Source organism: Pseudomonas sp. UBA2684 (genome assembly GCA_002354655.1).
GTDB lineage: Bacteria > Pseudomonadota > Gammaproteobacteria > Pseudomonadales > Pseudomonadaceae > Aquipseudomonas.
The window spans coordinates 57,027-114,149 of the sequence record DELY01000003.1 but is presented as its reverse complement, the minus strand read 5'-3'; the positions used below and the strand labels follow the sequence as shown (position 1 = coordinate 114,149).

Annotated in this window: 52 protein-coding genes (2 of these 52 running past the window's edge); 29 read left to right on the top strand and 23 right to left on the bottom strand. The window is 61.7% G+C overall.

The features are described from left to right. Both mscK and selO read left to right on the top strand, forming a co-directional pair. Nucleotides 1-2,555, top strand: the 3' portion of a protein-coding gene (gene mscK / locus B3M58_RS01600) for a mechanosensitive channel MscK (RefSeq protein ID WP_296216800.1). 805 nt of this gene lie to the left of the window's left edge; the window shows 2,555 of its 3,360 coding nt (coding positions 806-3,360); its start codon lies off the left edge, out of view; its stop codon occupies nt 2,553-2,555. Nucleotides 2,556-2,652: 97 nt separating this feature from the next. Further along, nucleotides 2,653-4,113 carry a protein adenylyltransferase SelO gene (gene selO, locus B3M58_RS01595; protein WP_296216799.1) on the top strand — a complete coding sequence of 487 codons (1,461 nt, stop codon included), beginning with the start codon at nt 2,653-2,655 and terminating at the stop codon, nt 4,111-4,113. Between the two features lie 146 nt (nt 4,114-4,259). On the opposite strand, the gene B3M58_RS01590 is transcribed toward selO, so the two are convergent. Continuing rightward, on the bottom strand, nt 4,260-4,955 hold the full coding sequence (locus B3M58_RS01590) for an aspartate/glutamate racemase family protein (protein WP_296216798.1): 696 nt from the start codon (nt 4,953-4,955) through the stop codon (nt 4,260-4,262). Nucleotides 4,956-5,186: 231 nt separating this feature from the next. Here B3M58_RS01590 and B3M58_RS01585 point away from each other — a divergent pair, with 231 nt between their 5' ends. From B3M58_RS01585 to B3M58_RS01565, 5 genes are all read left to right on the top strand, one after another. Beyond that, entirely contained in the window at nt 5,187-6,977 is a 1,791-nt protein-coding gene (locus B3M58_RS01585) for an SLC13 family permease (RefSeq protein WP_296216797.1), read from the top strand. 97 nt (nt 6,978-7,074) lie between these two features. Beyond that, nucleotides 7,075-7,509 carry a thioredoxin TrxC gene (gene trxC / locus B3M58_RS01580; RefSeq protein WP_296216796.1) on the top strand — a complete coding sequence of 145 codons (435 nt, stop codon included), beginning with the start codon at nt 7,075-7,077 and terminating at the stop codon, nt 7,507-7,509. 93 nt (nt 7,510-7,602) lie between these two features. Then, the gene (locus B3M58_RS01575; RefSeq protein ID WP_296216795.1) at nt 7,603-8,046 is read left to right on the top strand and encodes a PaaI family thioesterase; all 444 of its coding nucleotides are present in this window, start codon (nt 7,603-7,605) and stop codon (nt 8,044-8,046) included. Between the two features lie 86 nt (nt 8,047-8,132). Continuing rightward, nucleotides 8,133-8,930, top strand: a complete 798-nt coding sequence (locus tag B3M58_RS01570; protein WP_296216794.1) for a universal stress protein — start codon at nt 8,133-8,135, stop codon at nt 8,928-8,930. 59 nt (nt 8,931-8,989) lie between these two features. Then, nucleotides 8,990-9,790 (top strand): substrate-binding periplasmic protein, encoded by an 801-nt coding sequence (locus tag B3M58_RS01565; protein WP_296216793.1) that lies wholly within the window; start codon nt 8,990-8,992, stop codon nt 9,788-9,790. 22 nt (nt 9,791-9,812) lie between these two features. On the opposite strand, the gene B3M58_RS01560 is transcribed toward B3M58_RS01565, so the two are convergent. The 12 genes from B3M58_RS01560 to B3M58_RS01505 all read right to left on the bottom strand — a co-directional run bounded on the left by B3M58_RS01560 (nt 9,813) and on the right by B3M58_RS01505 (nt 26,392). Continuing rightward, nucleotides 9,813-10,586 carry a ParA family protein gene (locus tag B3M58_RS01560; protein WP_296216792.1) on the bottom strand — a complete coding sequence of 258 codons (774 nt, stop codon included), beginning with the start codon at nt 10,584-10,586 and terminating at the stop codon, nt 9,813-9,815. Between the two features lie 145 nt (nt 10,587-10,731). Then, complete coding sequence (gene hemE, locus B3M58_RS01555; protein WP_296216791.1) at nt 10,732-11,799, bottom strand: uroporphyrinogen decarboxylase; 1,068 nt, start codon at nt 11,797-11,799, stop codon at nt 10,732-10,734. A gap of 282 nt (nt 11,800-12,081) precedes the next feature. After that, entirely contained in the window at nt 12,082-13,500 is a 1,419-nt protein-coding gene (locus B3M58_RS01550) for an FAD-dependent oxidoreductase (protein WP_296216790.1), read from the bottom strand. Nucleotides 13,501-13,533: 33 nt separating this feature from the next. Continuing rightward, nucleotides 13,534-17,982, bottom strand: a complete 4,449-nt coding sequence (gltB, locus tag B3M58_RS01545; protein ID WP_296216789.1) for a glutamate synthase large subunit — start codon at nt 17,980-17,982, stop codon at nt 13,534-13,536. A gap of 241 nt (nt 17,983-18,223) precedes the next feature. After that, a complete protein-coding gene (locus B3M58_RS01540; RefSeq protein WP_296216788.1) occupies nt 18,224-19,786 on the bottom strand; it encodes an AAA family ATPase in 1,563 nt (520 codons plus the stop codon). A gap of 10 nt (nt 19,787-19,796) precedes the next feature. Beyond that, nucleotides 19,797-20,900: a 3-dehydroquinate synthase gene (aroB, locus tag B3M58_RS01535; RefSeq protein WP_296216787.1), complete on the bottom strand. Its 1,104-nt coding sequence runs from the start codon at nt 20,898-20,900 to the stop codon at nt 19,797-19,799. A 52-nt stretch (nt 20,901-20,952) separates the two neighbouring features. Then, nucleotides 20,953-21,471 carry a shikimate kinase AroK gene (gene aroK / locus B3M58_RS01530; RefSeq protein ID WP_296216786.1) on the bottom strand — a complete coding sequence of 173 codons (519 nt, stop codon included), beginning with the start codon at nt 21,469-21,471 and terminating at the stop codon, nt 20,953-20,955. A gap of 4 nt (nt 21,472-21,475) precedes the next feature. After that, entirely contained in the window at nt 21,476-23,560 is a 2,085-nt protein-coding gene (pilQ, locus tag B3M58_RS01525; RefSeq protein ID WP_296216785.1) for a type IV pilus secretin PilQ, read from the bottom strand. A 54-nt stretch (nt 23,561-23,614) separates the two neighbouring features. Continuing rightward, on the bottom strand, nt 23,615-24,139 hold the full coding sequence (pilP, locus tag B3M58_RS01520) for a type 4a pilus biogenesis lipoprotein PilP (RefSeq protein WP_296216986.1): 525 nt from the start codon (nt 24,137-24,139) through the stop codon (nt 23,615-23,617). After that, a complete protein-coding gene (gene pilO, locus B3M58_RS01515) occupies nt 24,139-24,759 on the bottom strand; it encodes a type 4a pilus biogenesis protein PilO (protein WP_296216784.1) in 621 nt (206 codons plus the stop codon). Before pilO ends, pilP begins: the two co-directional genes overlap by 1 nt. Next, complete coding sequence (gene pilN / locus B3M58_RS01510; protein ID WP_296216783.1) at nt 24,756-25,328, bottom strand: type 4a pilus biogenesis protein PilN; 573 nt, start codon at nt 25,326-25,328, stop codon at nt 24,756-24,758. The genes pilO and pilN overlap by 4 nt, the downstream gene beginning before the upstream one ends. Next, nucleotides 25,328-26,392, bottom strand: coding sequence for a pilus assembly protein PilM (locus B3M58_RS01505; protein WP_296216782.1), 1,065 nt, complete (start codon nt 26,390-26,392; stop codon nt 25,328-25,330). The genes pilN and B3M58_RS01505 overlap by 1 nt, the downstream gene beginning before the upstream one ends. 184 nt (nt 26,393-26,576) lie before the next feature. Here B3M58_RS01505 and B3M58_RS01500 point away from each other — a divergent pair, with 184 nt between their 5' ends. Next, a complete protein-coding gene (locus B3M58_RS01500) occupies nt 26,577-29,012 on the top strand; it encodes a penicillin-binding protein 1A (RefSeq protein ID WP_414704036.1) in 2,436 nt (811 codons plus the stop codon). Between the two features lie 158 nt (nt 29,013-29,170). On the opposite strand, the gene B3M58_RS01495 is transcribed toward B3M58_RS01500, so the two are convergent. From B3M58_RS01495 to rpmE, 4 genes are all read right to left on the bottom strand, one after another. Continuing rightward, a complete protein-coding gene (locus B3M58_RS01495) occupies nt 29,171-30,439 on the bottom strand; it encodes a malic enzyme-like NAD(P)-binding protein (RefSeq protein WP_296216780.1) in 1,269 nt (422 codons plus the stop codon). A gap of 103 nt (nt 30,440-30,542) precedes the next feature. Beyond that, a complete protein-coding gene (locus B3M58_RS01490; protein ID WP_296216779.1) occupies nt 30,543-32,066 on the bottom strand; it encodes a M48 family metalloprotease in 1,524 nt (507 codons plus the stop codon). Next, the gene (locus B3M58_RS01485; RefSeq protein ID WP_296216778.1) at nt 32,063-32,863 is read right to left on the bottom strand and encodes a thermonuclease family protein; all 801 of its coding nucleotides are present in this window, start codon (nt 32,861-32,863) and stop codon (nt 32,063-32,065) included. The genes B3M58_RS01490 and B3M58_RS01485 overlap by 4 nt, the downstream gene beginning before the upstream one ends. 26 nt (nt 32,864-32,889) lie before the next feature. Then, the gene (rpmE, locus tag B3M58_RS01480) at nt 32,890-33,105 is read right to left on the bottom strand and encodes a 50S ribosomal protein L31 (RefSeq protein ID WP_296216777.1); all 216 of its coding nucleotides are present in this window, start codon (nt 33,103-33,105) and stop codon (nt 32,890-32,892) included. Between the two features lie 167 nt (nt 33,106-33,272). Between rpmE and B3M58_RS01475 the strand changes: the two genes are divergently transcribed. The 10 genes from B3M58_RS01475 to B3M58_RS01430 all read left to right on the top strand — a co-directional run bounded on the left by B3M58_RS01475 (nt 33,273) and on the right by B3M58_RS01430 (nt 46,340). After that, nucleotides 33,273-35,492 carry a primosomal protein N' gene (locus tag B3M58_RS01475; RefSeq protein WP_296216776.1) on the top strand — a complete coding sequence of 740 codons (2,220 nt, stop codon included), beginning with the start codon at nt 33,273-33,275 and terminating at the stop codon, nt 35,490-35,492. A 260-nt stretch (nt 35,493-35,752) separates the two neighbouring features. Further along, on the top strand, nt 35,753-37,492 hold the full coding sequence (argS, locus tag B3M58_RS01470) for an arginine--tRNA ligase (protein ID WP_296216775.1): 1,740 nt from the start codon (nt 35,753-35,755) through the stop codon (nt 37,490-37,492). Beyond that, nucleotides 37,493-38,185, top strand: a complete 693-nt coding sequence (locus tag B3M58_RS01465; protein WP_296216774.1) for an SPOR domain-containing protein — start codon at nt 37,493-37,495, stop codon at nt 38,183-38,185. Between the two features lie 176 nt (nt 38,186-38,361). Beyond that, nucleotides 38,362-38,892 carry an ATP-dependent protease subunit HslV gene (gene hslV / locus B3M58_RS01460; RefSeq protein WP_160489431.1) on the top strand — a complete coding sequence of 177 codons (531 nt, stop codon included), beginning with the start codon at nt 38,362-38,364 and terminating at the stop codon, nt 38,890-38,892. A 27-nt stretch (nt 38,893-38,919) separates the two neighbouring features. Then, a complete protein-coding gene (hslU, locus tag B3M58_RS01455) occupies nt 38,920-40,260 on the top strand; it encodes an ATP-dependent protease ATPase subunit HslU (protein WP_296216773.1) in 1,341 nt (446 codons plus the stop codon). A gap of 79 nt (nt 40,261-40,339) precedes the next feature. Then, nucleotides 40,340-40,714, top strand: coding sequence for a DUF971 domain-containing protein (locus B3M58_RS01450; RefSeq protein WP_296216772.1), 375 nt, complete (start codon nt 40,340-40,342; stop codon nt 40,712-40,714). Nucleotides 40,715-41,078: 364 nt separating this feature from the next. Continuing rightward, nucleotides 41,079-42,758: a class II poly(R)-hydroxyalkanoic acid synthase gene (gene phaC / locus B3M58_RS01445; protein ID WP_296216771.1), complete on the top strand. Its 1,680-nt coding sequence runs from the start codon at nt 41,079-41,081 to the stop codon at nt 42,756-42,758. 156 nt (nt 42,759-42,914) lie between these two features. Beyond that, the gene (phaZ, locus tag B3M58_RS01440) at nt 42,915-43,772 is read left to right on the top strand and encodes a poly(3-hydroxyalkanoate) depolymerase (RefSeq protein ID WP_296216770.1); all 858 of its coding nucleotides are present in this window, start codon (nt 42,915-42,917) and stop codon (nt 43,770-43,772) included. 191 nt (nt 43,773-43,963) lie between these two features. Then, nucleotides 43,964-45,646 (top strand): class II poly(R)-hydroxyalkanoic acid synthase, encoded by a 1,683-nt coding sequence (gene phaC / locus B3M58_RS01435; protein WP_296216769.1) that lies wholly within the window; start codon nt 43,964-43,966, stop codon nt 45,644-45,646. Nucleotides 45,647-45,725: 79 nt separating this feature from the next. Beyond that, a complete protein-coding gene (locus tag B3M58_RS01430) occupies nt 45,726-46,340 on the top strand; it encodes a TetR/AcrR family transcriptional regulator (protein ID WP_296216768.1) in 615 nt (204 codons plus the stop codon). A 61-nt stretch (nt 46,341-46,401) separates the two neighbouring features. Here B3M58_RS01430 and B3M58_RS01425 read toward each other — a convergent pair whose 3' ends face one another. The 3 genes from B3M58_RS01425 to B3M58_RS01415 form a co-directional block, all read right to left on the bottom strand. After that, the gene (locus tag B3M58_RS01425) at nt 46,402-47,190 is read right to left on the bottom strand and encodes a phasin family protein (protein ID WP_296216767.1); all 789 of its coding nucleotides are present in this window, start codon (nt 47,188-47,190) and stop codon (nt 46,402-46,404) included. A 10-nt stretch (nt 47,191-47,200) separates the two neighbouring features. After that, entirely contained in the window at nt 47,201-47,641 is a 441-nt protein-coding gene (locus tag B3M58_RS01420; RefSeq protein WP_296216766.1) for a phasin family protein, read from the bottom strand. Between the two features lie 127 nt (nt 47,642-47,768). Then, on the bottom strand, nt 47,769-48,047 hold the full coding sequence (locus tag B3M58_RS01415) for a polyhydroxyalkanoic acid system family protein (protein WP_296216765.1): 279 nt from the start codon (nt 48,045-48,047) through the stop codon (nt 47,769-47,771). Between the two features lie 145 nt (nt 48,048-48,192). On the opposite strand from B3M58_RS01415, the gene ubiE reads away from it, so the two are divergent. From ubiE to B3M58_RS01370, 9 genes are all read left to right on the top strand, one after another. After that, on the top strand, nt 48,193-48,963 hold the full coding sequence (gene ubiE / locus B3M58_RS01410) for a bifunctional demethylmenaquinone methyltransferase/2-methoxy-6-polyprenyl-1,4-benzoquinol methylase UbiE (protein WP_296216764.1): 771 nt from the start codon (nt 48,193-48,195) through the stop codon (nt 48,961-48,963). Next, a complete protein-coding gene (locus B3M58_RS01405; protein WP_296216763.1) occupies nt 48,963-49,580 on the top strand; it encodes a ubiquinone biosynthesis accessory factor UbiJ in 618 nt (205 codons plus the stop codon). The genes ubiE and B3M58_RS01405 overlap by 1 nt, the downstream gene beginning before the upstream one ends. Further along, nucleotides 49,577-51,166, top strand: a complete 1,590-nt coding sequence (gene ubiB, locus B3M58_RS01400; RefSeq protein WP_296216762.1) for a ubiquinone biosynthesis regulatory protein kinase UbiB — start codon at nt 49,577-49,579, stop codon at nt 51,164-51,166. The genes B3M58_RS01405 and ubiB overlap by 4 nt, the downstream gene beginning before the upstream one ends. 66 nt (nt 51,167-51,232) lie before the next feature. Further along, nucleotides 51,233-51,634: a phosphoribosyl-AMP cyclohydrolase gene (gene hisI / locus B3M58_RS01395; protein WP_296216761.1), complete on the top strand. Its 402-nt coding sequence runs from the start codon at nt 51,233-51,235 to the stop codon at nt 51,632-51,634. Continuing rightward, entirely contained in the window at nt 51,627-51,962 is a 336-nt protein-coding gene (locus B3M58_RS01390) for a phosphoribosyl-ATP diphosphatase (protein ID WP_296216760.1), read from the top strand. The genes hisI and B3M58_RS01390 overlap by 8 nt, the downstream gene beginning before the upstream one ends. A 24-nt stretch (nt 51,963-51,986) precedes the next feature. Further along, on the top strand, nt 51,987-52,247 hold the full coding sequence (locus B3M58_RS01385) for a twin-arginine translocase TatA/TatE family subunit (protein WP_296216759.1): 261 nt from the start codon (nt 51,987-51,989) through the stop codon (nt 52,245-52,247). Nucleotides 52,248-52,256: 9 nt separating this feature from the next. Beyond that, the gene (gene tatB / locus B3M58_RS01380; protein WP_296216758.1) at nt 52,257-52,616 is read left to right on the top strand and encodes a Sec-independent protein translocase protein TatB; all 360 of its coding nucleotides are present in this window, start codon (nt 52,257-52,259) and stop codon (nt 52,614-52,616) included. Continuing rightward, nucleotides 52,613-53,413 carry a twin-arginine translocase subunit TatC gene (gene tatC, locus B3M58_RS01375; RefSeq protein WP_296216757.1) on the top strand — a complete coding sequence of 267 codons (801 nt, stop codon included), beginning with the start codon at nt 52,613-52,615 and terminating at the stop codon, nt 53,411-53,413. Before tatB ends, tatC begins: the two co-directional genes overlap by 4 nt. Continuing rightward, nucleotides 53,410-54,117 (top strand): 16S rRNA (uracil(1498)-N(3))-methyltransferase, encoded by a 708-nt coding sequence (locus tag B3M58_RS01370; RefSeq protein ID WP_296216756.1) that lies wholly within the window; start codon nt 53,410-53,412, stop codon nt 54,115-54,117. Before tatC ends, B3M58_RS01370 begins: the two co-directional genes overlap by 4 nt. A gap of 150 nt (nt 54,118-54,267) precedes the next feature. Here B3M58_RS01370 and B3M58_RS01365 read toward each other — a convergent pair whose 3' ends face one another. Beyond that, a complete protein-coding gene (locus B3M58_RS01365; protein ID WP_296216755.1) occupies nt 54,268-54,771 on the bottom strand; it encodes a winged helix-turn-helix transcriptional regulator in 504 nt (167 codons plus the stop codon). Between the two features lie 194 nt (nt 54,772-54,965). On the opposite strand from B3M58_RS01365, the gene B3M58_RS01360 reads away from it, so the two are divergent. Both B3M58_RS01360 and B3M58_RS01355 read left to right on the top strand, forming a co-directional pair. After that, nucleotides 54,966-55,694 (top strand): SDR family oxidoreductase, encoded by a 729-nt coding sequence (locus B3M58_RS01360; protein ID WP_296216754.1) that lies wholly within the window; start codon nt 54,966-54,968, stop codon nt 55,692-55,694. A 120-nt stretch (nt 55,695-55,814) separates the two neighbouring features. Continuing rightward, complete coding sequence (locus B3M58_RS01355) at nt 55,815-56,402, top strand: 2-hydroxychromene-2-carboxylate isomerase (RefSeq protein WP_296216753.1); 588 nt, start codon at nt 55,815-55,817, stop codon at nt 56,400-56,402. 98 nt (nt 56,403-56,500) lie between these two features. On the opposite strand, the gene dtd is transcribed toward B3M58_RS01355, so the two are convergent. Together dtd and pip are read right to left on the bottom strand one after the other, a co-directional pair. Further along, the gene (gene dtd, locus B3M58_RS01350; RefSeq protein WP_296216752.1) at nt 56,501-56,938 is read right to left on the bottom strand and encodes a D-aminoacyl-tRNA deacylase; all 438 of its coding nucleotides are present in this window, start codon (nt 56,936-56,938) and stop codon (nt 56,501-56,503) included. Continuing rightward, a protein-coding gene (gene pip / locus B3M58_RS01345) for a prolyl aminopeptidase (RefSeq protein ID WP_296216751.1) crosses the window boundary here: on the bottom strand, nt 56,935-57,123 show its 3' portion. The gene runs 783 nt beyond the window's last position; the window shows 189 of its 972 coding nt (coding positions 784-972); its start codon lies beyond the right edge, outside the window; its stop codon occupies nt 56,935-56,937. The genes dtd and pip overlap by 4 nt, the downstream gene beginning before the upstream one ends.

Sequence of the window (57,123 nt, the reverse complement as noted above, 5' to 3'; positions counted from 1 at the left end):
TGCTGGCCAGCGAAAGCTCGCTCAACCTCAAGCTCTCCGACTACCTGCTGCGCGCCACCGACCGGATCAGCCAGCTGGCCCAGCAGAACCTGCAGACCAAGCAACAGCTGGACGCGCTCAACCAGAGCGACCAGGCCCTGGACGAGCAGATCAGCGTGCTGCAAGGCAGCCTGCTGCTGTCGAAGATCCTCTACCAGCAAAAACAGGCACTGCCCACGCTGGAACTCGACAGCAACCTGACCGATGAAATCGCCGACATCCGCCTTTATCAGTTCGAGCTGAATCAGCAGCGCGAAGCCGTCGGCAACCCCAGCGAATACGTCGAGCAACTGCTCGCCAAGCAACCCCCGGACGCCGTCACGCCCGAGCTGCGAGCCACCTTGCTCGAACTGATGCAAACCCGCCGCGAGCTGCTCGACCGGCTCAACCGCGAGCTCAACACGCTGCTCAATGAATCGATCACCCTGCAACTCAACCAGAAGCAACTGCACAGCACCGCGCAGACCGTGCGCACCACGCTGGACGAGCAGATGTTCTGGATTCCCAGCAACAAGCCGCTGGACCTCGACTGGTTCCAAGCCGTACCGCGCCTGCTCGAACGACAGATCGCCGACCTGCCCTGGGGCTCCAACCTGCGTGAGCTGGGCGCGGGCCTGATCGAACGGCCGCTGCTGTTCTTACCGCTGCTGCTGTTGATCGGGGTGTTGCTGTGGAAGCGCGGTTACCTGTACCGCAAGCTCGGCGAGCTGCATACGGACATCGGCCACTTTAAGCGCGACAGTCAGTTGCACACGCCGATGGCGATTCTCCTCAACGTCCTGCTGGCATTGCCCGGCACGCTGTTCCTCGGCCTGTGCGGCTTCGCCCTGCAGATGGACGCGCGCGGGCAGAACGTCAACCTGGGCGCGGCGCTATTTGAAATGGCCGAAGCCTGGCTGGTGTTCTACACCATCTACCGCATTCTCTCGCCGGGTGGCGTGGCCGAACTGCACTTCCGCTGGTCACGTCCGCATGTGGCCTTCCTGCACCGGCAAATTCGCTACTTGGGCCTGGTGGCCATGGCCCTGGTCGGCGTGGTGACCATCGCCGAGCACCAACCGGCCAGCCTGGCCGAAGACGTGATCGGCATTGCCGTGGTGCTGACCTGCTATGGCCTGATGGCCTGGCTGCTGCACAAACTGCTGCTGAGCGGCCCAGCCCGTGAGCACGCCTCGGCCTTCCGCATGCTGATCGGCCTGGCGTTCAGCCTGTTGCCGCTGGCACTGATCGTCGCGGTGGGCTTCGGCTACTACTACACCGCGCTGAAACTCAGCGACCGCTTGATCGACACGCTGTACCTGCTGATGATCTGGCTGGTGGTCGAGGCGGCCTTTATCCGCGGCCTGGGTGTCGCGGCCAGGCGCCTGGCTTACCAGCGCGCCACGGCCAAGCGCCTGGCGCAGGCCAAGGAAGGCAGTGGCGAGGGCGCCGAAGTGGTTATCGAAGAACCCACGCTGGACATCGAGCAGGTCAACCAGCAATCGCTGCGACTGATCCGTCTGGCCTTGCTGGGCGCCTTTATCGCCGGGTTGTACTGGGTCTGGTCCGACCTGATTTCGGTGTTCGCCTACCTGGATAACATCAGCCTCTACGAATACAGCACGGGCACCGGCGAAACCGCCAGCCTGGTGCCGATCAGCCTCAGCGATGTACTCGGCGCCCTGGTCATCGTCGGCATCACCGTGGCCCTGGGCCGCAACCTGCCGGGCCTGCTCGAAGTGCTGGTGCTGTCGCGTCTGAAACTGGCACAAGGCAGCGCCTATGCCACCACCACGCTGCTGTCCTACCTGATTGTCGGCATCGGCTTCGTGGTCACCCTGTCGACCCTCGGCGTCAGCTGGGACAAGCTGCAATGGCTGGTGGCGGCACTCTCGGTCGGCCTGGGCTTTGGTTTGCAGGAGATTTTCGCCAACTTCATCTCCGGCCTGATCATTCTGTTCGAGCGCCCGGTGCGCATCGGCGACGTGGTGACCATCGGCAATCTCTCCGGTACGGTGAGCAAGATCCGCATCCGCGCCACCACCATCACCGACTTCGACCGCAAAGAAATCATCGTGCCGAACAAGACCTTCGTCACCGACCAGTTGATCAACTGGTCGCTGAACGACACGGTCACCCGCGTGATCATCAAGGTCGGCGTAGCCTACGAGACCGACTTGCCGCTGGCGCGTAAGCTGATGATGCAGGCCGCCGTGGAAAACCCGCGGGTGCTGCGCGACCCCGAGCCGCTGCTGTTCTTCCTGACGATCAGCCCCAGCACCTTCGACTACGAGTTGCGCTTCCACGTGCGCGAGTTGGGCGACCGCAACGCGGCGACCGACGAAATCCTCACGCGGATCGCCATGAGCTTCCGCGAAAACAACGTCGAGATGGCCTTCAACCAGGTCGAGGTGATGGTGAAAAACCTGCACGGTCAGGAGCTCAACCTGGGCAGCGGGCAGACCACTGTCGCCCCGCCAAGCAAAACCGAGCAGGACCCGATCACGCCAACCACACCGGCCATCGACCCGCGGTAAACCGTCCGTTCTGGCCAGGGCCGCGTGCCTGGCCAGAACCTCGATCCCTGGCAGGCGTGTACACCACGCGGCCGCCTTGCCCCGCTGGAGGGTTGCCTTGAAGTCGCTCACCGACCTGATCTTCGACAACCGCTTTGCCCGCCTCGGCGATGGCTTTTCCACCCAAGTGCTGCCCGAGCCGATCGCCGAGCCGCGCCTGGTGGTCGCCAGCAGCGCAGCCATGGCCCTGCTCGACCTCGACCCCAGCGAAGCCGAAAGCGCGGTGTTCGCCGAAGTGTTCAGCGGGCACAAGCTGTGGAGCGACGCGGAACCACGGGCCATGGTCTATTCCGGGCACCAGTTCGGCAGCTACAACCCGCGCCTCGGCGACGGCCGCGGCCTGCTGCTCGGCGAGGTGCTTAACGATGCCGGTGAACACTGGGACCTGCACCTCAAGGGCGCCGGGCAAACGCCATACTCGCGCATGGGCGACGGGCGCGCGGTGCTGCGCAGCTCGATCCGCGAGTTCCTCGCCAGCGAACACCTGCACGCCCTCGGCATGCCCACCTCGCGCGCCCTGTGCGTGACTGGTTCGAGCACCCCGGTGTGGCGGGAACAGCAGGAAAGCGCGGCGATGGTGCTGCGCCTGGCCCCCAGCCATGTGCGCTTCGGCCACTTCGAGTATTTCTATTACACCCAGCAACACGAGCTGCTCAAACAGCTCGGCGAGCATGTATTGAGCTGCCATTTTCCCGCCTGCCTGACCCAGGCCGAACCGTATCAGGCGATGTTCCGCGAGGTGCTCGAACGCAACGCGCAGCTGATCGCCTACTGGCAGGCCTATGGCTTCTGCCACGGGGTGATGAACAGCGACAACATGTCGATCCTCGGCATCACCTTCGACTACGGCCCATATGCCTTCCTCGACGATTTCGATGCCAACTTCATCTGCAACCACTCGGATGACAGCGGTCGTTACGCCTTCAGCAATCAGGTGCCCATCGCCCAGTGGAACCTCGCCGCGCTTGGCCAGGCGCTGACGCCATTGGTCAGCGTCGAGGTCTTGCGCGAGCTGCTCGGGTTGTTCCTGCCGCTGTACCAGGCGCACTACCGCGACCTGATGCGCCAGCGCCTTGGCTGGCTGACGGCCGATGACGGCGACGACACGCTGATCCAACGCCTGCTGCAACTGATGCAAAGCGGCGCGGTGGACTACACCCGCTTCTTCCGCGAACTGGGCGCCAGTACCGCGCCGCAGGCACTGGCACGCTTGCGCGAGGACTTCAGCGACCTCGCCGGTTTCGATGCCTGGGCCGCCGACTACCGCACACGCAGCGCGCGCGACGGCGACGACCAGGACGCGCGCCAAGCCCGCATGCACGCGGTCAACCCCAAGTACATCCTGCGCAACTACCTGGCACAACAGGCCATCGAGGCCGCCGAACAGGGCGATTACGCGCCAGTGCGCGAGCTGCACGCGGTACTCAGCCGCCCATTCGACGAACAGCCGGGCCAAGAACGCTTCGCCCAGCGCCCACCGGACTGGGGCAAACACCTGGCAATCAGCTGCTCGTCCTGAACCGCTGGCGCTCCGCGCTTACGTAGGATGGCGTTGAGCGTAGCGATACCCATCGTCGGGTCATCCGAGCTCCCTACACGCTATTCGTCGTAGGCTGGACATGGCTAAGCCTTGTCCAGCCGTTGCCCGTTACGGCATAGATCGGCCTACGTGCCCAGCAGCCAATCCAGCCCCATCGCCACATGCAACTCGGCGCTGTCGAGTAACGGCAACGGTGCCTGCACGCCCTCCAGCAACAGACCGATTTCGGTGCAGCCGAGAATCGCCACCTCGGCGCCTTGCCCGCGCAACTGCGCCAGGCACTCCAGATAAAACGCCCGGGCGGCGGCCGAGAACACGCCCTGGCATAACTCAGCGAAGATCACCCGGTCGACTTCGGCCATCTGCGCGGCAGTGGGCACGATCACCGAAATACCGTAACGCTCGGCCAGACGCTCGCGGTAGAACGCCTCCTGCATGGTGAACCGTGTACCGAGCAGCGCCGCCCGCTGCACGCCCTGGCGCTGCAACGCCTGCCCGACCGCGTCACCGATATGCAGCAGCGGAATAGCCACGGCCACCTCGATGGCCGGTGCCACCTTGTGCATGGTGTTGGTGGCCAGCAACAGAGCCGTTGCCCCCGCGCCCTCAAGCCGCTGTGCGGCTGCGGCGAGCAAGGCGCCAGCGGCCGACCATTCGCCGCGCGCTTGCAGCGCGGCGACCTCGGCAAAGTCCAGCGAGTGCAACAACAGCGGCGCGGAATGCAGACCGCCCATGTGCTCGCGCACCCCCTGATTGAGCAGGCGGTAATAGCTCGCCGTGGACTCCCAACTCATGCCACCGAGAATGCCTAACTGGCGCATACGCCGCCCTCCTCACGCAAACCCCGAGCCTAGCCGCGCCCGCCAGCCGCGACCAGCAACAGTGCGCCGCAGAGCGGGCGGTACAGCCTTATCAGTTAAATCGAAAAGGCATATAAACCTTCTCAAACATTCTTAGACTCTCTAAGCAAAGCCCACTATCTTGGCGACCTTGCGTGGCCGCCGCCTGGCGTGCCCGATACCTCACACGAGATTCGCACGCTAAGGACGTTCATGTTCTGGGATTCACTGCCGCTGTTGTTCGTTGCCGCCCTACTGGTCTGGCTGCTGGTGTCCTTCGTTCGCGAAAAATGGAGCCCGGATGTGGTGGCGGCGATTGCTGTCGCCGCCTTGCTGGTGACGCAGATACTCAGCCCCGGCGAAGTGCTTGGCGTGCTCAGCAATTCGGCCCCCGTGACCATCGCCTGCATGTTTGTCCTGTCCGCCGCGCTGGAGCGCACCGGCTGCATCGATGCCCTGGGCAACTGGCTGGGTAACCTGGTCGGCGACAGCCCGGTACGCGTACTGGCTGGCTTGATGATCACCGCGCTGGTGATTTCCGCGTTCCTCAACAATACCCCGGTGGTGGCGATTCTCACGCCGGTGGCCATCGCCCTGGCCAAGCGCGCGCACAGCTCACCGTCGAAGCTGCTGATCCCGCTGTCCTACGCCACCGTACTCGGCGGCATGCTGACCATGATCGGCACCTCGACCAATATTCTGGTCGACGGCGTGGCGCGCAAAGCCGGCCTCGAACCCTTCGGCATGTTCGAAATCACCCCCGCGGCGCTGGTCTTCGCCGGGGTCGGCTTCGTCTACCTGATGCTGTTCAGCAACCGCCTGCTGCCCGATCGCGACACCCTGTCCAAGCAACTGCGCCCGGACCTCGGCCGCACCTTCATGACCGAACTGCTGGTGCCGCACGACTCACCGGTAATCGGCAAGACCCTGCACGAAGCCAACCTCAACGGCGGCAGCGGCTTGCAGGTACTGAAGATCTTCCGCGAAGAGCAAGAGTTCACCGAGCCAGCCCACGACACCCTGCTCGCCGCCGGCGACCAATTGGTGCTGCATGGCCAGGTCAAGGACGTGGTCGAGTTGCGGGAAAGCGGCCACCTGAGCTTCAACCGCAGCGATGCCTTCGAAACCATCAGCAGCCACGACGTGATCCTCGCCGAAGCCATCGTCGGGCGTAACTCGCGCTACAGCCACCGCCCGATGCGCGACCTCGACCTCACCGCACGCTATGGCATCGCCGTGCTCGCCGTGCACCGTCAGGACGAAAACATCCAGGGCAACCTCGACGACCTGCACCTGCAATTCGGCGATGTGATGCTGGTCGAAGGCACGCCGGCGCAAATCAAGCGCTTTGCCGAGAACGGCGAACTGATCAGTCTGAACACCGTGCAAGAGCGCGCCTACCGTCGCGACAAGGCGCCGATCGCGATTATCGCCACCCTGGCCGTGATGCTGCTGGCCGCCTTCGAGCTGATGCCGATCGAAGGCCTGGCGCTGATCGCCGCGGTGACCGTGGTGGCCACCCGCTGCCTGGAAGTCGACGATGCCTATAAAGCCGTCGATTGGAAAATCCTCAGCCTGATTTTCGGCATGCTGGCGATCAGCATCGCCATGGACAAGGTCGGTCTGATCGACCTGATCGTCGAACGCAGCATGGCCGCCGTGCCGAACGCCAGCCCACTGATGATCCTCGGCTTTGTCTACCTGCTGACCACCGTACTCACCGAGATCCTCTCCAATAACGCCGTCGCCGTGTTGATCACGCCCGTGGCCATCGGCATCGCCCAGAGCCTGGGCCTCGATCCACGGCCGTTCGTCGTCGCGGTGATGTTCGCCGCCAGCGTCAGCTTCGCCACGCCAATCGGCTATCAAACCAACACCTTCGTCTACAACGCCGGCGGTTACCGTTTCAGCGACTTCATGCGCATCGGCATACCGCTGAACATCCTCATGGTGTTCGTCGCCATGCTGGTGATCCCGCGGGTCTGGCCGCTGGTAGCGCTGTGAGTCATAGCGTGCGGCTAGTCTCGCCGCTATCGATCGATGGCCTTGATCTTCGCGCGAACAGCCGCACACCGTGGCTGGCGCGCACCTGGAGCCCGTCATGCACGACCCTCTGCTGATTCCGTGCCCGGCCTGCAACGGCCTCAACCGCATCCCCGCCGAGCGCCTCGGCGATACCCCGCGCTGCGGGCGCTGCAAGGCGATGGTGCTCCCGGACACTCCGTTTGAGCTGACCCAGGCCAATTTCGCCAGCCAGCTCAAGGGCGACCTGCCGCTGCTGGTGGATGTCTGGGCCAGTTGGTGCGGGCCCTGCCAGGCGTTCGCACCGACCTTCAACCAGGCCGCCAAACAGTTGCAAGGGCGCTACCGTCTGGCCAAGCTGGACAGCGAAGCGCATCCACAACTAGCCGGACAACTGAGCATCCGCTCGATTCCGAGTTTGCTCCTGCTGCGCAACGGCGCCGAAATCGCCCGGCAAAGCGGCGCCATGCCGCTGGCGCAATTGCTGGCCTGGCTGGCCAATCAAGACGCCTGAGCGAAAGGGTCAAGCGCCGCGGCGTTTACGGTCAGTTGCAAGCCGCCAACCAGCCATTAGGCTGGCTGCCAGCCAACCAGAACGGTGATTGCCATGCCTCTGCCCGTCGAACTCGTCCGCCAGCTCACCGAAGAGCAGATCGCCTTCGTCAAACGCAGCGGCCTCAAGGCCGAAGTCCTCGAACCCGGCTATGTGCGCCTGCACATGCCACTGGCCGGCAATCAGAACCACATCGGCAGCATGTATGCCGGCGCCCTGTTCACCCTGGCGGAAATCCCCGGCGGCGCGCTGTTTCTCACCAGCTTCGACAGCCAGCGGTTTTACCCGATCATCAAGGAAATGAACCTGCGCTTCCGGCGCCCCGCCACGGGCGACATCCGCGTCGACGCGCGGCTCAGTGCGCCGCAGATCGAACAGCTGCAAAGCGAAGCGGCGCGCGTGGGCAAAGCCGAGTACCTGCTGGAGTTGCAGCTGACCGACGACACCGGTGAGGTCGTGGCGGAAAGCCGCGGTCTTTACCAACTGCGCGTGCGCTGACACCTGACCTTGCTATAGGTCAAAACACCAGCTAATCCTGTGGGGATAATAAATACGCCGACCTGCATCGGCTGGAGAATTCCCCCATGTTCACCCATATCCTCATTGCCCACGATTTGCGCGACACCGCCGATATGGCCCTCTGCCGCGCCACCCAGCTGGCCCGCCAGCACAACGCCAAACTGACGCTTCTGCACGTACTCGACCCCAACCAAAGCAGCCAGCAACACGAGCAGGCGCAGCAGACCCTCGACCGCAGCCTGACCCAATACGCACCCTCCGGCAGCGAGCTGCGCATGCTTAGCGGCAAACCCTCGGAAGTGGTCTTGCAGCAACTGCAGGAGCTCGGTTGCGACCTGCTGGTACTCGGCGCGCATCACCAGCGCCATGACTTCTTCTCCGGCACCAGCCTGGATCGCATCGCGCGCAATTGCCCCGTGCCCTTGCTGCTGGTGGCGCGCAACGACTTCCAGCCCTATCAACGCGCGCTATCGGCCATCGACTTCTCGCTTTGCGCCTGCAGCGCCCTGGGCCAGGGTTACCGTCTATTGCCCGCCGCCGCGGAACTGCATGCGCTGCACGTCTTCGAACCGGACAAAGGCACGCCGCAACAAATGGCCGCGCAGCTGCAAATCCAGCAGGCGCTGATCGACCAACTGCTGCACGACGAAGCGCAAAACCTCCCGGCCGGCGGCCCAACAATCAGCCATTCGGTGCAGCAAGGCGGCATCCTGCGCGGCCTGCAAGAACAGCTGAAAGTCCGCCGCAGCGAACTGCTGGTACTCGGCAGCCACGGCCGCAGCGCACTGTCCCAGGCGCTGCTTGGCAGCCTGGCGCAGCATTTCCTGCACAAAGCGCCCTGCGACATTTTTGTGGTGCGCTGAGGTATCGAAGCGATCCCAGGCTAGACTGAGCTCACTCCCGAGCCTCAAGGATTTCTTGCGTGATCGCCGCCCAATCGCCCACCACACCGGCCTTGAACCGAGCACTGATCCTGCTCGGTTTTTTGTTTTGCATGGTTGCAGTGGCCGAACCGGCGACGCGGCCCTTGAACATCGTCACCATCGACATCCCGCCGTTCGGCATGCAGCGCGAGGATGGCCAGTTACACGGCATCATGTACGAAATCGGCAATCGCATCGCTGCGCAGGCCGGATTCGCCTCGCGCAATGTGCTGCTGCCTTATGCACGCACGGTGGTAGAGCTGAAATATGGCCGTGCGGATTTTGTCCTGCGTTTCGACAATGACGCCCTGGGCGAGGCGGCGATCAAGGTGGCGCCGATTTTTCCGCTGCAGGTCATCGTGCTTGCCGCCGCCGGCCAGCGCCTGCGCACATTCGACGACCTGCATGGCCTGACCATCGGCGTCATGCGCGGCGGCCACTTCAACGACGCATTCGCCGCTGACCCGGCAATCGTCAAATACCCGCTCAGTAATTACCAACAGGGTTTATCCATGGTGGTCAGCGGTCGCCTGGATGGCCTGATTGGTTCCGATCTGGGCATTTATACCGTGGCCGAAGGCATGGGCCTGACCCAGGCACAGTTCTCCCAGCCGCTGCTATTGGGCGAACAGCACTTCTGGTTGTTCTATTCGCGCAAAACCGCCGATGACGACACCTTGAATCGGCTCAAGCAGGCCGTGGAACAGCTGCGCGAGCAGGATGCCTACGCCCAGATAGTTCTCCGCCATGCGCGCGCCACCTACCTGCGCAAAGGCTTTGCCCGCCCGCCGCAGCGCTAACAACGGCGACCAGCAAGGCCAGCTAATCCGCGTTATTCAGCAAATCATGCAGCTCGACGAATTGCTGGGTCAGCTTGTGCCGTGCATCCAGATAAATCAGCGGCGTACAGGCCTGATGCGATTCGCGCATGCGCACCGAACTCATCAGGTTCACCGGCAGCACCGGCAAGCCCTCGGCGAGCAATTCATCGAGCAACTGCTGCGGCAGGGTGGCGCGCGGCTGGAACTGGTTGACCACGATGCCCTCCACGGACAGCCCTTCGTTATGGTCTTCCTTGAGTTCCTCGATTTCCTGCAACAGGCCATACAACGCATTACGCGAAAAGCTGTCGCAATCGAAGGGAATCAGCACACGATCAGCGGCGATCAGTGCAGAAACCGTATAGAAATTCAGCGCTGGCGGCGTATCGAGGTAGATGCGCTCGTAGTCTTCGCCAAGCTCCTCAAGCAATTTGCGCAGCTTGTTGATCTTGTGTTTAGCCTCAAGTTTGGGCTGCAGATCGGCCAATTCGGCGGTAGCGGTGACCACATGCAGGTTATCGAACGGCGTCTCGTAGATATCCACCTTGCCTTTCTTGGCAAACGGTCCGCTGGACAGCGTCTGCTTGAAGAACTCGGCGATGCCCATGGGGATTTCATCGCCGGTCAGGCCGGTCAGGTAGTGCGTGGAATTAGCCTGTGCATCCAGATCGACCAACAACGTGCGATAGCCCTGAGAAGCGCTCACCGCCGCCAGGTTGCAGGCGATGCTGGACTTGCCCACACCACCCTTCTGATTGAAAACCACGCGCCGCATATCACACCTCCCTGATCCGAATGGTCTTGGATTCTATGCAAAGCGCATGACAAGGGCGAGGTGTTTGGTCACCCAATGACCCGTCCCGCCAAGTATTTCTCCCGCGGCAGATAGCACAAGGGCCGCAACAGCGGCCCTTGTGGCATCACACGTGGTACTGCGCCGACAACTCGTGCACCGCCTCGAGGAAGGCGCCGGCGTGGGCCGGGTCGACTTCCGGGGTGATGCCGTGGCCGAGGTTGAACACATGGCCGCTGCCTGTGCCGTAGCTGGCGAGGATACGCGCCACTTCGGCGCGGATTGCCGCCGGTTTGGCGTACAGCGTGGTCGGGTCCATGTTGCCTTGCAGGGCGACCTGGCTGCCCACGCGGCGGCGGGCGTCGCCAATCTCGCAGGTCCAATCCAGGCCCAGCGCGTCGGCACCGGTTGCGGCCATGGACTCCAGCCACAGGCCGCCGTTCTTGGTGAACAGGATCACCGGCACCTTGCGCCCGTCATGCTCGCGGATCAGGCCATCGACGATCTTCTGCATATAGGCCAGAGAGAACTCCTGGTACGCCGCCGACGACAGGTTGCCGCCCCAGGTATCGAAGATCTGCACCGCCTGGGCGCCGGCCTTGATCTGCCCGTTGAGGTAGCTGGTGACCGACTGCGCCAGTTTGTCGAGCAACGCGTGCATGGCCTGCGGGTTGTCGTAGAGCATGGCCTTGGACTTGCGGAAATCCTTCGACGAGCCGCCTTCAACCATGTAGGTGGCCAGGGTCCAGGGGCTGCCGGAGAAACCGATCAGCGGTACACGGCCATTCAACGCACGGCGGATGGTGCGCACGGCGTCCATCACGTAACCGAGGTCTTTTTCCGGGTCGGGGATCGGCAAGGCGTCGATATCGGCGGCGCTGCTGATGACCTTCTTGAAACGCGGCCCCTCGCCGGTCTCGAAGTACAGGCCCTGACCCATGGCATGCGGAATGGTCAGGATGTCGGAGAAGAGGATCGCTGCGTCGAGCTGCGGATAACGGTCCAGCGGCTGCAAGGTGACTTCGCAGGCGAACTCGGGGTTCATCATCAGCCCCATGAAGTCGCCGGCCTTGGCCCGGCTGGCGCGGTACTCCGGCAGATAACGCCCGGCCTGGCGCATCATCCAGACCGGGGTCACGTCGACGGGTTGCTTGAGCAGGGCGCGGAGGAAGCGATCGTTCTTCAGGGCGGTCATGGCAGTTCCTGAGAAAAGTAGTCAGCGAAAAAGTGCGGGCATTTTGTAGGGTGGATTAGCCGCAGCGCGGCGTAATCCTCCGCCCACAGGTGAAAAGATGGGCCATTGTCGCAAAGCAAAAAACAAAAGGCACGGCGAGTGCCGTGCCTTTTATCCATTGCGACAATTTGCCTCGCCTTGCGAGAGCCGCAGAACCGTAGGATGGGTTAGCCGAAGGCGTTACCCATCAACGCGGCGATGGGTATCGCTGTGCTCAACCCATCCTACGCCAACAGCGGCAGATCAGACGCCGAGATAGTCGAGAATCCCTTCGGCGGCGTTCCGCCCCTCAAAGATCGCCGTCACCACCAGGTCGGAACCACGGACCATGTCGCCACCGGCGAAGATCTTCGGGTTGCTGGTCTGGTGCTTGAACTGGCTCTGCTCCGGTGCCACCACGCGGCCCTGGCTATCGGTCTGGATTTCGAACTGCTCGAACCAGGACGCCGGGCTTGGACGGAAACCGAAGGCGATCAGCACGGCTTCGGCCGGAATGATTTCCTCGGAACCGGGGATCGGCTCGGGGCTGCGACGGCCACGGGCATCCGGTGCGCCGAGACGGGTCTCGACCACTTTCACGCCCTCGACCTTGTCCTCACCGACGATGGCGATGGGCTGACGGTTAAAGAGGAATTTCACCCCTTCTTCCTTGGCGTTCTTCACTTCCTTGCGCGAGCCCGGCATGTTCTCTTCGTCGCGGCGATAGGCGCAGGTGACCGACTTGGCGCCCTGACGGATCGAGGTGCGGTTGCAGTCCATCGCGGTGTCGCCGCCGCCGAGGACGACGATGCGCTTGCCCTTCATGTCGATAAAGTCTGCCGCGTTCTTCTCGAAACCGAGGTTGCGATTGACGTTGGCGATCAGGAAATCCAGCGCATCGGTAACGCCCGGCAGGTCTTCACCGGGGAAGCCGCCCTTCATATAGGTGTAGGTGCCCATGCCCATGAAGACGGCATCGTACTCATCCAGCAGCTGCTGCATGGTGATGTCTGTGCCGATCTCGGTGTTCAAGCGGAACTCGACGCCCATGCCGGTGAAGACTTCGCGGCGATTGCTCAGCACGCTCTTCTCCAACTTGAACTCGGGGATACCGAAGGTCAGCAGACCGCCGATTTCCGGGTTCTTGTCGAACACCACCGGGGTCACGCCGTTACGCACCAGTACGTCGGCACAGCCCAGGCCAGCAGGACCGGCACCGATGACGGCGACGCGCTTGCCGGTCGGCACCACGCGCGACATATCCGGACGCCAGCCCATGGCAAACGCCGTGTCGGTGATGTACTTCTCCACCGAGCCGATGGTCACCGCGCCGAAGCCGTCGTTAAGGGTGCACGCACCCTCGCACAGACGGTCCTGCGGACACACGCGGCCGCAGACTTCCGGCAGGGTGTTGGTCTGGTGGCTCAACTCGGCAGCGGCGAGGATATTGCCCTCGGACACCAGCTTCAACCAGTTGGGAATGAAGTTGTGCACCGGGCACTTCCATTCGCAATACGGGTTACCGCAGCCCAGGCAACGGTGCGCCTGGTCCGCGGCCTGGGCCGGTTTGAAGTTGTCGTAAATCTCGACGAACTCTTTCTTGCGTTGACGCAACAGCTTCTTCTTCGGGTCTTTGCGCCCGACTTCGATGAACTGGAAGTCATTATTCAGACGTTCAGTCATTGCAAAACCTCATCAAACTACTGCAGGCGCGCATTATTGTGGATTGGCACGGGTGCTGGAGAGCAGCGACTTCAGGCTTGCCGCCTTCGGTTTGACCAGCCAGAACTTACGCAGGTAGTCGTCCAGGTTTTCCAGGAGGTTGCGACCCCACTCACTGGCAGTTTCCTGAACGTACTCGGCGAGCACGCGTTGCAGATGGCTACGGTAGGCTTCCATCGACTCGTTGTTGATCCGCTGGATCTCCACCAGTTCGTGGTTAACGCGGTCGTAGAAGCTGTTGTCCAGGTCGAGCACGTAGGCGAAACCGCCGGTCATGCCCGAGCCGAAGTTGTAGCCAGTCTTGCCCAGCACGCAGACGAAACCGCCGGTCATGTATTCGCAGCAATGGTCGCCCGTGCCTTCCACCACCGCATGGGCGCCGGAGTTACGCACGGCGAAGCGCTCGCCTGCGGTGCCCGCGGCGAACAGCTTGCCGCCGGTGGCGCCGTACAGGCAGGTATTGCCGATGATGGCGCTGTCCTGAGTTTTGAACGGGCTGCCTTGCGGCGGCACGATGACCAGCTTGCCGGCGGTCATGCCTTTGCCGACGTAGTCGTTGGCATCGCCTTCCAGGTACATATTCAGGCCGCCAGCGTTCCACACGCCAAAGCTCTGCCCAGCAGTGCCCTTGAAGCGGAAAGTGATCGGCGCCTTGACCATGCCCTGGTTGCCATGCACGCGGGCGATTTCGCCGGATACACGAGCACCGATGGAACGGTCGCAGTTGCAGATTTCCAGATCGAATTCGGCACCACTGGCGGCATCGATCGCCGACTTGGCCAACTCGACCATCTTCTCGGCCAGCAGGCCTTGGTCGAACGGCGGATTGCGCTCAACCTGACAGAACTGCGGCTTATCCGCCGGAATGTGGTCGCTGCCGAGCAGCGGCGATAGGTCGAGGTGCCGCTGCTTTTCCGTCTCGCCGGGCAGCATGTCCAGCAAATCGGTACGCCCGATCAGCTCTTCCAGGCTACGTACGCCGAGCTTGGCCAGCCACTCGCGAGTCTCTTCGGCGACGTAGGTGAAGAAGTTCATCACCATTTCGACGGTGCCGATGAAGTGATCCTTACGCAGCTTGTCGTTCTGCGTAGCCACGCCGGTGGCGCAGTTGTTCAGGTGACAGATGCGCAGGTATTTGCAGCCCAAGGCGATCATCGGCGCCGTGCCGAAGCCGAAGCTTTCGGCGCCGAGGATGGCTGCCTTGATCACGTCGAGACCAGTTTTCAGGCCGCCGTCGGTCTGCACCCGCACTTTGCCGCGCAGGTCGTTACCGCGCAGGGTCTGGTGGGTTTCGGCCAGGCCGAGTTCCCACGGCGCACCGGCGTACTTGATCGAGGTCAGCGGCGATGCGCCGGTGCCGCCGTCGTAGCCGGAGATGGTGATCAGGTCGGCATAGGCCTTGGCCACGCCAGCGGCGATAGTCCCGACACCGGCTTCCGCCACCAGTTTGACCGAGACCAGCGCCTGCGGATTGACCTGCTTGAGGTCATAGATCAGCTGCGCCAGGTCTTCGATGGAGTAGATGTCGTGGTGCGGCGGTGGCGAAATCAGGGTCACGCCTGGCACGGCGTAACGCAGCTTGGCGATCAGACCGTTTACCTTGCCACCCGGCAACTGGCCGCCCTCACCGGGCTTGGCGCCCTGGGCAACCTTGATCTGCAGCACTTCGGCGTTGACCAGGTATTCCGGGGTCACACCAAAGCGGCCAGTGGCCACCTGCTTGATCTTCGAGCTGCGCACGGTGCCGTAACGGGCCGGATCTTCGCCGCCCTCACCAGAGTTGGAGCGCGCGCCCAGGCGGTTCATCGCCTCGGCGATGGCTTCGTGGGCCTCCGGCGACAGCGCGCCGAGAGAAATGCCGGCGGAGTCGAAGCGCTTGAGAATGGCATCCAGCGGCTCGATCTCGTCGAGGCTCAGCGGCTGCTCGGCCAGTTTCAGCTGGAGCAGATCGCGGATCATCGACACCGGGCGGGTATCCACCAGCGCGCTGTATTCCTTGTATTTCTCGTAGCTGCCTTGCTGCACGGCGGCTTGCAGGGTGTTGACCACGTCCGGGTTGTAGGCATGGTACTCGCCGCCGTAGACGAACTTGAGCAGGCCACCTTGCTGGATCGACTTGCGGTTGTTCCACGCCTCATTAGCCAGCAGCTTCTGCTCGGCCTCGATGTCGACGAAGCGCGCGCCCTTGATCCGGCTGGCAACGCCACGGAAGCTCAGTTCGACCACTTCGTCGGCCAGGCCAACCGCTTCGAACAGCTGGGCACCGCGGTACGAGGCCACGGTGGAAATACCCATCTTCGAGAGAATCTTCAGCAAACCCTTGGAGATGCCCTTGCGGTAGTACTTGAACACTTCATACAGATCGCCCAGCACTTCGCCGGTGCGGATCAGGTCGCCGAGCACTTCGTAAGCGAGGAACGGATAGACCGCCGACGCGCCGAAGCCAAGCAGCACGGCATAGTGATGCGGGTCGCGCGCAGTTGCGGTCTCGACCAGGATGTTGCAATCGCAACGCAGGCCTTTCTCGGTCAGGCGATGATGCACCGCGCCGGTCACCAGCGACGCATGCGCCGGCAGCTTGCCCGGAGCGATATGCCGGTCGCTCAGCACCAGCAGCGTTTTGCCCGCGCGTACCGCTTCCTCGGCCTGGTCGGCCATATTGCGCACGGCCGCCTCGAGCCCGATGGACTCGTCGTAGTTCATGTCGATCAGCTGACGCTCGAAGCCTGGACGATCCAGGGTCATCAGCGCGCGCCACTTGGCCGGAGAAATCACCGGCGAGCTAAGGATCACCCGAGTGGCATGCTCCGGCGACTCTTCGAAGATATTGCGCTCGGCCCCGAGGCAAATCTCCAACGACATGACGATGGCTTCGCGCAGCGGGTCGATCGGCGGGTTGGTGACCTGAGCGAACTGCTGACGGAAGTAATCGAACGGCGAACGCACACGCTGGCTGAGCACGGCCATCGGCGTATCGTCGCCCATCGACCCGACCGCTTCCTGGCCTTGCTCGGCCAAAGGGCGCAGCACCTGATCACGCTCCTCAAAGGTGACCTGGTACATCTTCATGTATTGCTTGAGCTGATCGGCATCGTAGAACGCCGAACCATGGTCGTTATCTTCCATGGTCGCCTGGATGCGCAGCGCATTCTTGCGCAGCCACTGTTTGTAGGGGTGACGCGACTTCAGGCGATTGTCGATGTCGTCGGTGCTCAGCACCTGGCCGGTCTCGGTATCCACCGCGAGGATCTGTCCCGGGCCGACACGCCCCTTGGCGATCACATCTTCAGGCTGGTAATCCCACACACCGATTTCCGAGGCGAGGGTGATATAGCCATTCTTGGTAGTGACCCAGCGCGCCGGGCGCAGGCCATTGCGGTCGAGCAGGCAGACAGCATAACGACCGTCGGTCAGCACCACACCGGCCGGGCCGTCCCACGGCTCCATGTGCATGGAGTTGTACTCATAGAACGCGCGCAGGTCGGCGTCCATGGTCTCGACGTTCTGCCAGGCCGGCGGAATGATCATGCGCACGCCGCGGAACAGGTCGATGCCGCCGGTGACCATCAGTTCAAGCATGTTGTCCATGCTCGAGGAGTCGGACCCCACACGGTTGACCAACGGCCCCAACTCGTCCAGATCGGCAAGCAAGCCGTTGCTGAACTTGGTGCGACGCGCCTGTGCCCAGTTGCGGTTGCCGGTGATGGTGTTGATCTCGCCGTTGTGGGCGAGGAAGCGGAACGGCTGCGCCAACGGCCACTTCGGCAGGGTGTTGGTGGAAAAGCGCTGGTGGAACACGCAAATACCGGTCTGCAAACGCTGATCACCCAGATCCGGGTAGAACTGTTGCAGATCGGCCGGCATCATCAGGCCTTTATAGATGATGGTCTTGTGCGAAAAACTGCAAATGTAGTGCTCGCTGTCCGCAGCATTGGTCACCGAAGAGCGGCGACGGGCGCTGAACAGCTTGATGGCGAACTCCTGGTCGGACAGACCCTCGCCGCCGACAAACACCTGCTCGATTTGCGGCAGGCGCTCAAGCGCCAGGCGACCAAGCACGCTGGTATCGATCGGCACTTTGCGCCAACCGATAAGCTGCAAGCCAGCGGCCAGGATTTCACGGTTCATGTTCTCGCGGGCGGCTTCGGCTTTCGCCGAGTCCTGGTTCAGAAACACCATACCCACGGCATATTGCTTGGGCAGCTCGACGCTGAAGTTTTCTTGCGCGATGGCGCGTAAAAAGGCATCAGGCTTCTGAATCAAAAGGCCGCAGCCATCACCGGTCTTACCATCGGCATTGATCCCACCGCGGTGGGTCATGCAGGTCAGCGCTTCAATAGCGGTCTGCAGCAGGTGATGGCTCGCCTCGCCCTGCATATGGGCGATCAGGCCGAAGCCGCAGTTATCCTTGAACTCATCAGGACGGTACAAACCTGCTTTCATAGGGACTCTCACCAGGCTGCCTCTTTCAAGGCAATTGCTTTCTAATTCAATAACTTACCGCACAGGCAGGACACAGCCCCAGCTTTGCGCAGGCAAAAGGGAGGTTATTGTACATATCCACCTAAGCCGTCACAAATCTTCGTGACGACCCAGTGAAAGCTTATGTCGCGAAAACGAAGGAATAGACCGAAAGGTCGTGCTAACGACCCATCAGTCACCGAGAACAGCAGTCACTCGAACATTAACGCGCCGGCACGATCTCTTGCCTGATGCTGGCAATCGTCCGCGGCCACGGTTTACCCGCCTGCACACTGGCAGGCAAGTCTTTAAGCGCCGCCTGAGCCGCGTCGCGGGTAGCAAAGCTGCCGTAGGTCACCACATACAGTGGCTGCCCCTGATGCTGCTTCTTGAAATAGTGGTACTGCGCACCATGTTGACGCACAAATGCTTGGGCGGCATTTTCCGCACGCGAACCCAAGACCTGTAAAGTATAACGGGAACCTGCCTGCGCCCCGTACCAATCTGCCGCCGGTGCAGCCTTTGCAGGCGCAGCAGTCACCGCAGGCGGCTTCGGTGCCGGCGCCACTGGCGCAGGCTTAGCCACCGGAGCAGCAGGCGCCGGGGTGGCAGGCACCACCGGAGCGACAACAGGCGGCACCGGCACCACGGGAGCCGGACGCTCATCCACCAACACATCCGCAGCGCTCGCAGCACCCGGCACATCGGCCTCTTCAGCCCCACTCAAACCAGCCGCCTGAGCCAGTGGCTCGCGAATAACCGGCTGCGCCTCTCCGACCAACGGCAACGGCAGCGGCTGATTCGCACCCGCAAACTCGATGGCCGGAGCCCCCGGATTGGTGGCCGCAGAAGCTGAAGCGGTATCGACAGACGCCGGCAGCTCAGGCTCAGTGAGCGGCAACTGTGCCGCCACCGGGCTGGCAACCTCGCCATCCGGCTGCCCTTGCATGAGCAACGCGGCCAAGACCCCAACCCCAACCACCGCCAATGCCAACAAGTGCTTTTTGGGCAAGTTGAGGGACAGCCCGGCACGCTTGGCAGCACCACGTTGCGCCGCCATCGCCTCGATCAACGTCTCACGCGCGAGCTGATTGATCGAACCCGGCCAGCCTTCAGACTGCTCATAGATCGTGGCAACCTGGTCATCCGAAAACACCTCAAGCCCTTGCGCGGCGCCCTCAAGGCGCTGGCTCAGGTATTCGCGGGTTTCATCCTCACTGTAAGGCTGCAATTCAATGGCATGGAAGCACTCTTCGCCATCAGCCAGCACCTCGAGCCGCGAAACCAATGTCGGTTCGGCAAACAAAAACACATGCGGACGTCCCTCCGCATTGCCCGCAGCCAGCGTCAGTAGACTCGTCAATGCCGCGTCGCTCAACTGCTCTGCATCGTCGACCAACAGGTAAACTTCCTGCCCCGTCAGCGCCAACTGCCCGACCTGCGCCAGAATTGCACGCGGATCGGCCTGCTGCACCTGCAAACCCTGGGCAATCTGACGCAGCATGCCTGCGGGATCGGCGGCGCCCTGAGCAGAAACCACCACACTCTGCACTGTCTGCTTATTGGTGCTGGCGACCAACGCCTGACGCAGCAAGGTCTTGCCGCTACCAAACGGACCACTCACCACCAGCAACAGCTGGCTGTAACGAGCCAGATGGTGCAACTGCCCCAACACCGGCTTGCGCTGGGCTGGAAAAAACTTGAAACCCGGGACCCGCGCGGCAAAAGGATCGTGGGTGAACTGGTAATGATCGAGAAACGCCTCGTCGGCATGCAAACTGGTCATGGGGCACTCATTAATTTTTAAGCTGATCCACCAGCGCTGCGTAATCTGCGCTCAGCGTGGCATCCAAAATCTCGCGAGGAAACTCACTGGTGACGACCGCCTCACCAATGCGACGTAAAAGCACCAGTCGCAGGCGACCATCCAACACTTTTTTATCGACCGCCATGTGCTCCAGGAAATGCTCTGGGGTCATCTCTGTCGGCGGCACCACTGGCAAACCGGCCGCCTGAAACAAACGGATAGCGCGATTGCGTTCAGCAGCGGAAATCCAGCCCAGGCGCATCGACATTTCCAATGCCATGACAGTACCTGCAGCCACTGCCTCGCCGTGCAGCCAGACGCCATATCCCTGATGTGTCTCGATAGCATGACCGAAGGTATGCCCAAGATTGAGGGTCGCCCGCAGCCCTGACTCCCGCTCATCGGCACCCACCACCTGCGCCTTGGCAGCACACGAGCGCTCGATAGCACGGGTCAGCGCAACCTGATCAAGCGCACGCAGGGCAGGCATGTTCAGCTCGAGCCAAGTGAGAAAAGGCTCATCACAGATCAAGCCGTATTTGATCACTTCTGCCAATCCCGCCGACAACTCACGCGCCGGCAAGGTGACCAGACTCATGGTGTCGATCAATACAGCCTGCGGCTGATAAAACGCACCGACCATGTTTTTTCCGAGCGGGTGATTAATTCCCGTCTTGCCGCCGACAGAGGAGTCGACTTGGGAAAGCAAAGTAGTCGGAATTTGGATGAAATTAACGCCACGCTGGTAACACGCCGCAGCGAACCCCGCCATATCGCCAATCACCCCGCCCCCCAACGCAATCACGGTGGTGCGCCGGTCATGCCGAGCCCCGAGCAAACCATCGAAGATCATCTGCAAGGTTTCCCAGGTTTTGAACGCCTCGCCGTCCGGCAACACAATAGACGTCACCGCATACCCAGCAAGAGCCTTTTCAAGCGCAGCAAGATACAGCGGCGCGACCGTCTCATTGGTAACAATCGCAACCTGGCGCCCAACGATATGTGCCGCCAGCAAAGCCGGGGCAGCCAATAAATCAGCGCCAATATAAATGGGGTAACTGCGCTCGCCGAGATCGACCTGAAGAGTTTGCATGGAGCCCCCGAATTCAAAAAGGGCTCTAGGATAGCGCAGTTCGGCCCGCGCTTTAACGGGGAGGAAGCGCGTCAAGGCGCTCTAATATCTCTTGCACCACCAAACGCGGCGGGCGCTCATCGGTTTCCACGATGACATCCGCGATTTCGCGATACAGCGGATCACGAATCGCCAGCAAATCACTGAGCACCTTGCCAGGATCGGCAGTACGCAGCAGAGGACGATTACGGTCACGCGACGTGCGATCGATCTGCTGCTCAACCGACGCATGCAGATACACCACACGCCCCCCCTGCCTCAGCGCCGCACGATTTTCTGCACGCAACACGGCACCGCCGCCGGTCGCCATAACCAAGCCATCCAACTCGCAAAGCTCGGCAATCACCGCCTGCTCACGCTCACGGAAACCTACCTCGCCCTCAACATCGAAAATCCAAGGAATGTCAGCGCCGGTGCGCTGCTCTATCTCCTTGTCGGAATCTTTGAATGGCAACCGCAACTCTTTAGCAAGCAAACGCCCGATGGTGCTTTTACCAGCGCCCATCGGGCCAACAAGAATCAAATTACGCACTTAATCAACGGCTCACCGCTACGGCTTGGGTGTTCATGATACGCGGAGTCAGGAACACTAGCAGTTCAGATTTTTGATCCTGAACGATATCCCGTCGGAACATACGCCCCAGGAATGGTAGATCACCCAAGAACGGAACCTTATCAACGCTGACATTCTGTGTATTCGAGAACACGCCACCAATCACGATAGTTTCACCGTCGGCGACCAACACCTTGGCATTCACTTCATTTTTTCGAATCGTCGGCGTGCCGTTAACATCATTGACGAAGTCAGGCTCATCTTTATTAACCTTGACCTCCATGATGATGCGGTTATCTGGAGTAATTTGCGGGGTAACCTCCAGAGAAAGCGCTGCCTCCACGAACGTTACGGTCGTGGCACCACTGGAACTTGCTTCCTCATATGGAATAGCTGAGCCCTTCAGAATCTTGGCAGTTTCCTTATCGGAGGTTACAACCTTGGGCTGAGATACGATCTCTCCGTTGCCTGTCTTTTCCATGGCAGACAATTCCAAATCAAGAATCGTGTTGTTCGTGATAAAACCGATACCAATACCAGACGTTCTGCCCGCAACCCCCAGATCTACGAATGGGAAGTTACCGCTTGAGTCCTCACCGGAATCACCGCCCTCATCACCGAGGTCGTCATTGCCGTAAGCAAGCCATTTATCATTGAAGATTTTTGTACCACCCCAGCGAACACCAAGACTCTTATCAAAATCGACATTAGCCTCAACGATGCGCGCTTCAATCATGACCTGGCGAACAGCAACGTCTAATTGGGCAACAATACGGCGCAACTCATCAAGCCGCTCCTGAGTCTGGTAAGCGATGATACTGTTAGTACGGTCATCTACCGTGATCGACCCCCGCTCGCCAGCTGCTCCCTCAGAACTGGTAACAGACTGAAATAGCTTAGCCATATCAGCAGCCTTGGCATAATTGACCTGAATCAGTTCACGACGCAAAGGAGCAAGCTCAGCGATCTGCTTCTGCGACTCTAACTCTTGACGCTCGCGAGCTGCGATCTCGTCGGCTGGAGCCACCAACAGAACATTACCTACTTTCCGCTTATCCAAGCCCTTGGTCTTTAACACCAAATCAAGCGCCTGATCCCAGGGCACATTCTGCAGGCGCAAAGTAATATTGCCTTCCACAGTATCGCTGGCCACCAAATTTAGATCGGTGAAATCAGCAATCAACTGCAACACTGAGCGAACATCGATATCCTGAAAATTCAGAGAAAGCTTTTCACCCGTGTAGGCGAAGCTGTCAGACTTACGTTTCTCAACATCGTCCCGGGAAAGCGGTTTGATACTTAACGTCAGCTTATTGTCAGTCTGGTAAGCCAAGTAATCGTAAAGACCAGTCGGCTCGATCACGATACTTGCTTTATCCGCAGCCCCGGTTGCACTTACAAATTGAACGGGAGTAGCAAAATCCTTGACATCCAAGCGAACACGCAAAGACTCAGGCAGCTGAGTCTTTGCGAAGTCCAAACGAATCTTACCGCCCTGATCCTGAATATCCGCACTTACCGACGCATCGGACAAAGTAATAACAACATTGCCTTCGCCTTGCTCACCACGCTGAAAATCAATATTTTTGATCGCTTTGTCTGCGGGCGCATAAATTTTCGCGGAGGTAGGAACAACGGTAGAAACCGCTGGCGCTACCGCAGCAGGTCGCACAACAGCTGAAGCACTTGCTCCATTACCTACTAATACAAATAAGTTATTACCCTCAGTGCGAGTACTGTAAGGCGCAAGGTTGGTCAGATTAATAATCAACCGCGTGCGATCTTTTGCCTCAACGACTGTAACGCTGCGCGCGTTACCTACGCCGAGTTCACGATTCTTTGCACCTAGACGGTTGGATACACCAGGCAAATCAAGTGCAATTCGGGCCGGCTGCTCAATCGTGTAGCCACGCGGAGCGAGTACCGGCTCATCGAACGATAATTTCAGTTCGACCCGATCGCCTGGCAGAGCCGCAACGTCAAGCGCTTGCAGGTTAGCCGCCAATAGCGCCGGCGATAGCAGCACCGCCAACAAAGAAACACCTAAACGCGAAAGGGAGCTATTCATTCTCAGATTCCGTTGGGCAGACCGGTTATTTTTCTTCATGTTCACTCCGCTCATCTAAGAGCGCTCCTTGAGGGAGATGCTGCGCGGCCGCTCGAGCCAGCCACCTTCACCATCCGGAACGATTTCGATCACATCGACCTTGGATTCGTCTATCGCGAGAATGCGGCCATGGTTCCGACCAAGATAATCGCCCACCTTGATTCTATGCACCCCACCCGCACCACTCACCAAAGCAAAAACGCCACCATCATTGGCGAGGGTTCCAACCATCTCGAAAACCTCAATATTGAAACCCTCAAGAAACTGTTTGACCCGAGCTTCATCCGGCTTAATTTCCTGAGAACCTTTTTGACGGTTAACGATGTCTATCTTAACGGGCGGCTGAAATGGGCTGCGCAGCGAGGCCGCACTGTAAGTAAAACTCTCATATGGCTGAAACTTAGGCAGCGGCTCTATAGAGCCTTTGGGCCGAGCACGAACCTCATCCATATAAGACTGTAAGTCATCAAAGTTTCCACTTGCGCCACAAGCAGACAACCCCACCGTTAGAAATAGCAACACGATACGGGAGCACTTCATCATTTCAGCCCCTTATCATTGTAACGGTAGGTTTTAGCTAAAATACTCATACTCAGTTTAGAGGTGCTGTCTTTGCTCGTAGGTAAAAGCTCAAAATCATGCAGCGTCACAATTCTTGGCAGACTAGCAACACCGCTTACAAAGGTTGCCAAATCATGGTATGCACCAACCACCTTAATCTCGATTGGCAACTCTATATAGAATTGCTGCGCCACCTCCGGCAGCAACTTAATCTCTTCAAACTCTAAACCGCTACCAAGACCCGTTCGGGTTATATCCTCAAGCAGGCCAGGAACCTCTGTATCGCTTGGTAATTGCCTCAACAAAGCACCAAACGAAACCTCCATCTCTTTCATCTGCTCCTTGTACGCCTCCAGGTTGGCTGCCTGGAATGCTTTAGTCGCGAACTGCTCTTTCAGCGTGGACTCCTCGCTGCGCTGCTGGTCCAACTGCGCCTGCAGCTCTTTCAAATGAAAGTTATAACCCAGCGCTAAAACCAGCACCAAGACCAGAAAGCCTGCGACGACCTTAACAGCGGCTGGCCAAGAGCCCAGATTATTTAAATCAAGATCATTAATATCAATTTTACGTAAGCTATCCAGCGATTCGCTCAGGCTCATTTCTTGGCCTCCTCCGCATCAAGCTGCGGCTGCGTCTGCTGAACGGTCAGCTGAAATACGTTGGCTTGATCAACTGCGCCCGCCGTCACCGCCTTAACTTCTGTCAAGTTTGGCGACTCCAACCACTCGGACGAATCCAGATTACGCATTAAATTTGAAACCCGATTATTCGACTCAGCGGCACCAACGACAGCAATACTTTTCCCCGTCATTTTCAGCGCCGAGAAATAAACACCGTCCGGCAGCGTCCTCACCAACTGGTCAAACACTCGGCCGATAATTGGACGATTACCCTGCAGGTCCTGAATGATCTTCATACGCTCGAGTAGTTGCTGGCGGCGGGTTTTCAGTTCGCTAATTTCTTTAATCCGCGCATCCAGCACAGCGATTTCTTTACGCACAAACTCATTGCGCGCGTTTTGCTGCTCGATCGCCCCGTTCAGGTATTGATCGCCTAGAAAAACCGCACCGGCAGCAACCGCCAAGACACCAGCTAGCGTGACCAGGAAACGCTGCTTGCGCTCCTCGCGTAATTGCTCACGCCATGGAAGAAGGTTAATCCGCGCCATCAGTCGAAACTCCTCATCGCCAGACCACAGGCAATCATCAATGCCGGCGCATCACTGGCCAGGGCACCCGCATTGACTTTGCCGCTAAGCGCCATATCAGCGAAAGGATTGGCCACCAGGGTTTGCGTGCCAATTTTTTGCTGAATCAGACGATCAAGGTCAGGAATGGAGGCAGTCCCACCCGCCAGCAAGATGTAATCGACATCGTTGAATTGGCCGGCGGCGAAGAAGAACTGCAAGGAACGAGAGACCTGCTGTACGACCGCTTCTTTGAACGGTTGCAATACTTCACTGTCGTAGTCATCCGGAAGGCCGCCTTGCTTCTTAGCAAGACCAGCCTCTTCCATGGAAAGGCCATAACGCCGCTGAATTTCTTCAGTGAGTTGCCTACCACCGAACAACTGCTCGCGCGTGTAAATCGTCCGGCCGTTATGCAAAACGCTGAGCGTGGTCATTGTCGCGCCGATGTCGACGACCGCCACCGTTAGCTCGTTGTGACCACTGCCAAGCTGCTCGGTGAGTAGGCCGTACGCACGCTCCAACGCATAAGCCTCGACATCCACCACTTTAGCGGTCATGCCGGCAAGAGCCAGGGCAGCCTCACGGACCTCCACGTTCTCTTTGCGGCAAGCAGCGAGCAGCACCTCGACTCGGTCGGCGTTGCGCGGGGAAGCACCCTGCACCTCGAAGTCAATGGCCACTTCCTCGAGCGGGTAGGGAATGTATTGGTCGGCTTCGATCTTCAGCTGATTCTCAAGATCATCGTCGGAAAGCCCGGCTTCCATCTCGATGGTCTTGGTAATCACTGCTGAGCCTGCCACGGCAACAGCCACGGTTTTCACGCCGGTCTTGGACTTGGCCAAAACACGTGAAAGCGCCTGGCCGACGCCTTCCAGCTCGGCGATGTTTTTCTCGACCACCGCATTTGGCGGGAGCGGCTCGACAGCGTAGGCCTCTACCTTGTAGCGGCTTCCTGAGCGACTCAATTCGAGGAGCTTGACAGAGGTCGAACTGATATCGATCCCCAGCAGCGTATTCGCTTTCTTATTGAAGAGCCCTAGCACGACCGATTTCCTATTGGCATCCGCGACTTACGGACTATTTATGTTTTTTCACATTAAATAACAGTCTTGACAGAAGCGCAAATGGCTCCCCAGGAAAAAAAACGCTTATAATGTGAACGGTTTTTCTCTTTTAGCTTTGTCTTCCACTTAACTCGTTCTTTTATCTGGAAATCCAAAAATTTTGATGCGTCTGCTGAAGTTCTTCTGCTGGTCTTGTGTCGCTATTTTTTGTGGGCTGCTACTCAGTTTAAGCGGCGCATTCCTCTATCTCAGCCCCAGCCTGCCATCCGTCGAAGCACTCCGCAGCATACAGCTACAGATCCCTCTGAGGGTCTACAGCAGCGACGCCAAACTGATCGCCGAATTTGGCGAAATGCGTCGCTCCCCGATCGCCTTCGCCGATATCCCCGCCGACTTCACCCATGCTCTGCTTGCCGCGGAAGACGATAATTTCGCAAATCATTATGGCGTTGACCTTACCAGCCTGATGCGCGCTGCCACGCAAATATTAAAAAGCGGGCAAATCCAAACCGGCGGCAGCACCATCACCATGCAAGTGGCGAAGAATTTCTTCCTCACCAGCGAGCGAAGTTTCTCGCGCAAGATCAACGAGATACTTCTTGCCCTGCAGATCGAGCGCGAGCTCAGCAAGGACGAAATCCTTGAGCTTTACGTAAACAAAATCTACCTCGGCCACCGCGCCTACGGCATCGAAGCCGCCGCGCAGGTGTACTACGGCAAATCGATCCGCGACCTCAATCTGGCACAAATGGCGATGATTGCCGGCCTGCCGAAAGCCCCTTCGCGCTTCAATCCGCTGGTCAATCCGACACGCGCCAAAGAACGTCGCGACTGGATTCTGGGTCGCATGCACATGCTCGACCGGATCGATCAGCAACGCTATGAAGCCGCACTCGCAGAACCGATCAACGCCAGCTATCACGTGCCAACGCCGGAAGTCATTGCCCCCTATGTAGCCGAAATGGCGCGCGCGGAAATAGTTGGGCGCTACGGCAGCGACGCATATACCGAAGGCTTCAATGTCATCACGACAGTGCCCAGCAACCTGCAGCAAGCGGCCAATAGCGCCGTCCGCGAGGGATTGATCACCTACGATCAGCGCCACGGCTACCGCGGCCCAGAAAGCCGCCTACCCGGCATGACCAAGGAAACCTGGCTGAGCGAACTGGCCAAACAAACCTCGCTTGGCGGGCTGGAGCCCGTGATCGTCACCCAAGTCGAGAAGAGCGGCATCCTGGTTCTTAACCGCCGCGGCGAGGAAGAAACCGTCGCGTGGGACAGCATGAAGTGGGCCCGCCCCTTCCTCAACACCAACAGCCTTGGCCCTCGCCCACAGCAGCCGAGCGATGTGACACAAATCGGTGATCTGGTTCGCGTGCAGTATCAGGACGATGGCAGCTTGCGCTTCGTACAGCTACCCGCCGCCCAGAGCGCGCTGGTTTCGCTGGACCCACAGAACGGGGCGATTCGCGCCTTGGTAGGCGGGTTCTCTTTCGAGCAGAGCAACTACAACCGCGCCGCACAAGCCAAGCGCCAGCCAGGCTCGAGCTTCAAACCCTTCGTCTACAGCGCCGCACTGGACAGCGGCTACACCGCGGCCAGCCTGGTCAACGACGCCCCCATCGTATTCGTCGACGAGTACCTCGATCAGGTCTGGCGACCGAAGAACGACAACAACACATTCCTCGGCCCGATCCGCCTGCGCGAGGCGCTGTACAAATCGCGCAACCTGGTGTCGATTCGCTTGTTACAGGCCATCGGCATCGAGTATGCGCTGGACTATGTCAGCCGCTTCGGCTTCAACAAACAGGAGCTACCGCGCAACCTGTCACTGGCCCTGGGCACCGCCAACCTGACACCGCTGGAAGTGGCCAATGGCTGGAGCGTGTTTGCCAACGGCGGCCATAAGATTCAGCCTTACCTGATCGAGCGCATCGACAATCGCCACGGCGAAACACTCTTCATCGCCAACCCGCCGACCGTCCCAAGCACCGCGCAAGCACCTGTGCAGCCCAGCAGTGAAGATGCCGTAGTGGCGACCAGTAATGTCCCGGCCAGCAGCGCTGCACTGCCCACCCTAGAGCCCGTCGCTGCCGAGCGAATCATTGACGAGCGTACCGCGTACATCATGACCAGCATGCTCCAGGACGTGATCAAACGGGGTACCGGCCGACGCGCCATGGCGCTCGGGCGAGACGACTTGGCGGGCAAAACCGGCACTACCAACGAGTCCAAGGACAGCTGGTTCTCGGGCTACAACGCCGATTACGTCACCACCGTCTGGGCCGGCTTCGATCAGCCGGAAAGCCTCGGTCGCCACGAGTATGGCGGCACCGTCGCACTGCCTATCTGGATGAGCTACATGGCCGTTGCGCTGCAAGACAAGCCCAGCCACGCACCAGCAGAGCCGGAGGGCTTGCTGACCCTGCGCATTGACCCGCACAGCGGACGCGCGGCATCGCCGGGCACGGCGGACGCCTATTTCGAACTGTTCAAGAGTGAGGACTCGCCGCCACCGATGAGCGAGCTGGACCCAGGCCTGGGCATACCCGGCAGCCCGCTACCGGCCGACGAAGCAGCGCCAATCGATCTGTTCTAGAACAACGTGGCCTCACGCGGCTTGAAGCCGGGCGCTGGCTGGATAGCAAGGGCCTTGGCCTGTCTTGAAAGCAAGACCGCACAAAAGCGTGACCGATCCACTAGGACAGAGACATAAAAAAACCCGCCGAAGCGGGTTTTTTTATGTGCGCCGACTGATCAGCCGTTGAACACGTCATCCACCGACTGCAGCGGATAGTGTTTCGGATACGGCAGGGTCGCCACGCCACTTTCGATTGCGGCCTTGGCCACGGCATCGGAAATCACGGTAATCAAGCGAGCATCCATCGGCTTCGGAATGATGTATTCACGGCCGAATGACAACGCGATGCCACCGTAGGCGTCGCAGACTTCCTGCGGCACCGGCAACTTGGCCAGTTCACGCAGTGCCAGCGCCGCGGCGATCTTCATTTCTTCGTTGATGCGGGTGGCGCGAACGTCCAGCGCACCGCGGAAGATGAAGGGGAAACCGAGCACGTTGTTGACCTGGTTCGGGTAGTCCGAACGACCAGTGGCCATGATCACGTCGTTGCGGGTGGCATGGGCCAGTTCCGGTGCAATTTCTGGATCGGGGTTGGAGCAGGCGAAAACGATCGGGTTAGCCGCCATACGCTTCAGGTCATCGGCCGTGAGCAGGTTGGCGCCCGAGAGGCCAACGAACACATCGGCACCTTCGAGGGCGTCAGACAGGGTGCGCTTGTCGGTTTCGGTGGCGAACACCGCCTTGTACTGGTTCAGATCGTCGCGGCCGGCGTGAATCACACCCTTGCGGTCGATCATGTAGATGTTCTCGACCTTGGCGCCCATGCTGACCAGCAACTTCATGCAGGAAATCGCTGCCGCGCCGGCCCCTAGGCAAACGATCTTCGCCTGCTCCAAGCTCTTGCCGGCGATTTCCAGCGCGTTGAGCATGCCGGCCGCGGTGACGATGGCGGTGCCGTGCTGATCATCATGGAACACTGGAATGTCGCACTGCTCGATCAGCGTACGCTCAATCTCGAAGCACTCGGGTGCCTTGATGTCTTCCAGGTTGATGCCGCCGAAGGTGATGGAGATACGGCGCACGGTGTCGATAAAGGCCTGCGGGCTCTCGGACTCGACTTCGATGTCGAACACGTCGATGCCGGCGAAGCGCTTGAACAGCACGCCCTTGCCTTCCATCACCGGCTTGGAGGCCAGCGGGCCGAGGTCACCCAAACCGAGAATCGCGGTGCCGTCGGAAATCACCGCCACCAGGTTGCCTTTACCGGTGTACCGGTAAGCCAGCTCTGGATCGCGTGCGATTTCACGCACCGGCTCGGCGACACCTGGACTGTAGGCCAGCGACAGGTCGCGGGCCGTCGCGGTGGGTTTGGTCAGCTCGACACTCAGTTTCCCAGGACGGGGTTGTGCGTGGTATTCGAGAGCGGCAGTTTTGAGATCAGACATAATGGCATTTCCGCTTTTTTGGCTGTGAAACAGGCAGGCGGCCGAGGATACGCAAGTTGTATACATCTACACAAGACTGTTCAGTCAGCCTGCGTGCACGCGACTAACGTACGACCTTGAGCCAGTCGCCAGGGCGCGGCTCGCCTGCGGGATAGAGATTATTGAGCAGGCGCAGACTGGCCTCGGCATCGCCTGGCAGCTTGCTTTGCTTGGCCAACGCCGCCATGTTCTGCCCGCTTTTCGCCTTCACCAGATGCATGCGCAACGGCTCAGCCAGCTTGCGTTCGGCACGGGTTATCGGGCGGAAACTATTGATCACCGCGAGAAACTGCGCGTCCTGGCTGTCCAGCGAAGCCCTGCCCCGCACGGCCGCGACAAACAGATAAGCCCGACTGCCATGCTGCAAGACCGCCACACGCTTGGCCGCGCTACCCGGAATAATCGCGGTCGCCCCCGGCACAGCAGATTGCTGCAACGCGGTTTCATCGACCAAGCGCTGATTACCCACGCGCTTGCGCAGCAATTCCGCCGGACTCAACCCTTGCTCGTTGTTCTCCAGGGTCATGGCAATAAACGCCTGCTGATCCGCGGTATGGCCGATCAGCGCGTCGGGACGATTGACGATGCCCCAGCCCTGCGGGAAGCCGAGGGTGAAAGCCAGTTCGGCGTGATAGAACTGCTGGCCACGGCGTACGCCGCTGGCGGCCGAATCGCCGAACGGCAAGCCATCCAGGTACTTGAGAAACACCTCGCGATTGACTTCCTGCTGCCCGGTCGCCAGCGCTCGCGCCGGCCCCAGCACTTCCTGCAAACGCCGGTCGTTATCCGGATGAGTATCGAACAAACCGTGGTAGCCGGCAGCAGGCTGCGCCTGACCACGTTTGGCGGCCTGATCGCGGGCGAACACTTCCTGGTTCTTCAGCACCTTGACCACCTCGATCATCGCCTGCGGGTCGTAACCGCTGCGCGCCAGGTACTGCGCACCCAGGCCGTCGGCCTCCAGCTCCATGTCGCGGCCGTAACCGCTGACGAAGGCACTGCCGAGGGCATTGGTCAGGTCGGCCGCTGCGCCGACTCCCGTGCCGATGGCCACGGCTTGGCCGAGAATGCCCCAGGCGCTCGACTGGCTTTGCTGCTGCACGCTGTGTCGCGCAGTCACGTGGCCAACTTCGTGGCCCAGCACGGCGGCCAGTTCGGCTTCCGAATTGAGGTAAGCGAGCAGCCCGCGATGGATATAGATGTAACCGCCTGGCAAGGCGAAAGCGTTGATATCCGGGCTATCGACCACGGTGAACTGGTAATTCAGCTGGCTGCGATGACTATGCTTCGCCACTCGTTCACCGATCTGCTGCACGTAGGCCTGCAGTTTTTCGTCGGCGTAGCGCGGGTACTGCTTGATGATTTCCTGGTTGTAACGACGCCCGAGGTCCAGCTCCTGCTGCTCGCTCATCATCACGAAATTACTGCGACCGGTAGCCGGATTTACCGCACACCCGCCGAGTTGGCCCAGCACCAGCAGCACTAACAGGCCATTGAAAAACCTAGGTGAGGCAGGCGTTTTTGACGCCGTATCGGCAACGTAGGTGGTTTTTAAACGGCCTGCTAACACCCAACGACCTAGCTTCATGGCAACACCTCCAGCATCGCGCTATGGGTCAATGACAACATCCAGCGCGCCTGCCCTGGTTGTACGTCGCCGCGACGCGAGCGGTCAATCACCCAGCCGCGCGCCTCGATCCGCCGCCCGACCAAACCCTGCAACTGCCGCCCATCGAAGGCGTGCAGCGCCTGCGGCGCCACGCGTAACACCAGCGAATCCGCCAGCTCCAGCCAAACCCCGCCGCGGTTACGCTCAACCCGCTCGACACGTCCCTGAATCAGCGCAAAACCACCACGCTCAAGCTGCTGCACGGTAATCGCCCGCGCCTGCCGCCACAGCCCCGCGCGCGCCTGCCGGGCGCTGCGCTCGGCGGCCTGCTGACACTCGACCAGTGCGACATTGGGGGCGATGGCCACTAGATAGCCAAGCCCTTCGGCAAGCAGCTGCGCTTCCAGGTTACGCCCCTGGCTGTCGTACGCGTGCGCCAACGTGCGGCCGTAGTGATCCTTCGCCTCACGGCCGAGTTGCAGGCTGACGCGGCCATCATTGGCTGCCACCAGCTCGCCCAGACGCCGCCGCGCGGCCTCGGCAAACGGTTCGGCGCTGCGCCCTTGGCGCCCCAGTTCCGGGCTGTTGAGGCCAATCAGGCGCACGCTGCGGCCATCCTGCAAGCGCAAGGTGTCGCCATCGACCACCCGCTGCACCTTGGCACTCGGCAACTTGCCGGGCGTCGGGCAGAAGGCCTGCACCGGCGCCAGATAAACCACGGAAACAAAAAAGGCGCCCACCAGGGACGCCTTTTTCAGTAGCGAGGAACAACCCATCGGGGCCTCCGTCGCTGCGCGCAAGCTTACTGCTTGGCGCCGAACATGCCGAAACGCTGCTTGAAGCGATCAACACGGCCGCCGGTATCCAGCATTTTCTGCTTGCCGGTGTAGAACGGGTGGCATTCGTTGCACACGTCCAGGCTCAGGGCCTTGCCCAGGGTGGAGCGCGTTTCGATCACGTTGCCACAGCTGCAAGTGGCGGTGATGGCGACGTAGTTCGGGTGGATATCGGCTTTCATCGGGTATTCCTCTGGATTTTGTGCCGCCACCCAACCCAACGTCAGGTACCGCACGGAAATAGGCCGCGGATCATACCAGACCATCGACCCGATGCAAGCCACGCGCAGTGCCGGCCGTCGCCTGTGCACATGCTAAGATCGCGCCTCGCCAACCCGGAGCCCCCTGCGTGCCCGACGTCATTCTGCGCCTCGCCCTGCCCTCGCCGCTGCGCCGCCTGTTCGACTACCGTGCGCCGCCCGGTGTGCCGCGCAGCGCCTTGCAGCCGGGCGCGCGGCTACGCGTGCCGTTTGGCCGGCGCGAGCTGATCGGCATCCTGATCGAGGTGACCTCGCACAGCGAAGTGCCGGCAGACAAACTCAAGCCCGCCCTGCAACTGCTCGACGCCCAGTCGCCGCTGCCACCGGCGCTGTTCAAGCTGTGCCTGTGGACCGCGCAGTATTACCAGCACAGCCTCGGCGACACCCTGAGCTGGGCGCTGCCGGTGCTGCTGCGCCAGGGCGAGCCAGCGGAAGTACGCCAGCAGCGCTTCTGGTCCGTCGTCGACGGCGCGCAGCTCGATGATCCACGCCTGAGCCGCGCGCCACGCCAGCGCGACGCGCTGCGAACCCTGGCCCAGCATCCCCACGGCGTTGCTCATCCACTGCTGAGCAAGCTGCAGCTGAACAAGGACAGCCTCGACCTGCTGCTGGAAAAGGGCCTGGTCAAGGTCGAAGTCCGTCGTCATGCACCAAGCGAGCGCCACGCCAACTGGCTGGCCCAACCGGAACTGCCGCTGAATGCCGAACAACGCGCCGCTGCCGAGGCGATCCGCTCGGGCTTTGGCAGCTTCAATGCTTTTCTCTTGGCCGGCGTCACCGGCAGCGGCAAGACCGAGGTCTACCTGCAACTGATCCGCGAAACCCTCGAGGCCGGCAAACAGGCCCTGGTGCTGATCCCGGAGATCAACCTCGGCCCGCAGACCCTGGCGCGTTTCGAGCAGCGCTTCAACGCACGCATCGCCCTGCTGCATTCGGCGGTGAATGATCGCGAGCGCCTGGACGCCTGGCTGGCGGCGCGCGATGGCGAGGCCGACATCATCATCGGCACCCGCTCAGCGCTGTTCACCCCGATGCAGCGGCCGGGGTTGATCATCATCGATGAAGAGCACGACGCGTCCTATAAACAGCAGGAAGGCCTGCGCTACCACGCCCGCGACCTCGCCGTGGTACGCGCGCACCAGGACAACATCCCGATCCTGCTCGGCTCGGCCACGCCCTCGCTGGAAAGCCTGCACAACGCCCACAGCGGCCGCTACGCCCTGCTGCACTTGCGCGAACGTGCCGGCGGCGCCAAGCAGCCGCGCTTTCTGCGCCTGGATGTAAAAAGCCGGCCGCTGGATTCCGGCATCTCCGGGCCGATGCAGCAGGCCATCGCGCAGACGTTGGAAGCCGGCCAACAGGTGCTGGTGTTCCTCAACCGCCGCGGTTTCGCCCCGACCCTGCTCTGCCACGACTGCGGCTGGCTGTCGGAATGCCCGCGCTGCGATGCGCGGATGACCGTGCACCAGCGCGCCCGTGAGCTGCGTTGCCACCACTGCGGCCACGTCGAGCGCCAGCCGAGCAACTGCCCGAAGTGCCAAAATGTCGACCTGCGCCCGGTTGGCGCGGGCACCGAACGCGCCGAAGAACGCCTGGGCATACTCTTCCCGCAGTTCCCGGTCCTGCGCGTGGACCGCGACAGCACCTCGCGCAAGGACGCCATGACCAGCCTGTTCAACACCGTGCAGCGCGGCGAGCCGTGCATCCTGGTCGGCACGCAGATGCTCGCCAAGGGTCACCACTTCCCGCGCGTGACCCTGGTGGCGATCCTGGATGCCGATGGCGGCCTGTTCTCCGCCGATTTCCGCGCCAGCGAGCGCATGGCCCAACTGATCGTCCAGGTTGCCGGCCGTGCCGGGCGCGCCGAAGAGCCGGGCAAGGTGATTATCCAGAGCCACCTGGCCGACCATCCGTTACTGGTGCAACTGACCGAGCAAGGCTACTTCGCCTTCGCCGAACAGGCCCTCAGTGAACGTCGCGGCGCCGGCCTGCCGCCGTTCTGCCACCTCGCCCTGCTGCGCGCCGAAGCGCACAAGCCGGGCCAGGCCGAGGGTTTTCTCGACGACGCCTGCACAGAAGCCGAATTGTTATTGAACGAGCTGCAACTCAGCGGCATCGAACTGCTTGGCCCGGTGCCCGCGCCGATGGAGCGTCGCGCCGGGCGCTATCGCGCGCAATTGTTGGTACAAGCCAACGCCCGCGCGCCGCTGCACAAACTGCTGGCCACCTGGCTGCCGGCCCTGGAGCAGATGCCCAGCGGCCGCGCGGTGCGCTGGTCGTTGGATGTCGACCCGATCGACCTGTTTTGACCTGCGTAGGGTGGACATGGCGCAGCCTTGTCCACCGTTCAAAGCGCCGAACACCGGCGGACAAGCCGCGCTGCGGCATGTCCGCCCTACGGGCTACACCTTGTAGGGTGGGCTTCAGCCCAGCAAAAGCCACGTACCGCTGGGTCGAAGCCTGCCCTGCTGCTTAAAACTTGAAGCCACAGACCAAGCGCGCCGATAATGCGCAGTTTTCAACCAGCGCCCCAGGGCGCCGCCGCCCTAAACGGCCGACCGAGCAGACCATGAAAGACAGCATTCGCCACCTGATCCAGCAAGCCCTGACCCGCCTCACCGCCGACGGCGTGCTCCCCGCTGGCCTGAGCCCGGCCATTCAGGTGGAGAACACCAAGGACAAGACCCACGGCGACTTCGCCAGCAATATCGCCATGATGCTGGCGAAGCCGGCCGGCATGAAGCCGCGCGACCTGGCCGAGAAGCTGATTGCCGCGCTGCCGGCCGACGCCGACATCAGCAAGGTCGAGATCGCCGGCCCGGGCTTCCTTAATTTCTACCAGAACACCCAGGCCCTGGCCGCGCGCCTGGATGCCCTGCTGGCCGACGACAAACTCGGTGTGCGCAAGGCTGGCAGCGCGCAGCGGGTGGTGATCGACCTGTCCTCGCCGAACCTGGCCAAGGAAATGCACGTCGGCCACCTGCGCTCCACCATCATCGGTGACGCCGTGGCGCGGGTGCTGGAGTTCCTCGGCGACGAGGTGATCCGGCAGAACCACGTCGGCGACTGGGGCACCCAGTTCGGCATGCTGCTGGCCTTTATGGAAGCCAACCCGGCCGCCGCCGAAAGCGAGCTGGCCGACCTCGAAGGCTTCTACCGCGCGGCGAAAAAGTGCTTCGACGACTCCCCCGAGTTCGCCGAGCGCGCCCGCGAGCTGGTGGTCCAGCTGCAAGCCGGCGAAGCCGAGTGCATGCGCCTGTGGCACCGCTTCAACGACATCTCCCTGAGCCACTGCCAGAAGGCCTACGACCGCCTGGGCGTCAAGCTCAGCCCGGCCGACGTCAAGGGCGAGAGCGCCTACAACGCCGAGCTGCCCGGCATCATCGACGCCCTGCGCGACAAGGGCCTGCTTAGCGAGAGCAACGGCGCGCAGTGCGTATTTATGGACGAGTTCAAGAACGCCGAAGGCAACCCGCTGCCGGTGATCGTGCAGAAGGCCGGTGGCGGCTACCTGTACTCGACCACCGACCTGGCCGCCATGCGTTACCGCAGCCAGCAGCTCAAGGCCGACCGCGTCCTGTATTTCGTCGACCAGCGCCAGGCCCTGCACTTCCAGATGGCCTTCGAAGTCGCGCGTCGCGCCGGCTTCGTGCACGACGGTATGCAGCTCGAACATATGGGCTTCGGCACCATGAACGGTGCCGATGGCCGCCCGTTCAAGACCCGCGACGGTGGCACGGTCAAGCTGATCGACCTGCTCGATGAAGCCGAAGAACGCGCCTACAGCCTGGTCAAGGGCAAGAACCCCGACCTGGGCGAAGACGAACTGCGCCAGATCGCTCACGCGGTCGGCATCGGCGCGGTGAAATACGCCGACCTGTCCAAGCACCGCACCAGCGACTACAGCTTCAACTTCGAGCTGATGCTGAGCTTCGAGGGCAATACCGCGCCGTACCTGCTGTACGCCTACACCCGTGTGGCCAGCGTGTTCCGCAAGCTGGGCAAGAGCTTCGCTGAAGTCGACGGCAGCCTCGACCTGCAAGCACCCCATGAGATCGAACTGGCCGGCAAACTCGCGCAGTTCGCCGAAGTGCTCAACGGCGTCGCCGAGAAAGGCGTGCCGCACCTGCTCTGCGCCTACCTGTATGACCTGGCCGGACTGTTCTCCAGCTTCTACGAACACTGCCCGATTCTCGCCGCCGAAGACCCAGCCACCCAGCAGAGCCGCCTGCGCCTGGCCGCCCTGACCGGCCGCACGCTCAAGCAGGGTCTGGAGCTGCTCGGCCTGCAAACCCTGGAGCGCATGTAAGTGGCGGCGAAGAAAAAGCCTGCCGCCAAACGTGGCGCCAGCCGCTACAAGGCACCGGCGAAAAAGCCGGTACCCGGCTGGATCTGGCTGGCCTGTGGCCTGGTCGTCGGGGTGTTCGTGATGCTGCTGATGAACCTGCAACCCGGCAGCGAGGCGGTCAAACGCGAAAGAGCCGAGACCACCCGCGCCGCGACCCAGGCCACGCCCAAAGCCAGCCCGACGACGCAGGAAGCGAGCAAGCCCAAGTACGACTTCTACACCCTGCTGCCCGAGTCGGAAGTCATCGTGCCGCCGGACGCTTTGCCGCCGCCCGCCCCCGCGCAAAAACCGGTGACCCCGCAAGAGGCGGCGAAGATCGATGCCGCTCGCGCCCAGGCCGCGCTCAACGGTGAAACGCCGCCACCGGCACCGCCAGTGGCCCCCGTGGCGCCGGTGGCTCAAGCGCCGCTCAGCACGCAGTTCTTCTTGCAGGCGGGCTCGTTCCGCCGCAAAGACGATGCGGAAAGCGTACGCGCGCAGATCATCCTGCTCGGCCAGAGTGTGCGCGTGGAGTCCGGCACGGTGCGCGAGGAGACCTGGCACCGCGTGCTGGTCGGCCCGTTCGCCAACCGCGAACAACTGGCGCAATCGCAAAAAGCCCTGGCCGCCAACGGCTTCAGCAACCTGCTGCTGCAACAGCGGCAAAGCCGCTGAGCAATCGCCCGGCGGCGCAGCAAACGCCGCCAGGCGCTCAGCATGGCAATCTGCTGTTACAGGCGCGCCAACACCATTCGGCCGAGAATCGACCGGCGCGGTTGAAAAGCGCCTGGCGCCCCCCCATTTGAGTTTCCATCCGGGCAAATCCGCCCCGCTGCGTGGAGACTCTCCCCTTGACCACCATCGTTTCAGTGCGCCGCAACGGCAAAGTCGTCATGGGCGGCGACGGCCAGGTGTCCCTCGGCAACACCGTGATGAAAGGCAACGCGAAGAAAGTCCGCCGCCTCTATCACGGCCAGGTGCTGGCCGGCTTCGCCGGTGCCACCGCTGACGCCTTCACCCTGTTCGAACGCTTCGAAGGTCAGCTGGAGAAGCATCAAGGCCATCTGGTCCGCGCCGCCGTCGAGCTGGCCAAAGACTGGCGTACCGATCGTTCGCTGAGCCGCCTGGAAGCCATGCTGGCGGTGGCCAACAAGGACGCCTCCTTGATCATCACCGGCAACGGCGACGTGGTTGAGCCCGAGCAAGGGCTGATCGCCATGGGCTCCGGCGGCGGCTTTGCCCAGGCAGCGGCCATGGCCCTGCTGCAGAAAACCGATTTGAGTGCCCGTGAAATCACCGAAACCGCGCTGAACATTGCCGGTTCCATCTGTGTGTTCACCAATCAAAACCTGACCATTGAGGAGGAAGATTGCGCTGAATAAGCGCGTCTTCCTTTGGAGTATCGCCGCATGTCCATGACGCCCCGCGAGATCGTTCACGAACTCAACCGCCACATCATCGGCCAGGATGACGCCAAACGCGCTGTGGCCATCGCCCTGCGCAACCGCTGGCGGCGCATGCAGCTGCCGGCCGAATTGCGCGCCGAAGTCACGCCGAAGAACATCCTGATGATCGGCCCGACCGGCGTCGGCAAGACCGAAATCGCCCGGCGCCTGGCCAAGCTGGCGGGCGCGCCGTTCCTCAAAGTCGAAGCAACCAAGTTCACTGAAGTCGGCTATGTCGGCCGCGACGTCGAGTCGATCATCCGCGACCTCGCCGATGCGGCGATCAAGCTGCTGCGCGAGCAGGAAATCGTCAAAGTCCGCCACCGCGCTGAAGACGCCGCCGAGGAGCGCATCCTCGACGCGCTGCTGCCGCCGCCGCGCGCCGGTTTCAACGAAGACCCGGCGCCGAGCAGCGACTCCAACACCCGCCAGCTGTTCCGTAAGCGCCTGCGCGAAGGCCAGCTGGACGACAAGGACATCGAGATCGAAGTCGCCGACAGCCCGGCCGGCATCGAAATCATGACCCCACCGGGCATGGAAGAGATGACCAACCAGCTGCAAAGCCTGTTCTCCAGCATGGGCAAGGGCAAGAAGAAGACCCGCAAGCTCAAGGTCAAGGAAGCGCTGAAACTGGTGCGCGACGAAGAGGCCGCGCGCCTGGTCAATGAAGACGAGCTGAAAGCCCGCGCCCTGGAAGCGGTGGAGCAGAACGGCATCGTCTTCATCGACGAGATCGACAAGGTCGCCAAGCGTGGCAACACCGGCGGCGCCGACGTGTCCCGCGAGGGCGTGCAGCGCGACCTGCTGCCGCTGATCGAGGGTTGCACGGTGAACACCAAGCTGGGCATGGTCAAGACCGACCACATCCTGTTTATCGCCTCCGGCGCCTTCCATTTGAGCAAGCCGAGCGACCTGGTGCCGGAGCTGCAAGGCCGCCTGCCGATTCGCGTCGAACTCAAGGCGCTGTCGCCGGAAGATTTCGAGCGCATCCTCACCGAACCGCATGCATCGCTGACTGAGCAGTACGCTGCGCTGCTGGACACCGAAGGCCTGAAGATCGAGTTCGCCGCGGACGGCATCAAGCGCCTCGCCGAGATCGCCTGGCAGGTCAACGAGAAGACCGAGAACATCGGCGCTCGCCGCCTGCATACCCTGCTCGAACGCCTGCTGGAAGAGGTCTCCTTCAGCGCCGGCGATCTGGCCGGCCAGCAGAACGGCAGTGCCATCGTCATCGATGCGGCCTACGTCAACAGCCACCTCGGCGAACTGGCGCAGGACGAAGACCTGTCGCGCTATATCCTCTAAAAACAGCCTGTAGGAGCGAGTTCGCGATTTAGCATGATCGCGAGCACGCTCGCTCCTACATTCCCTGCGGAACCCGCCCATGCGCATCCCCACCGCGATAAAACTGCACAAAGCCTCGAAAACCCTGGAGCTGCACTACGCGGCCGACGAGTGCTACACCCTGCCCGCCGAGTTTCTTCGGGTGCACTCGCCGTCGGCGGAAGTGCAGGGCCACGGCAAACCGATCCTGCAAACCGGCAAACTGCAGGTTGGCCTGAGTGGCATCGAACCGGCCGGCAATTACGCGCTAAAACTGTGCTTCGACGATGGCCACGACAGCGGATTGTTCAGTTGGGATTACCTCTATCAACTGGCCACTCATCACGACGAATTGTGGAACGACTACCTGGCCGCACTCGCTGCCGCCGGTAAATCGCGCGACCCGAACGAGTCGCCGGTCAAACTGCTGCTGTAGTTCGGGACACCGGATAATTCTGCGCAACCGGCGGGCCAGAGCCTTGCCGCTGGGCTGCCGAATCAATCGACCCAGCACTCGCCCGCTCGCGGCCGCCTGGCTTTTCCAGTTAGAGCGCATTTTCTAATCCATCTCGGCATACTCCTCGCGCATTCGGCCCCCATCGCGGCCAGCTTGCGCAAATTCACAAACTCGGGTAACCAAGGAACTGGCAGGTTCCCTGCATTTGGTCGTCAGGCTGAGTGCACAGAAAGATGCGGAGTAGTTCCGCCCCCGGTAACCCGAGCAATACCAGGCCCTTAGCCCTGTGTCGCCGCGCACAGTCGTACGCCGGTATTCGCCTCAGGACAATGGAGCGTCGTAGATGACAGATAAAAATAATGATGACCTGAAACGCCAGGCCTCGGAAAACACCCTCGGCCTTAATCCAGTCATCGGCATTCGCGGTAAAGACCTGCTGACCTCGGCGCGCATGGTGCTCTCGCAAGCCATCAAACAGCCTTTTCACAGTGCCAAGCACGTGGCGCATTTCGGCCTGGAGCTGAAGAACGTGATCTTCGGCCAGTCCGCCTTGAAGCCCGAAGACGGCGACCGCCGCTTCGCCGATCCGGCCTGGAGCCAGAACCCGCTGTACAAGCGTTACCTGCAAACCTACCTGGCTTGGCGCAAGGAACTGCATGACTGGGTCGAGCACAGCAACCTGTCCGAGCAGGACGCCAGCCGCGGGCATTTCGTGATCAACCTGATGACCGAAGCCATGGCGCCGAGCAACAGCATGGCCAACCCGGCGGCGGTCAAACGCTTCTTCGAGACCGGCGGTAAGAGCCTGCTCGACGGCCTCTCGCACCTGGCCAAGGACATCGTCAATAACGGCGGTATGCCCAGCCAAGTGAACATGGACGCCTTCGAAGTCGGCAAGAACCTCGCCACCACCGAGGGCGCGGTGGTGTTCCGTAACGATGTACTGGAACTGATCCAATACCGGCCGACCACCGAGCAAGTGCACGAGCGTCCGCTGCTGGTGGTGCCGCCGCAGATCAACAAGTTCTACATCTTCGACCTGTCGCCGGAAAAAAGCGTGGCGCGCTTCCTGTTGCGCAATGGCGTGCAGACCTTCGTGGTGAGCTGGCGCAACCCGACCAAGGCGCAGCGCGAATGGGGCCTGTCGACCTATATCGAAGCGCTTAAAGAAGCCATCGAAGCAGTGCTGGCGATCACCGGTAGCAAAGACCTGAATATGCTCGGCGCCTGCTCCGGCGGCCTGACCACCGCGTCCCTGCTCGGCCACTACGCCGCGCTGGGCGAGCAGAAAGTGCATGCCTTGACCCTGCTGGTCAGCGTACTGGACACCAAGCTGGACACCCAGGTGGCGCTGTTCGCCGACGAGAAAACCCTGGAGGCGGCCAAGCGCCGCTCCTACCAATCCGGGGTACTGGAAGGCAGCGACATGGCCAAGGTGTTCGCCTGGATGCGTCCCAACGACCTGATCTGGAACTACTGGGTCAATAACTACCTGCTCGGCAACGAGCCGCCGGTGTTCGACATCCTCTACTGGAACAACGACACCACCCGCCTGCCGGCGGCGCTGCACGGCGAGTTCATCGAAATGTTCAAGACCAACCCGCTGACCCGTCCGGGGGCCTTGGAAGTCTGTGGCACACCGATCGACCTCAAGCAGGTCACCTGCGACTTCTTCTGCGTCGCCGGCACCACCGACCACATCACCCCATGGGACTCCTGCTACAAGTCGGCGCACCTGTTCGGCGGCAAGTGCGAGTTCGTGCTGTCCAACAGCGGACATATCCAGAGCATTCTCAACCCGCCGGGCAACCCCAAGGCACGCTACATGACCAACGTGGACATGCCGCACGACCCAAAAGCCTGGCAAGAAGGTTCGATCAAGCACGCCGACTCCTGGTGGCTGCATTGGCAGAACTGGCTGGCCGAACGCTCCGGCAAAACCAAGAAAGCACCGACTAGCCTGGGCAACAAGCATTTCGCCGCCGGCGAAGCCGCCCCCGGGACCTATGTGCACGAACGCTAACCGACTGCGCCCTGCGCAGCACTGCCCGCGGCACTAGGAAGTGCCGCTCGCCCACACGGTGCTCGGCACCGCAACGGCGACCAGGTTTTGCCCTGGTGGTTCTGGGAACGGCCGGGACGGTCCGCCCCAGTGTTTAAATTAATAGGGCTACTGCGCATGTCGTTACCTTTCGTGTTTCGCACCATCGACCTGGATGGCCAGACCATCCGTACCGCGGTTCGCCCTGGTAACGGGAAAATGGCGCCGCTGCTGATCTTCAACGGTATCGGTGCCAACCTGGAGCTGGTCATGCCCTTCGTCCAGGCGCTCGACCCGGAGCTGGAGGTGATCGCCTTCGACGTCCCCGGTGTCGGCGGCTCCTCGACACCGAGCACGCCCTACCGCTTCCCTGGCCTGGCCAAGTTGGCGGCGCGCATGCTCGACTACCTCGACTACGGCCAGGTCAATGCGATCGGCGTGTCCTGGGGCGGCGCCCTGGCGCAGCAGTTCGCCCACGACTATCCCGAGCGCTGCAAGAAGCTGGTGCTGGCGGCCACCTCGGCCGGCGCGGTGATGGTGCCCGGCAAACCCAAGGTGCTCTGGCGCATGGCCAGTCCGCGGCGCTACGTGCAACCGTCCTACGGCGTGCAGATAGCGCCGGACATCTATGGCGGCGCCTTCCGTCGCGATCCCGGCCTGGCCCTGGCGCATGCCAGCAAGGTGCGCTCCGGCGGCAAGATGGGCTATTACTGGCAGCTGTTCGCCGGCCTGGGCTGGACCAGCATCCACTGGCTGCACAAGATCAGCCAACCGACCCTGGTCCTGGCCGGCGACGACGACCCGCTGATCCCGCTGATCAACATGCGCCTGCTGGCCTGGCGCATCCCCAACTCCGAGCTGCACGTGATCGACGATGGCCACCTGTTCCTGGTGACCCGTGCCGAAGCGGTGGCACCGATCATCATGAAATTCCTCGAAGAGGAACGCCAACGCGCGGTGATGCACCCGCACCCGATGCCCGCCCGCAGCCACTGAGGTGGCGGGCGCGGCGCGGTCGCACAATTGTAGTGCACGCCCTGCACACTTGACCCATTCAAGGGCTCGCTGTATTACCTGAATTCCTGCGCGCGGCTGTCTGGAATGGACCTCAGGCGCGCATTGGTATAAGCCTTGCTGCTGACCCATAAACCTTGAGTCTCAACGGTTTGACGACGGAGTGTTGCCCCATGCGAGACAAGCCACGTAGCGGCTCTTTGCCTGCCCCTGCCAGTGTCATGAACGCGCAAAACGCAGTGGTCGGGCTGCGCGGCCGCGACCTGCTTTCCACCGTGCGCACCCTGGCGCTGCAAGGGCTCAAACAGCCCGTGCACAGTGCGCGACATGCCTTGGCCCTGGGCGGCCAATTGGGCCGGGTGCTGCTCGGCGATACGCCACACAAGGTCAACCCGCAGGATGCGCGGTTCGCCGATCCGACCTGGCAACTCAACCCGTTCTATCGGCGCAGCTTGCAAGCCTACCTGGCGTGGCAGAAGCAACTGCACAGCTGGATCGACGAGAGCGATCTGAGCGCCGATGATCGCGCCCGTGCGCGCTTCGTCTCGACCCTGCTCAGCGATGCATTGTCGCCCTCCAACACCCTGCTCAACCCGCTGGCCCTCAAGGAGCTGTTCAACAGCGGTGGCAGCAGTGTCTTCAGAGGCCTGGGGCAACTGGTCGACGACCTGCTGCACAACGACGGCTTGCCCAGCCAGGTCAGCAAGCAGGCCTTCGAAGTCGGCCGCAACCTGGCCTCGACACCAGGCGTGGTGGTGTTTCGCAACGACTTACTGGAGCTGATCCAGTACAAGCCGATGAGCGAAAAGCAGTACGCCAGGCCCCTGCTGATCGTGCCGCCACAGATCAACAAGTACTACATATTCGACCTGTCCAACGACAAGAGCTTCGTCCAATACGCCCTGAAGAATGGCTTGCAGACCTTTATCGTCAGTTGGCGCAACCCCGATGCGCGGCACCGCGAGTGGGGCCTGTCGAGTTATGTGCAGGCCCTGGAAGAGGCCGTGGATGTGTGCCGCGCGATAACCGGCAGCAAGGAGGTCAACCTGATGGGCGCCTGCGCCGGTGGCCTGACCATCGCCGCGCTGCAAGGTCACCTGCAAGCCAAGCGCCAGCTGCGTAAAGTCGCCAGCGCCACCTACATGGTCAGCATGCTCGACAGCCAGATCGACAGCCCGGCGATGCTCTTCGCCGACGAGCAAACCCTGGAAAGCGCCAAGCGCCGCTCCTACCAGCAAGGCGTGCTGGACGGCCGCGACATGGCCAAGGTGTTTGCCTGGATGCGCCCCAACGACCTGATCTGGAATTACTGGGTCAATAACTACCTGCTCGGCAAGCAACCGCCGGCCTTCGACATCCTCTACTGGAATAACGACAACACCCGTCTGCCGGCGGCGCTGCACGGCGACCTGATCGACTTCTTCAAGCACAACCCGCTAACCCGTTCCGGCGGCCTGGAGATCTGCGGCACGCCGATCGACCTACAAAAAGTCACGGTCGACAGTTTCAGCGTGGCCGGTATCAACGACCACATCACGCCCTGGGATTCGGTCTACCGCTCAACCCTGCTGCTCGGCGGCAATCGGCGCTTTCTGTTGTCCAACAGCGGGCATATCCAGAGCATTCTCAACCCCCCCGGTAACCCCAAGGCCAACTACTACGAGAACGGTAAGCTGACCTCGGACCCGCGCGCCTGGTACTACGATGCGCAGCATGTGCAGGGCAGTTGGTGGCCGCAGTGGCTGGACTGGATTCAGCAGCACTCCGGCGAGCAGCGCGACACGCTGACGAGCCTCGGCAACCCGCATTACCCAGCGATGGAGGCGGCACCCGGCACTTACGTGCATGTGCGCTGAGCCAATTGATTGATGGCTGGCCGGACAGACCTCCGGCCGGTTATCGTGCCTGTTCCCGCGGCCAGAATAAGAAGACCGGATGAAAACCCGCGAGCGTATCCTCGAATGCGCGCTGATGCTGTTCAACCAGCAAGGCGAACCGAATGTCTCCACCCTGGAGATCGCCAACGAACTGGGCATCAGCCCAGGCAATCTGTACTACCACTTCCATGGCAAAGAACCGCTGATTCTCGGCCTGTTCGAGCGCTTCCAGGCCGATCTCGCGCCACTGCTCGATCCGCCGCACGACGTACGTCTGGATGTCGAGGATTACTGGCTATTCCTGCACCTGATCGTCGAGAAGCTGGCGCACTACCGCTTCCTGTTCCAGGACCTGTCCAACCTCGCCGGGCGCTTGCCCAAGCTCGCCCGCGGCATCCGCAACTGGCTCAATGCGCTGAAACGCACCCTGGCATCGCTGCTCGCCCGTTTGAAAGCCGAAGGCCAGTTGCTCAGCGACACCCAATCGTTGGGCCAATTGGTCGAGCAGATCACCCTGACCCTGCTGTTCTCCCTCGACTACCAACGCATCATCGGCAGTGAAGGCGAGAGCCGCTTGGTGGTCTATCAGGTGATGATGCTGGTCGCGCCGCACCTGAGCAGCGAATCACGCTTCGCCGCCGAGCATCTGGCGCAACGCTACCTGGAAGCCTGAGCCCGCGCAGAAACGCAAACGCCCGGCACGAGGCCGGGCGTTGCGAGTGCTGCGGTCAGCCTCAGGACTGGCTGGCAGGTGTGGCTGGCGTTGTCGCTGCAACCGCCGGTGCCGTTGCGGCAGCGACAGGCGCAGCCGGCGCTGCAGGTTTGGCAGCCGCCGGCTTGGGTGCTGCCGGCTTCTTCGCCGCGGGTTTCGCCGCAGGCTTGGCGGCTGGTGTGGCGGCAGCCTTCACTGCGGGCTTGGCGGCCGGCTTAACCGCAGGTTTAGCGGCGGGCTTGGCGGCAGCTTTTGCAGCAGGCTTGACGGCCGGTTTAGCGGCAGCTTTGACGGCCGGCTTGGCCGCGGCTTTCGGTGCCGGTTTTGCGGCAACCTTCACCGCAGGTTTGGCAGCCGGTTTAGCGGCAGGCTTGACCGATTTCACCGAAACGCCGGTGAGCTTCTCGATCTGCTTGGTCAGGCTTTCGACCTTGGCGTTGAGCGCCTTCACTTCGTTGCGGCTCGGTACGCCGAGACGCGAAATGGCGTTGTTCAAACGCTTGTCGAAGGCTTCTTCCAGCTCGCCCCATTTGCCGATCGCCTTGTCCTTGACCTCATCGACCTTGGACTTGGCACTGCCGACAGTCGAACCGACCGTGGATTTGACCGAACCGACTTGCTTGTCGACTTCGCTCTTGGCGACTTTCTCAGCCTTTTCGCCATCTTTGACCAGCGTATCGAACAGCTTGGTGCCGTCCTTGCTGACCTTGGAGTAAGCGCCCAAGCCTGCCAACCAGATCTGACGCGAGTATTTTTCAACCTCGCCGATCCAGGAGCTGGTCTGTTTCTCGGTTTTCTTTTTGACAGCCATCCTGCTCTCCTTATTTGGTACGCGCGACGTGCTCGAGCAACGCGCTCAGCTCATCCAGCTTAGCAGAGAGTGCTTCAACATCCTGCTTGGACGGAATGCCGATACGGTTCAGGGCACTGGCCACACGGGTATCGAAAGCCTTCTCGATTTTATCGAGTTGCACTTCGACTTTGCCTTTGACGCTGCTGACGTTGCTGGTAACGCTGCTCTTCACGCTGTCGAGCTGGCTGTTAGCGGCTTCGACCTGTTCGTTGACCAGCTTCTTGCCCTGCTTCTCGACGCCTTCGCCGGACTTGACCAGCTCTTTGAAATACTCGGCGCCTTCCTGACCGGCTTTGGCGTAGGCACCCAGGCCGGCCAGCCAGATCTTGCGGGCATAGACTTTAACGTCGGTCAGCACGGTGGCTTTTTCTTCGACTTCGACTTTCTTCTTAACGGCAACTTTCGACATGGTGCACCTCACGCGCAGTGGTTTGAGGAAACGCCCACGGAATGCAGGCTTAGTTGCACGGTATCGAGGAAAATTAGAAACCGCATACTAGTTGCAAGAAAACTGCAACCGCTGGCCGCGGCATGCCTCAGGCCTGAAGACTTTTATCCAGCACCTCTTCGATTTCGCGCTTGATACTGCCGCTCATGGCCGACAGCAACAGGCCGAGATTGAGCTGCACGCGCACGCGATCCTCACCCACCTCGATACTGCCGTCGGCGCCGCTGCGCTTGAACTCCAAGGTGTCGCCGTTCCAGCGATAACGCACAGCGTATTCACGGGCCAGGCGCTCGGCCAGCTGCTCGGCTTTTCCCCGCGCCGCCTCGCGGCCCAGGGAGTGGGAGCGTTCTACGTTAATCTTGGCCATGGCACTTCTCCTGACGGCGAGCTTAAGTCGCGCGACTATATCAGCCTCGCCGAGCCCTCCGCAGCGCACGTCAAGACATGAGACGCGTGGCGGGTTTAGAATGGCCACCACTTTGATTGAGCCTCTCTGTTTAGGTAAGGGCGACATGAACGATCCGCGCAAGAACGAGGACAGCGAACCCACCACGCACTTTGGCTTCCAGGATGTGCCGGAAAGCCAGAAGGCGCAGAAAGTCGCCGAAGTGTTCCACTCGGTGGCCGCCAAATACGACCTGATGAACGACCTGCTGTCCGGCGGCATGCACCGTTTGTGGAAGCGTTTCACCATCGAACTGTCCGGGGTGCGCAGCGGCAACCGGGTGCTCGATATCGCCGGCGGCACTGGCGACCTGACCAAACAGTTCGCCCGCCTGGTTGGCCCGAGCGGCGAAGTGGTGCTGGCCGATATCAACGCCTCGATGCTCAAGGTCGGCCGTGATCGCCTGCTCGACCGCGGCGTGGCTGGCAACGTCAAGTTCGTCCAGGCCGACGCCGAGAAGCTGCCGTTCCCGGACAATCACTTCGACTGCGTGACCATTGCCTTCGGCCTGCGCAACGTCACCCACAAGGACGACGCCATCCGCTCCATGCTGCGCGTGCTCAAGCCGGGCGGCCGCCTGCTGGTGCTGGAGTTCTCCAAACCGTCGAGCAGCCTGCTGTCGAAGGTCTACGACAGCTACTCGTTCAAATTCATGCCGCTGATGGGCAAGCTGATCACCAACGACGCCGAGAGCTATCGCTACCTGGCCGAGTCGATTCGCATGCACCCGGACCAGGACACGCTGAAAGCGATGATGGTCGAGGCCGGCTTCGAGCGCGTGACCTACCACAACATGACCGGCGGCATCGTCGCCCTGCATCGCGGCATCAAGCCCTGATGATCGTCAGCGGACTGTTGGCCGGCGTCGAACTCGGCCTCAACCGGGTATTGCGCCTGGACAGCACCGCGTTACCGCGGCTGGCGCGTCTGGCTGGCCGGGTGATTGCCGTGGACTGCCAGAAACCTGCCTTCCAGCTGTTCATCCTGCCGGATAGCGAAGGCCTGCGCCTGGCGGCGAATTGGGCCGGTGACGTCGACTGTCGCCTACGGGCGCCAGTCGCCAGCCTGTTACGCCTGGCCACCAGCAGCGAGAAAACCGCGGTACTGCACAGCCCCGAAGTCGAGCTGGACGGCGACAGCGGCGTGCTGCTGGAGCTCGCCGGCATCCTCCAGGACCTGGAGCTGGACTGGGAATACGCGCTGTCGCGCTGGCTCGGCCCGGTTGGCAGCCAACTGCTCGGCAGCCACCTGCGCAGCCGCGTCAACTGGACCAGCCAGACCCTCGACAGCCTGCGCCTGAACCTGGCCGACTACCTCAGCGAGGAGTCGCGCAGCCTGGTTGGCCAGCGCGAAGCCGATGCGCGCTTCAGCGAATTGGATCGACTCAAACTGGCCCTCGACCGTCTCGATGCACGCATCGAGCGCCTCGCCCAACACCATAAGCCCATCGCATGAAGCTGCTTGCCGTTCGCCGTCTGTTACGCATCCAACGCGTAGTCATCCGCTACCAACTGGATGACCTGTTGTTCGCCCTGCCCCTGCCGCTCTGGCTGCGCGCCCTGCGCTACGTCCTGCCCTGGCGCTGGTTGCCGCGCACGCCGTTGACGCTGTCGCGCGGCGAACGCCTGCGCCTGGCACTGGAGGAACTCGGGCCGATCTTCATCAAGTTCGGCCAGCTGTTGTCCACCCGCCGCGACCTGCTGCCGCCGGACATCGCCGACGAATTGGCCAAACTACAAGACCAGGTGCCGCCGTTCGACCCGGCGCACTCATTGGCCTTGATCGAAGAGCAGCTCGGCGTCACGGTCGGCGAAGCGTTCGCCCGCTTCGATGCGCAACCACTGGCCTCCGCCTCGGTCGCGCAGGTGCATGCCGCGCAACTGAAAAGCGGCGAAGAAGTGGTGGTCAAGGTGATTCGCCCAGGCCTCAAGCCGATCATCCAGCAGGACCTGGCCTGGCTGTTCCTGCTCGCCAAACTGGCCGAACGCGCCTCCACCGAAGCCCGCCGCCTGCGCCCGGTGGAAGTGGTCAGCGACTACGAAAAAACCATTTACGACGAGCTCGACCTGTTGCGCGAGGCGGCCAACGCCAGCCAGCTCAAGCGCAACTTCGAAGGCTCGCCGCTGCTCTACGTGCCGCAGGTGTACTGGGATTGGTGCCGACCCAAGGTGCTGGTGATGGAGCGTATCTACGGCATCCAGGTCACCGATCTGGCGACCCTCGCCGACCAGCGCACCGACATGAAATTGCTCGCCGAACGCGGCGTGGAGATCTTCTTCACCCAGGTATTCCGCGACAGCTTCTTCCACGCCGACATGCACCCCGGCAACATCTTCGTCAGCACCCGCCAGCCATGGAACCCGCAGTACATTGCCATCGACTGCGGCATCATCGGCAGCCTCACCCCCGAGGATCAGGACTACCTGGCGCGCAACCTGATCGCCTTCTTCAAGCGCGACTACCGCCGGGTGGCGCAGCTGCACATCGACTCGGGCTGGGTGCCGGCCGAGACCAAGGTCAATGACTTCGAGGCGGCGATCCGCACCGTCTGCGAACCGATTTTCGAGAAGCCGCTGAAGGATATTTCCTTCGGCCAGTTACTCCTGCGCCTGTTCCAGACCGCGCGCCGCTTCAATATGGAAATCCAGCCACAGCTGGTGCTGCTGCAAAAGACCTTGCTGAATATCGAAGGCCTGGGCCGTCAGCTGTATCCGGACCTCGACCTGTGGAGCACCGCGCAGCCGTTCCTCGAACGCTGGATGCGCGAACGGGTCAGCCCATTGCACCTGCTGCGCAACCTGCAACAACAGGCCGAGCAGGTGCCGCACCTGTCGCAGATGGCGCGTGACACCCTGGAACGCCTCAACCAACAGCCCATCGGCACGCCCGTCACCCCGCGGGCCAGCCCGCAATGGCCGATACGCTTGCTCGGCGCCTTAATGATCGGCGGTGCCGCCACCCAAGGACTGGCTCTCAGCCTGCTGGCCTGGCCGAGTTGGGCGATGCTCGCCGGTGGTCTCTATCTGGTGCTGCGCCGATAGCCACACCCGAGCCGCACTGGCACACTAAGGCACTACCCAATTGGCCCGCGATGGGCGGAAGTAGCGATGAACGATTGGCTCGACGACATTAACTGGAACAGCGACGGCCTGGTGCCGGCGATTGCTCAGGATTACCAGACCGGCCGCGTGCTGATGATGGCCTGGATGAACCGCGAAGCCCTGGCGCTGACCGCCAGCGAACAACGTGCCATCTACTGGTCGCGCTCGCGCGGCAAGCTGTGGCGCAAGGGCGAAGAGTCCGGCCATGTGCAGAAGCTGCATGAGCTGCGCCTGGATTGCGATGCCGACGTGATCATCCTCAAGGTCGAGCAACTCGGCGGCATCGCCTGCCACACCGGCCGCGAAAGCTGTTTCTACCGGGTATTCGAGCACGGCGCCTGGAAAACCGTCGACGCCGTGCGCAAAGACCCGCATGCCATCTATGCCGCAGGACACCGCCATGACTGATACCCTGAGCCGTCTGGCCGAGGTGCTGGAAGCGCGCAAAGGCGCCGCTGCCGACAGCTCCTATGTCGCCAGCCTGTACCACAAGGGTCTGAACAAGATTCTCGAAAAAGTCGGCGAGGAGTCGGTGGAAACCATCCTCGCCGCCAAAGACGCGGCCGCCAGTGGCGACTGCAGCGAGCTGATCTACGAAACCGCCGACCTGTGGTTCCATAGCCTGGTCATGCTCGCCGCCCTCGGCCAGCATCCGCAGGCCGTGCTCGACGAGCTGGATCGCCGTTTCGGTCTATCTGGACACGCGGAAAAAGCCGCGCGCTCCGACACCAACTAATCAACCTCACGAGGACCTCCGTTCATGGGCATTTTCGATTGGAAACATTGGGTAGTCATTCTCATCGTGGTGATCTTGGTGTTCGGCACCAAGAAGCTGAAGAACCTCGGCTCAGACCTGGGCGAGACCATCAAGGGCTTTCGCAAGGCGATGAATACTGACGAAGACCCAGCAAAACCGGCGGAAAGCCCAGCGCAACCAGCGCACACCGGCACTCCGCTGAACCAGCCGCACACCATCGACGGACAGGCGCAGAAAGTCGAAGAACCCGCCCGTAAAGACTGAGTTCACACCATGTTCGATATCGGCTTTACCGAATTACTGCTGGTGGGCCTGGTGGCCTTGGTGGTGCTCGGCCCTGAACGCTTGCCCGGTGCGGTGCGTACCGCAAGCCTGTGGATCGGCCGGGTGAAACGCAGCTTCCTGTCGATCAAGCAGGAAGTGGAGCGCGAAATCGGCGCCGACGAAATCCGGCGGCAGCTGCACAACGAGCAGATCCTTGAGCTGGAGCGGGAAATGCAGGCGATGAAGCAGGATCTCCTCGCCCCGCTGCCGACAGCCGCCACCAAAACTGCCGAGACCACCGTGGCAGCGCCCGAGAGCCCCGGCGCCACGCCCAACGCCGCCAGCCAGGACAAGACCCCACAACCATGAGTCGATTACCGGACAGCGACCAGGAAATGCCCCTGGTATCGCACCTGACCGAATTGCGTTCGCGCCTGCTGCGCTGCGTGGTGGCGATATTCCTGCTGTTCGCCGGGCTGTTCTACTTCGCCCAGGACATCTACACCATCGTCTCCGCACCGTTGCGCGCCTACCTGCCGGAAGGCGCGACGATGATCGCCACCGGCGTTGCCTCGCCGTTTCTCACCCCGTTCAAGCTCACCGCCTGGATCGCCCTGTTCCTCAGCGTGCCGGTGATCTTGCATCAGGTCTGGGGCTTTATCGCGCCTGGGCTGTACAAGCACGAGAAGCGCATCGCCGTACCGTTGCTGGTCTCCAGCATCTTCCTGTTCTACGGCGGCATGGCCTTCGCCTACTTCCTGGTGTTCCCGATCATTTTCCACTTCTTCGCCAGCGTGACTCCCGAAGGCGTGGCGATGATGACCGACATCAACGAGTACCTGGATTTCGTCCTCACGTTGTTCTTCGCTTTTGGCGTGGCCTTCGAGATCCCGGTCGCCACCTTCCTGCTGATCTGGGTAGGCATCGTCGACGTGGCCACCCTGCGCAAAAGCCGACCCTATGTGATCGTCGGTTGCTTTGTGGTCGGCATGGTGCTGACGCCACCCGATATCTTCTCGCAGACCCTGCTGGCGGTGCCGATGTGGCTGCTGTTCGAGGCCGGCATCCTGTGTGGCAGCATGATCAAACGCCGCGACGAGCATGAGCCGGACGACGCTGACTCCGAATCCGAACCCAACGACCAGCCGCCCGCTACTCGGCCGTGAACCTCCTGCTCCTCGAGGCCGGCGACCTGGTGGCCGCCGACCGGGCCATACTCAGCGGCCGCCGCCTTAAACACCTGCACGAGGTGCACCGGGCCGAGGCGGGCGACAGCCTGCGAGTCGGCCTGCTGAATGGTTTGATGGGCACCGGACAACTGCTGAGCCTGACGGCTGACCACGCCGAGCTGCGCATCGAACTCAGCCAACCGCCACCGACCAAACTGCCGATCACCCTGCTGCTGGCCCTGCCGCGGCCGAAGATGTTGCGCCGCGTGCTGCAAACCGTAAGCGCAATGGGCGTGCCGCGGCTGATCCTGCTGAACAGCTACCGCGTCGAAAAGAGTTTCTGGCAGACGCCTTTTCTGCAGCCCGAGGCGATTCGCGAACAATTGCTCCTCGGCCTCGAACAGGCACGCGATACGGTGCTGCCCGAGGTGATCATCGAGAAACGCTTCAAACCGTTCGTCGAAGATCGCCTGGCCCAACTGGCCGCCGGCAGCCTTGGCCTGATTGGCCACCCCGGCGCTTACCCGGCGTGCCCGCGCGCAGTCGAACAACCGGTGACGCTGGCCATCGGCCCGGAAGGCGGCTGGATTGCCTATGAGGTGGAAAAACTGCAGGCGGTCGGCCTGCAACCGGTGCAACTCGGCGAACGCATCCTGCGGGTGGAAACTGCAGTTTGCGCGCTGCTCGCGCGCCTGTTTTAAGCATGTAGCTCGGATGCAAGCCGGGAAGCCGAGGCTCGGATTTCATGCGGGCTAAGCCCCTACGTAGGGTGGACATGCGCAGCTTGTCCACCATCGGCGTGTTACACGGCGGACAAGCCGCACAGCGGCGCTAGCGCATGAGCACAGGCTCTACGAGCCTTCCCCCGCCTGTTTGGCCTGCCAATGCACCGGCAACAGTTGCCCCTTGAACGCCGGTGCCTCTTCCAGCGCCACATCATGCGGCGCCAGCGTTTCACCACACTCCGAACACACCAGCACACCGTGCATCTGCTGTCCGCAGCGGCTATGTACATGGCGAATCGGCGCGCCCTGCGCGTCACTCATATGCCGATCGCCCCAGTTCACCAGCGCCAGCACGGCCGGGTAGAGATCGCGGCCTTTGCTAGTCAGGCGATAGTCCTCGCGTAACGGGCGCTGCTGATAAGCGACCTTATCCAGCACGCCCGCCTCCACCAGCTTCTTCAAACGATCCGCCAGCACATGCCGGGTGACGCCCAAACGCCGCTCGAACTCGTCGAAACGGCGGATACCCATAAAGCTTTCACGCAGCACCAACAGGGTCCAGCGGTCACCCACCACCGACAAGGTGCGGGCCAGTGAGCAGGGTTGTTGATCGAGTTGTTCCCAGCGCATTGGTCATTCTCCTGCAATCGATGGCTCACCATAGCTTGACAGGTTCTAAAATGGAACCGACTATCCACCTAGGTTCCAAATAAGAACTAACAAGCGTGCCCGCTCTCTCTCCGGCGTTACGCGCCACTTTCGCTCAACGGGCGAAGAAAACGAGGACAGCACCGCGACGTGATTTCAACCGAAGGAGAACCGCAATGACCGAACGCAAAGCAATTCTGGTGGTAGGTGCCGGCGATGCCACCGGCGGCGCAATTGCCAAACGCTTCGCCCGTGAGGGCTATGTCGCCTGCATGGCGCGGCGCAATGCCGACAAGCTGACGCAACTGGTGAGCGAGATCGAAGCCGCAGGCGGCAGCGCACGCGCATTCGGCTGCGATGCGCGGGTCGAAGAGCAGGTCATCGAGCTGTTCGCCACCATCGAACGCGAAGTCGGCCCGCTGGAAGCCGTAGTTTTCAACATCGGCGCCAACGTGCAGTTTTCCATCACCGAGACCACCGAGCGGGTCTACCGCAAGGTCTGGGAGATGGCTGCGCTGGCCGGTTTTCTCACCGGTCGCGAAGCAGCGAAGGTCATGTTGCCGCGCAACCGTGGCAGCATCATCTTCACCGGCGCCACCGCCTCGCTGCGTGGGCGGGCGAATTTCTCCGCCTTTGCCAGCGCCAAATTCGCCCTGCGCGCCCTGGCCCAGAGCATGGCGCGCGAACTCGGCCCGCAGGGCATCCATGTCGCCCACCCGATCATCGATGGCGCCATCGACACAGCCTTCATCCGCGAGACTTTCCCCGAGCTGTATCAGCGCAAGGAACAGGACGGCATCCTCAACCCCGAGCATATCGCCGAGACCTACTGGCAGATCCATTGCCAGCCGCGCGATTGCTGGGTGCATGAGCTGGATCTGCGACCGTGGACAGAAACCTTCTAAGAACCTGTTCAAAGTCTGCTGCGTTACTAACGTAGCGCCTTGCAGGACTCCAGCTCGCGAGACGTTGAAAAGGCTCTAAGTCAACCGTCACTGACCTCGAACCCGACCACAGGACACACCATGAACAAAACCGTAGAGTTCTTTTTCGATTTCGGCAGCCCGACCAGCTACCTGGCCTGGACGCAACTGCCGCAGATTGCCGCCGCTGCCGGCGCCGAGATCGTCTGGCGGCCGATGCTGCTCGGCGGCGTGTTCAAGGCCACCGGCAACCAGTCGCCGGTCAGCATTCCGGCCAAGGGTCGCTACATGCTGCAAGACCTGGCCCGCTTCGCCACACGCTATGGCGTGCCGCTGGCCTTCAACCCGCACTTTCCGATCAATACCCTGACGCTGATGCGCGGCGCCGCCGGTTACCTCGGCACGCCGCAGTTCGCGAGCTACGTGCAGGCCATGTTCGAAGCCCTGTGGGTGCAACAAAAAAACCTCGGCAAAGCCGAGGTCGTGGCCGAGGTGCTGGTTGCTGCCGGCCTGGATGTGGCCGAGTTCGAACGCCTGGTCAGCGACGAGGCGGTCAAAGAGCGGCTCAAGGAAACCACCGAGGAGGCCATCAAACGCGGCGTATTCGGCGCGCCGAGCTTCTTCGTCGACAACCAACTGCACTTTGGCCAGGATCGCCTCGACTTCGTCGCCGAAGCGCTACAGAAATAAAGAACCCCAGCACAACACGTAGGAGCGGGCTTGCCCGCGAGCGTTCCATGGCCCCAGGCACACAACAGCTCGCGGCCAAGGCCCCTCCCACAGCCGTACTAGCTCTCCAGAAGGAAAGTCACCGGCCCATCGTTGATCAGATGCACCTGCATGTCGGCGCCGAAACGTCCGGTGGCGACCTGCGGATGCTTGGCCTGGGCCTGCTCGACCAGCAGGTCGAACAACTCGGCGCCGAGCGCCGGCGAGGCCGCGCTGGAAAAGCTTGGGCGCAAACCGCTTTTGGTGTCGGCGGCCAAAGTGAACTGCGAGACCAGCAGCAAGCCACCGCCGACATCCCCCAACGACAGGTTCATCTTGCCCTCGGCATCGCTGAACACCCGGTAGTTGAGCAGCTTGTGCAACAACTTGGCGACGCTGGCCGGGGTGTCCTGTGGTTCGACACCAACCAGCGCCAGCAGGCCCTGGTCGATGGCCCCAACGATCTCACCCTCGACTTCGACCCGCGCAGCGCGCACGCGTTGAATCAGTGCCTTCATGCTTCGTCAGGCGACAGGTTGAGCAGGCGCCGGGCAATCTGGTTTGCCGCCCGCACCAGGGCATCGGTAATCCCGGTTTCCGACGCGGCGTGGCCGGCGTCGCGAATGATCTGCAGCTCGCTGTTCGGCCAGGCCTGGTGCAGTTCCCAGGCGTTATCCAGCGGGCAGACCACGTCATAGCGGCC

What these genes read in the sequence shown, in the direction of transcription:
- B3M58_RS01590 (WP_296216798.1), bottom strand. Translation starts at nt 4,955, where the DNA reads ATGCGCCAGTTAGGCATTCTCGGTGGCATGAGTTGGGAGTCCACGGCG.
- B3M58_RS01585 (WP_296216797.1), top strand. Translation starts at nt 5,187, where the DNA reads ATGTTCTGGGATTCACTGCCGCTGTTGTTCGTTGCCGCCCTACTGGTC.
- trxC (WP_296216796.1), top strand. Translation starts at nt 7,075, where the DNA reads ATGCACGACCCTCTGCTGATTCCGTGCCCGGCCTGCAACGGCCTCAAC.
- B3M58_RS01575 (WP_296216795.1), top strand. Translation starts at nt 7,603, where the DNA reads ATGCCTCTGCCCGTCGAACTCGTCCGCCAGCTCACCGAAGAGCAGATC.
- B3M58_RS01570 (WP_296216794.1), top strand. Translation starts at nt 8,133, where the DNA reads ATGTTCACCCATATCCTCATTGCCCACGATTTGCGCGACACCGCCGAT.
- B3M58_RS01560 (WP_296216792.1), bottom strand. Translation starts at nt 10,586, where the DNA reads ATGCGGCGCGTGGTTTTCAATCAGAAGGGTGGTGTGGGCAAGTCCAGC.
- hemE (WP_296216791.1), bottom strand. Translation starts at nt 11,799, where the DNA reads ATGACCGCCCTGAAGAACGATCGCTTCCTCCGCGCCCTGCTCAAGCAA.
- B3M58_RS01550 (WP_296216790.1), bottom strand. Translation starts at nt 13,500, where the DNA reads ATGACTGAACGTCTGAATAATGACTTCCAGTTCATCGAAGTCGGGCGC.
- gltB (WP_296216789.1), bottom strand. Translation starts at nt 17,982, where the DNA reads ATGAAAGCAGGTTTGTACCGTCCTGATGAGTTCAAGGATAACTGCGGC.
- B3M58_RS01540 (WP_296216788.1), bottom strand. Translation starts at nt 19,786, where the DNA reads ATGACCAGTTTGCATGCCGACGAGGCGTTTCTCGATCATTACCAGTTC.
- aroB (WP_296216787.1), bottom strand. Translation starts at nt 20,900, where the DNA reads ATGCAAACTCTTCAGGTCGATCTCGGCGAGCGCAGTTACCCCATTTAT.
- pilQ (WP_296216785.1), bottom strand. Translation starts at nt 23,560, where the DNA reads ATGAATAGCTCCCTTTCGCGTTTAGGTGTTTCTTTGTTGGCGGTGCTG.
- pilP (WP_296216986.1), bottom strand. Translation starts at nt 24,139, where the DNA reads ATGAAGTGCTCCCGTATCGTGTTGCTATTTCTAACGGTGGGGTTGTCT.
- pilO (WP_296216784.1), bottom strand. Translation starts at nt 24,759, where the DNA reads ATGAGCCTGAGCGAATCGCTGGATAGCTTACGTAAAATTGATATTAAT.
- pilN (WP_296216783.1), bottom strand. Translation starts at nt 25,328, where the DNA reads ATGGCGCGGATTAACCTTCTTCCATGGCGTGAGCAATTACGCGAGGAG.
- B3M58_RS01500 (WP_414704036.1), top strand. Translation starts at nt 26,577, where the DNA reads ATGCGTCTGCTGAAGTTCTTCTGCTGGTCTTGTGTCGCTATTTTTTGT.
- B3M58_RS01495 (WP_296216780.1), bottom strand. Translation starts at nt 30,439, where the DNA reads ATGTCTGATCTCAAAACTGCCGCTCTCGAATACCACGCACAACCCCGT.
- B3M58_RS01490 (WP_296216779.1), bottom strand. Translation starts at nt 32,066, where the DNA reads ATGAAGCTAGGTCGTTGGGTGTTAGCAGGCCGTTTAAAAACCACCTAC.
- B3M58_RS01485 (WP_296216778.1), bottom strand. Translation starts at nt 32,863, where the DNA reads ATGGGTTGTTCCTCGCTACTGAAAAAGGCGTCCCTGGTGGGCGCCTTT.
- rpmE (WP_296216777.1), bottom strand. Translation starts at nt 33,105, where the DNA reads ATGAAAGCCGATATCCACCCGAACTACGTCGCCATCACCGCCACTTGC.
- argS (WP_296216775.1), top strand. Translation starts at nt 35,753, where the DNA reads ATGAAAGACAGCATTCGCCACCTGATCCAGCAAGCCCTGACCCGCCTC.
- hslU (WP_296216773.1), top strand. Translation starts at nt 38,920, where the DNA reads ATGTCCATGACGCCCCGCGAGATCGTTCACGAACTCAACCGCCACATC.
- B3M58_RS01450 (WP_296216772.1), top strand. Translation starts at nt 40,340, where the DNA reads ATGCGCATCCCCACCGCGATAAAACTGCACAAAGCCTCGAAAACCCTG.
- phaC (WP_296216771.1), top strand. Translation starts at nt 41,079, where the DNA reads ATGACAGATAAAAATAATGATGACCTGAAACGCCAGGCCTCGGAAAAC.
- phaZ (WP_296216770.1), top strand. Translation starts at nt 42,915, where the DNA reads ATGTCGTTACCTTTCGTGTTTCGCACCATCGACCTGGATGGCCAGACC.
- phaC (WP_296216769.1), top strand. Translation starts at nt 43,964, where the DNA reads ATGCGAGACAAGCCACGTAGCGGCTCTTTGCCTGCCCCTGCCAGTGTC.
- B3M58_RS01430 (WP_296216768.1), top strand. Translation starts at nt 45,726, where the DNA reads ATGAAAACCCGCGAGCGTATCCTCGAATGCGCGCTGATGCTGTTCAAC.
- B3M58_RS01425 (WP_296216767.1), bottom strand. Translation starts at nt 47,190, where the DNA reads ATGGCTGTCAAAAAGAAAACCGAGAAACAGACCAGCTCCTGGATCGGC.
- B3M58_RS01420 (WP_296216766.1), bottom strand. Translation starts at nt 47,641, where the DNA reads ATGTCGAAAGTTGCCGTTAAGAAGAAAGTCGAAGTCGAAGAAAAAGCC.
- B3M58_RS01415 (WP_296216765.1), bottom strand. Translation starts at nt 48,047, where the DNA reads ATGGCCAAGATTAACGTAGAACGCTCCCACTCCCTGGGCCGCGAGGCG.
- ubiE (WP_296216764.1), top strand. Translation starts at nt 48,193, where the DNA reads ATGAACGATCCGCGCAAGAACGAGGACAGCGAACCCACCACGCACTTT.
- B3M58_RS01405 (WP_296216763.1), top strand. Translation starts at nt 48,963, where the DNA reads ATGATCGTCAGCGGACTGTTGGCCGGCGTCGAACTCGGCCTCAACCGG.
- ubiB (WP_296216762.1), top strand. Translation starts at nt 49,577, where the DNA reads ATGAAGCTGCTTGCCGTTCGCCGTCTGTTACGCATCCAACGCGTAGTC.
- hisI (WP_296216761.1), top strand. Translation starts at nt 51,233, where the DNA reads ATGAACGATTGGCTCGACGACATTAACTGGAACAGCGACGGCCTGGTG.
- B3M58_RS01390 (WP_296216760.1), top strand. Translation starts at nt 51,627, where the DNA reads ATGACTGATACCCTGAGCCGTCTGGCCGAGGTGCTGGAAGCGCGCAAA.
- B3M58_RS01385 (WP_296216759.1), top strand. Translation starts at nt 51,987, where the DNA reads ATGGGCATTTTCGATTGGAAACATTGGGTAGTCATTCTCATCGTGGTG.
- tatB (WP_296216758.1), top strand. Translation starts at nt 52,257, where the DNA reads ATGTTCGATATCGGCTTTACCGAATTACTGCTGGTGGGCCTGGTGGCC.
- tatC (WP_296216757.1), top strand. Translation starts at nt 52,613, where the DNA reads ATGAGTCGATTACCGGACAGCGACCAGGAAATGCCCCTGGTATCGCAC.
- B3M58_RS01365 (WP_296216755.1), bottom strand. Translation starts at nt 54,771, where the DNA reads ATGCGCTGGGAACAACTCGATCAACAACCCTGCTCACTGGCCCGCACC.
- B3M58_RS01360 (WP_296216754.1), top strand. Translation starts at nt 54,966, where the DNA reads ATGACCGAACGCAAAGCAATTCTGGTGGTAGGTGCCGGCGATGCCACC.
- B3M58_RS01355 (WP_296216753.1), top strand. Translation starts at nt 55,815, where the DNA reads ATGAACAAAACCGTAGAGTTCTTTTTCGATTTCGGCAGCCCGACCAGC.
- dtd (WP_296216752.1), bottom strand. Translation starts at nt 56,938, where the DNA reads ATGAAGGCACTGATTCAACGCGTGCGCGCTGCGCGGGTCGAAGTCGAG.